The organism is Microbacterium sp. (genome assembly GCF_041641055.1).
Taxonomy (GTDB): domain Bacteria; phylum Actinomycetota; class Actinomycetes; order Actinomycetales; family Microbacteriaceae; genus Microbacterium.
The window spans coordinates 1-57,671 of record NZ_JBEPZB010000012.1; the positions used below are offsets into that span (position 1 = coordinate 1).

The 57,671-nt window shown below is 65.5% G+C and carries 45 protein-coding genes and 3 pseudogenes (1 of these 48 running past the window's edge); 14 read left to right on the forward strand and 34 right to left on the reverse strand.

Annotated features, from left to right (window positions below):
- Positions 1-216 precede the first annotated feature (216 nt).
- The 12 genes from ACESK8_RS09395 to ACESK8_RS09450 all read right to left on the reverse strand — a co-directional run bounded on the left by ACESK8_RS09395 (position 217) and on the right by ACESK8_RS09450 (position 12,868).
- A complete protein-coding gene (locus ACESK8_RS09395) occupies positions 217-933 on the reverse strand; it encodes a DNA-3-methyladenine glycosylase (protein ID WP_372968349.1) in 717 nt (238 codons plus the stop codon).
- Between the two features lie 4 nt (positions 934-937).
- Entirely contained in the window at positions 938-2,806 is a 1,869-nt protein-coding gene (locus tag ACESK8_RS09400; protein WP_372968350.1) for a hypothetical protein, read from the reverse strand.
- Positions 2,796-3,605: a TIGR03943 family protein gene (locus ACESK8_RS09405; RefSeq protein WP_372968351.1), complete on the reverse strand. Its 810-nt coding sequence runs from the start codon at positions 3,603-3,605 to the stop codon at positions 2,796-2,798. Before ACESK8_RS09405 ends, ACESK8_RS09400 begins: the two co-directional genes overlap by 11 nt.
- The gene (locus tag ACESK8_RS09410) at positions 3,598-4,629 is read right to left on the reverse strand and encodes a permease (RefSeq protein WP_372968352.1); all 1,032 of its coding nucleotides are present in this window, start codon (positions 4,627-4,629) and stop codon (positions 3,598-3,600) included. Before ACESK8_RS09410 ends, ACESK8_RS09405 begins: the two co-directional genes overlap by 8 nt.
- Positions 4,626-5,042 carry a Fur family transcriptional regulator gene (locus ACESK8_RS09415; protein ID WP_042540517.1) on the reverse strand — a complete coding sequence of 139 codons (417 nt, stop codon included), beginning with the start codon at positions 5,040-5,042 and terminating at the stop codon, positions 4,626-4,628. Before ACESK8_RS09415 ends, ACESK8_RS09410 begins: the two co-directional genes overlap by 4 nt.
- 44 nt (positions 5,043-5,086) lie before the next feature.
- The gene (locus ACESK8_RS09420; protein WP_372968421.1) at positions 5,087-5,956 is read right to left on the reverse strand and encodes a metal ABC transporter permease; all 870 of its coding nucleotides are present in this window, start codon (positions 5,954-5,956) and stop codon (positions 5,087-5,089) included.
- 5 nt (positions 5,957-5,961) lie between these two features.
- Entirely contained in the window at positions 5,962-6,816 is an 855-nt protein-coding gene (locus ACESK8_RS09425) for a metal ABC transporter ATP-binding protein (protein WP_372968353.1), read from the reverse strand.
- Positions 6,813-7,808: a metal ABC transporter solute-binding protein, Zn/Mn family gene (locus ACESK8_RS09430; protein WP_372968354.1), complete on the reverse strand. Its 996-nt coding sequence runs from the start codon at positions 7,806-7,808 to the stop codon at positions 6,813-6,815. Before ACESK8_RS09430 ends, ACESK8_RS09425 begins: the two co-directional genes overlap by 4 nt.
- 169 nt (positions 7,809-7,977) lie before the next feature.
- A complete protein-coding gene (locus tag ACESK8_RS09435) occupies positions 7,978-9,663 on the reverse strand; it encodes a glycoside hydrolase family 13 protein (RefSeq protein WP_372968355.1) in 1,686 nt (561 codons plus the stop codon).
- A 45-nt stretch (positions 9,664-9,708) separates the two neighbouring features.
- Positions 9,709-10,587 carry a carbohydrate ABC transporter permease gene (locus ACESK8_RS09440; RefSeq protein ID WP_060927112.1) on the reverse strand — a complete coding sequence of 293 codons (879 nt, stop codon included), beginning with the start codon at positions 10,585-10,587 and terminating at the stop codon, positions 9,709-9,711.
- A complete protein-coding gene (locus ACESK8_RS09445) occupies positions 10,587-11,528 on the reverse strand; it encodes a carbohydrate ABC transporter permease (protein WP_372968356.1) in 942 nt (313 codons plus the stop codon). Before ACESK8_RS09445 ends, ACESK8_RS09440 begins: the two co-directional genes overlap by 1 nt.
- Complete coding sequence (locus tag ACESK8_RS09450) at positions 11,525-12,868, reverse strand: ABC transporter substrate-binding protein (protein WP_372968357.1); 1,344 nt, start codon at positions 12,866-12,868, stop codon at positions 11,525-11,527. Before ACESK8_RS09450 ends, ACESK8_RS09445 begins: the two co-directional genes overlap by 4 nt.
- A 101-nt stretch (positions 12,869-12,969) precedes the next feature.
- On the opposite strand from ACESK8_RS09450, the gene ACESK8_RS09455 reads away from it, so the two are divergent.
- From ACESK8_RS09455 to ACESK8_RS09470, 4 genes are all read left to right on the forward strand, one after another.
- The gene (locus ACESK8_RS09455) at positions 12,970-14,190 is read left to right on the forward strand and encodes an ROK family protein (protein ID WP_372968358.1); all 1,221 of its coding nucleotides are present in this window, start codon (positions 12,970-12,972) and stop codon (positions 14,188-14,190) included.
- 98 nt (positions 14,191-14,288) lie between these two features.
- Positions 14,289-14,465, forward strand: a complete 177-nt coding sequence (locus ACESK8_RS09460; RefSeq protein ID WP_372968359.1) for a hypothetical protein — start codon at positions 14,289-14,291, stop codon at positions 14,463-14,465.
- Positions 14,466-15,005 (forward strand): 2'-5' RNA ligase family protein, encoded by a 540-nt coding sequence (locus ACESK8_RS09465; RefSeq protein WP_372968360.1) that lies wholly within the window; start codon positions 14,466-14,468, stop codon positions 15,003-15,005.
- 363 nt (positions 15,006-15,368) lie between these two features.
- Positions 15,369-16,622 (forward strand): hypothetical protein, encoded by a 1,254-nt coding sequence (locus ACESK8_RS09470; protein WP_372968361.1) that lies wholly within the window; start codon positions 15,369-15,371, stop codon positions 16,620-16,622.
- Between the two features lie 695 nt (positions 16,623-17,317).
- Here ACESK8_RS09470 and ACESK8_RS09475 read toward each other — a convergent pair.
- The 3 genes from ACESK8_RS09475 to ACESK8_RS09485 form a co-directional block, all read right to left on the reverse strand.
- Positions 17,318-18,220: a hypothetical protein gene (locus ACESK8_RS09475; RefSeq protein ID WP_372968362.1), complete on the reverse strand. Its 903-nt coding sequence runs from the start codon at positions 18,218-18,220 to the stop codon at positions 17,318-17,320.
- Positions 18,221-18,348: 128 nt separating this feature from the next.
- Positions 18,349-19,260, reverse strand: coding sequence for a DNA damage-inducible protein D (gene dinD / locus ACESK8_RS09480; RefSeq protein ID WP_372968363.1), 912 nt, complete (start codon positions 19,258-19,260; stop codon positions 18,349-18,351).
- Positions 19,261-19,307: 47 nt separating this feature from the next.
- Complete coding sequence (locus tag ACESK8_RS09485; RefSeq protein WP_372968364.1) at positions 19,308-19,505, reverse strand: hypothetical protein; 198 nt, start codon at positions 19,503-19,505, stop codon at positions 19,308-19,310.
- 131 nt (positions 19,506-19,636) lie between these two features.
- Between ACESK8_RS09485 and ACESK8_RS09490 the strand changes: the two genes are divergently transcribed.
- The gene (locus ACESK8_RS09490) at positions 19,637-20,002 is read left to right on the forward strand and encodes a helix-turn-helix domain-containing protein (protein ID WP_372968365.1); all 366 of its coding nucleotides are present in this window, start codon (positions 19,637-19,639) and stop codon (positions 20,000-20,002) included.
- Between the two features lie 2 nt (positions 20,003-20,004).
- Positions 20,005-20,925: an ImmA/IrrE family metallo-endopeptidase gene (locus ACESK8_RS09495; protein WP_372968366.1), complete on the forward strand. Its 921-nt coding sequence runs from the start codon at positions 20,005-20,007 to the stop codon at positions 20,923-20,925.
- 35 nt (positions 20,926-20,960) lie between these two features.
- Here the strand turns inward: ACESK8_RS09495 and ACESK8_RS09500 are convergent.
- The 3 genes and pseudogenes from ACESK8_RS09500 to ACESK8_RS09510 all read right to left on the reverse strand — a co-directional run.
- Positions 20,961-21,368 (reverse strand): annotated as a pseudogene (locus ACESK8_RS09500) (aldo/keto reductase).
- 176 nt (positions 21,369-21,544) lie between these two features.
- Positions 21,545-24,232, reverse strand: coding sequence for a hypothetical protein (locus tag ACESK8_RS09505; protein ID WP_372968427.1), 2,688 nt, complete (start codon positions 24,230-24,232; stop codon positions 21,545-21,547).
- Positions 24,233-24,601: 369 nt separating this feature from the next.
- Positions 24,602-25,552: pseudogene (locus ACESK8_RS09510) on the reverse strand (discoidin domain-containing protein); the annotation flags it as partial.
- 384 nt (positions 25,553-25,936) lie between these two features.
- On the opposite strand from ACESK8_RS09510, the gene ACESK8_RS09515 reads away from it, so the two are divergent.
- A complete protein-coding gene (locus ACESK8_RS09515) occupies positions 25,937-26,557 on the forward strand; it encodes a hypothetical protein (protein ID WP_372968367.1) in 621 nt (206 codons plus the stop codon).
- 175 nt (positions 26,558-26,732) lie between these two features.
- Here ACESK8_RS09515 and ACESK8_RS09520 read toward each other — a convergent pair whose 3' ends face one another.
- The 6 genes from ACESK8_RS09520 to ACESK8_RS09545 form a co-directional block, all read right to left on the reverse strand.
- Positions 26,733-29,627 carry a discoidin domain-containing protein gene (locus ACESK8_RS09520; protein WP_372968368.1) on the reverse strand — a complete coding sequence of 965 codons (2,895 nt, stop codon included), beginning with the start codon at positions 29,625-29,627 and terminating at the stop codon, positions 26,733-26,735.
- A 74-nt stretch (positions 29,628-29,701) separates the two neighbouring features.
- Positions 29,702-30,739, reverse strand: a complete 1,038-nt coding sequence (locus tag ACESK8_RS09525; RefSeq protein ID WP_372968369.1) for a family 43 glycosylhydrolase — start codon at positions 30,737-30,739, stop codon at positions 29,702-29,704.
- A gap of 24 nt (positions 30,740-30,763) precedes the next feature.
- Positions 30,764-33,364, reverse strand: a complete 2,601-nt coding sequence (locus ACESK8_RS09530) for a family 78 glycoside hydrolase catalytic domain (protein ID WP_372968370.1) — start codon at positions 33,362-33,364, stop codon at positions 30,764-30,766.
- 3 nt (positions 33,365-33,367) lie between these two features.
- Entirely contained in the window at positions 33,368-34,270 is a 903-nt protein-coding gene (locus ACESK8_RS09535; protein WP_372968371.1) for a carbohydrate ABC transporter permease, read from the reverse strand.
- 4 nt (positions 34,271-34,274) lie between these two features.
- Positions 34,275-35,159 carry a carbohydrate ABC transporter permease gene (locus ACESK8_RS09540; protein WP_372968372.1) on the reverse strand — a complete coding sequence of 295 codons (885 nt, stop codon included), beginning with the start codon at positions 35,157-35,159 and terminating at the stop codon, positions 34,275-34,277.
- Between the two features lie 65 nt (positions 35,160-35,224).
- Positions 35,225-36,541 (reverse strand): ABC transporter substrate-binding protein, encoded by a 1,317-nt coding sequence (locus tag ACESK8_RS09545; protein ID WP_372968373.1) that lies wholly within the window; start codon positions 36,539-36,541, stop codon positions 35,225-35,227.
- Positions 36,542-36,752: 211 nt separating this feature from the next.
- Between ACESK8_RS09545 and ACESK8_RS09550 the strand changes: the two genes are divergently transcribed.
- Complete coding sequence (locus ACESK8_RS09550; protein ID WP_372968374.1) at positions 36,753-37,760, forward strand: LacI family DNA-binding transcriptional regulator; 1,008 nt, start codon at positions 36,753-36,755, stop codon at positions 37,758-37,760.
- A 773-nt stretch (positions 37,761-38,533) separates the two neighbouring features.
- Here ACESK8_RS09550 and ACESK8_RS09555 read toward each other — a convergent pair.
- Genes ACESK8_RS09555 through ACESK8_RS09565 form a run of 3 tightly spaced genes read right to left on the reverse strand, consistent with a single transcriptional unit; the run spans position 38,534 to position 42,951 of the window.
- On the reverse strand, positions 38,534-39,166 hold the full coding sequence (locus ACESK8_RS09555) for a TetR/AcrR family transcriptional regulator (protein WP_372968375.1): 633 nt from the start codon (positions 39,164-39,166) through the stop codon (positions 38,534-38,536).
- A gap of 12 nt (positions 39,167-39,178) precedes the next feature.
- The gene (locus ACESK8_RS09560; protein ID WP_372968376.1) at positions 39,179-41,650 is read right to left on the reverse strand and encodes a glycoside hydrolase family 3 C-terminal domain-containing protein; all 2,472 of its coding nucleotides are present in this window, start codon (positions 41,648-41,650) and stop codon (positions 39,179-39,181) included.
- The gene (locus tag ACESK8_RS09565) at positions 41,647-42,951 is read right to left on the reverse strand and encodes an MFS transporter (RefSeq protein ID WP_372968377.1); all 1,305 of its coding nucleotides are present in this window, start codon (positions 42,949-42,951) and stop codon (positions 41,647-41,649) included. The genes ACESK8_RS09560 and ACESK8_RS09565 overlap by 4 nt, the downstream gene beginning before the upstream one ends.
- A 125-nt stretch (positions 42,952-43,076) precedes the next feature.
- Between ACESK8_RS09565 and ACESK8_RS09570 the strand changes: the two genes are divergently transcribed.
- The 3 genes and pseudogenes from ACESK8_RS09570 (at position 43,077) to ACESK8_RS09580 (ending at position 45,536) form a co-directional block, all read left to right on the forward strand.
- Positions 43,077-43,841 (forward strand): sulfite exporter TauE/SafE family protein, encoded by a 765-nt coding sequence (locus tag ACESK8_RS09570; protein ID WP_372968378.1) that lies wholly within the window; start codon positions 43,077-43,079, stop codon positions 43,839-43,841.
- A gap of 138 nt (positions 43,842-43,979) precedes the next feature.
- A pseudogene (locus ACESK8_RS09575) lies at positions 43,980-44,069 on the forward strand (CopY family transcriptional regulator); the annotation flags it as partial.
- Positions 44,070-44,132: 63 nt separating this feature from the next.
- Positions 44,133-45,536: an MFS transporter gene (locus ACESK8_RS09580; RefSeq protein WP_372968379.1), complete on the forward strand. Its 1,404-nt coding sequence runs from the start codon at positions 44,133-44,135 to the stop codon at positions 45,534-45,536.
- Positions 45,537-45,590: 54 nt separating this feature from the next.
- Here ACESK8_RS09580 and ACESK8_RS09585 read toward each other — a convergent pair whose 3' ends face one another.
- Complete coding sequence (locus ACESK8_RS09585) at positions 45,591-46,364, reverse strand: MBL fold metallo-hydrolase (RefSeq protein ID WP_372968380.1); 774 nt, start codon at positions 46,362-46,364, stop codon at positions 45,591-45,593.
- Positions 46,365-46,384: 20 nt separating this feature from the next.
- A complete protein-coding gene (locus tag ACESK8_RS09590) occupies positions 46,385-46,810 on the reverse strand; it encodes a PAS domain-containing protein (RefSeq protein WP_372968381.1) in 426 nt (141 codons plus the stop codon).
- A gap of 198 nt (positions 46,811-47,008) precedes the next feature.
- Here ACESK8_RS09590 and ACESK8_RS09595 point away from each other — a divergent pair, with 198 nt between their 5' ends.
- Complete coding sequence (locus ACESK8_RS09595) at positions 47,009-47,827, forward strand: pyruvate, water dikinase regulatory protein (RefSeq protein WP_372968382.1); 819 nt, start codon at positions 47,009-47,011, stop codon at positions 47,825-47,827.
- A gap of 22 nt (positions 47,828-47,849) precedes the next feature.
- Positions 47,850-50,234, forward strand: a complete 2,385-nt coding sequence (ppsA, locus tag ACESK8_RS09600; RefSeq protein WP_372968383.1) for a phosphoenolpyruvate synthase — start codon at positions 47,850-47,852, stop codon at positions 50,232-50,234.
- A 43-nt stretch (positions 50,235-50,277) separates the two neighbouring features.
- Here the strand turns inward: ppsA and ACESK8_RS09605 are convergent, their stop codons facing one another.
- Both ACESK8_RS09605 and ACESK8_RS09610 read right to left on the reverse strand, forming a co-directional pair.
- On the reverse strand, positions 50,278-50,979 hold the full coding sequence (locus tag ACESK8_RS09605; RefSeq protein WP_372968384.1) for a winged helix-turn-helix transcriptional regulator: 702 nt from the start codon (positions 50,977-50,979) through the stop codon (positions 50,278-50,280).
- 20 nt (positions 50,980-50,999) lie between these two features.
- Positions 51,000-52,382 carry an aminotransferase class III-fold pyridoxal phosphate-dependent enzyme gene (locus ACESK8_RS09610; protein WP_372968385.1) on the reverse strand — a complete coding sequence of 461 codons (1,383 nt, stop codon included), beginning with the start codon at positions 52,380-52,382 and terminating at the stop codon, positions 51,000-51,002.
- Between the two features lie 193 nt (positions 52,383-52,575).
- On the opposite strand from ACESK8_RS09610, the gene ACESK8_RS09615 reads away from it, so the two are divergent.
- Positions 52,576-54,306: a helix-turn-helix domain-containing protein gene (locus ACESK8_RS09615; RefSeq protein ID WP_372968386.1), complete on the forward strand. Its 1,731-nt coding sequence runs from the start codon at positions 52,576-52,578 to the stop codon at positions 54,304-54,306.
- Here ACESK8_RS09615 and ACESK8_RS09620 read toward each other — a convergent pair.
- The 3 genes from ACESK8_RS09620 to ACESK8_RS09630 form a co-directional block, all read right to left on the reverse strand.
- On the reverse strand, positions 54,300-55,949 hold the full coding sequence (locus ACESK8_RS09620; RefSeq protein WP_372968387.1) for a sulfite reductase flavoprotein subunit alpha: 1,650 nt from the start codon (positions 55,947-55,949) through the stop codon (positions 54,300-54,302). The two genes, ACESK8_RS09615 and ACESK8_RS09620, sit on opposite strands and share 7 nt — an antisense overlap.
- Positions 55,946-57,316 (reverse strand): aldehyde dehydrogenase, encoded by a 1,371-nt coding sequence (locus ACESK8_RS09625; RefSeq protein ID WP_372968388.1) that lies wholly within the window; start codon positions 57,314-57,316, stop codon positions 55,946-55,948. The genes ACESK8_RS09620 and ACESK8_RS09625 overlap by 4 nt, the downstream gene beginning before the upstream one ends.
- A 150-nt stretch (positions 57,317-57,466) precedes the next feature.
- Positions 57,467-57,671 carry the 3' portion of an NAD(P)/FAD-dependent oxidoreductase gene (locus tag ACESK8_RS09630; protein WP_372968389.1) on the reverse strand. The gene runs 944 nt beyond the window's last position, so the window shows 205 of its 1,149 coding nt (coding positions 945-1,149); its start codon lies beyond the right edge, outside the window; it ends in the stop codon at positions 57,467-57,469.

A 57,671-nucleotide genomic window follows, 5' to 3' on the forward strand; every position in this document is an offset into this window, starting at 1 on the left:
AGACGTTGTGACCGAAGCCGGGAACAGCTCCGGTCACCTGGCACACTGCTGCCATGATGGTGACTCCTTCTATACCGTGAGGCCGGACGGCCTCACCCAAGATCCCTTGTCTGCGCGCCACCCCGCATCGCCGATCTCTCGGCCGAAGAAGGGGAAGCACGCGAACTACGCACAGGAGTGTGCGCAGACAAAGAGTCAGTTTAGCACGGACCTCATTCAGCGCGGAACGCCGCCCACCTCGCCAGTGTGGAGAGATTCCGCCTGAGCGCCTCTCCCCCACCGGAACGGAGAGACCGTCGGGTCACCGGCGATCCAGAAGCGCCACGGGAACGCCGCCGTGCCCGCGATGCCGGCCACTCCGACGCGAGGACCCGTCGCGACATCCTCCACCGGGTCGTCACGCAGCCACAGCTCGGCGCGGGCACCCTCGTGCTCGGCACCGGTGATCGCGTCGATGCCGTCGTGGAGCGGATGCCGCAGCCCCGCGGCCTGTCCGAACCGGCCCGGGCCCCTGGCGAGGTCTCGCAGCGTCGTGGCGGTGAGGGGAAGCGCCGCACGGCGGCGCACCGCGGCGGCATCCGCTCCCGCCACCACCTCGCCGGCACGCAGCAGGATTCCGCCCGCCTGGCCCTCGGGCCCCGAAACGACGTTGACGCACGAGTGGATGCCGTGGCTCAGGTACACGTAGAGGTGCCCTGCCTCGCCCCACATCGTCGCGTTGCGGGCGGTGCGTCCCATGCGGGCGTGCGACCCGGGATCGGCCTCGGGCCCGGTGCCCTGACCGTGATACGCCTCGACCTCGGTCAGTCGCAGCCGGACCTCGGATCCTGCGACGACCGTCCGCAGCTCCGCCCCGAGCAGCAGCGGGGCGACATGCACCGGCAGCCCGCTCAGCTCGGCGCGGGTCGCTCGGTGCAGGGCATCCGTCGTCATGGGCTCAGAACTTGGGGGCCATCTGGCACCACGATGCGTCGAAACCGGTGAGCGCCACGATCTCGTCGCCGGTGCGCAGGTCGAGCAGGTGCGTCTCGAGGTTCTCGGGCAGGGGCAGCAGCATCTGGTCGTACGGATTCTCGGCGAGGTTCGGCGCGATCACGACCGCGGCGTACTGCCCGCTGGGCGATGCGCACGCCTGCAGGATCGAACCGGTCGAGTCGACCTCGGCCAGCGGCGTCGCCTTCCCGTCGTCGTCGACGCGCACGATCGCCTGGCCGCTCGGCACGCCGCTGTCGTCCCGCGCCACGACATGGCGCAGAGTGCCGCCGGGGAACGGCGTGATCGTGATCGCGGTGCCGTAGTCGGGGTCGGAGGCCTCCAGCGGCACCTCGGTGCCGTCGGCGAGGTTCAGCTCGACGACCGCACCGTCCAGTCGCTCGACGATGGCCGTGTACGTGCCGCGCGAGATCCCCTGGATGGTCGTGGCCAGCCCGAGGGACTGCACACCGGCATCCGTCGAGCGGTCGATCAGCGACAGCGCGCCGTCGAAGTCGATGAACAGCACAGCGGCGCTGTCCGGCACGAACTGCCACACGAAGACGTTGGCCTCCTTGTCGCCGACCTCGGTCACGACCGGTTCGTCGTCGCCGCTCAGCGACTGGGTGACGAGCACGCTCGCCCGCCCCTCGGTGTCGCTGAGCTCCTTGTCGGAGTAGCTGTATCCCACCAGCCCCCCGCGGTCGGAGACCTGGATGTCGCGGACATCGCCCACGCCCGGGAGCGGCAGCTCGCGCTGCTTCTTGCCCTCGCGGTCCATCACGAGCAGCTGGGAGCCGTCGTCCCCCTCGACGGACACGACGAGCTGCGACGACGTCGCGCGGAAGTCGTTGATCTTGTCGGCGGCGAACACCGTGACAGCCTTCTCGCCGGTCAGATCGGTGCGGAAGATCTTGTCGTCGCCGTCCGCGTCACGGCGCAGCAGGAACATGGTCGAGGGGGGCGTCGTGAAGGTGGTGGTCAGCGTCGCGCTCGGTCCGCCGCCCGCGCCCACCGCGTCGGCGACGCTCACGGTGTAGTCGGTGTCGTCGTCGAGCGGCACGGTGAAGCGGATGCCGACGCCGCGACCCGCGGCGTCGAGCGTGAACGGCACGGCCGGCTCGACCGTCACCTGGGACTCGTCGATGGCGGCCAGGGACTGGTTGGCGGTGAGGATGACCCGGCTGCCGGACGCCTCGATCGCCTCCGCAGGGTCCACCTGGACCTGCGTGATACGCGGTCCCTGGGTCAGGCTGACGACGCCGAGGCCCGCACCGACCAGGACCAGGATGCCGAGCACGGACCCGAGTGCCAGCAGGAACCGGCGGTCGCGTGGAGCAGCGGGCTCCTCGGCACTCGGCGCCTCGGCCTGCTTCTGCGGCTGGGGCGCTTTCGCGGACTTGGGCTGCTTCTCGGGCTTGGGCTGCTTCTCGGCCTTCGGTTTCTTCTCGGCCTTCGGCTTCCTGCCGGCGTTCGGCTCCACCGGCGCGACAGGTGCATAGTCGGTCCCGGAGTGAGCCGCGAACGTCGTCGTGGATTCCGCGTCAGGCGGGACGAAGGTCGAACGCGTCGGCCGCTCGCCGCCGGTCGGGCGAGTCGCGGGCGACACGACAGACGTGTCCGTCCCCGGAGGCGTTCCGTCTCGCTCGGTCCCACCGCCCTCGCCCGGCGAGTCGGAGGCGGGCTCGGCCCCATCGCCATCGCTCAGCGAAGGAGACAGATCATCCGCAGCAGCAGCAGCAGCAGCCGCCGCAGCCGCCGCCTCCGCCTCGCGGGCTGCCCGCAGCTCGGCGCGCGTCCGAGGCACCTCGGGGCGCTCGTCGTCAGTACTCATACGGATCCCGGGGTTCGTCGATCGCGGTCACCGTCGTCGGCTCGACGTGCAGCGAGCCGTCGGCATCCGCCTTGACCGTGCCCTCGACCTCGACCCACTGACCGGTGTCGAACTCTCCGGCGTCGATCGTGACGGGCAGCGTCGCGGGCTGCGCGTCGATCACGCAGTGCGTGATGACGAGGCGCGTGAGGTTCACGCCGTCGGCATCCGTCGGAGTGACGAAGCCCGTCAGCGTCACCGTCTTGCCGTCGTAGGCGGCGGTGTTCGTCGCAGTGGCGAACACGCTGGCCCAGTCACCGACTCCGAACGTCGCCGTGTCGGCCACTCCGAGGGTCACGTCGTCCGCGCCGGCGAACAGGGCGGTCTGCTCGCCCACCCGCGACATCGCGAGCTCGACGGACAGCGAGGCCGGCGGCAGCACCAGGGCGGCGATCACGACGCCGGATGCCACCACTCCACCGGTCACCGTGCCGGCCAGGGCGAGGCTCCGACGGGGTCTGGCGACGGCATCCGCGTCCGAGCCGGTGGATGCGCCGGCAGCGGGCGCTCCGCCGTGATCGTGACCGTGGTCGCCCTCTTCACCGAGCGGCAGCGTGCACGACCAGATCGCGCCGGCCAGCGTCACGACGGCGGCCGCGCACGCGAACCACACCGACTCGGGGCTGATGTAGAGATTGAGTCGGCCGGTCAGACCGAGACCCAGCGTGACGACCGAGATGACCGTGGCGAGGCCGATGCCGAGCCAGCGGGTGCCCAGCGCGCGGGCTTGGGACGGAGCGTGCTCGATCTGCTCAGACAAAGACGTTCACCCCGATCCCGATCACGAAGGCGGCGAGCACGACCACGCCGACGATGCCGGCGAGCGTGCGGGTGGTGAAGGTCGTGCGCATCAGCGCGAGCATCTTCACGTCGACGAGCGGGCCGACCAGCAGGAAGGCGACCAGAGCGCCGGACGAGAACGTCGAGGCGAACGAGAGCGCGAAGAAGGCGTCGACGTTCGAGCAGATGGCGACGGTCATCGCCAGCGCCATCATCGCGAGGATGGACAGCACCGGGTTCGAGCCGATCGCCAGCAGCACGTCCCGCGGGATCAGCACCTGCACGGCCCCGGCGAGCGCCGACCCGATCACGAGTGCGGGCATGACCGCCCGCAGCTCGACCAGGAACTGTGTGAGGCTGCGACGGACCGGGGTGCCGTGCTCGTGCGTGACGCGGTCGCATGTGTCGATGAAGCGCTGGGTGAGCAGCGAGTCCGGCGAGGGGTGGCGGCTGTAGATCCAGCCGATCAGGTTCGCGATCAGGTAGCCGCCGATGAGGCGGGCGACCAGGATGCCGTCGTCGAAGCCGAACGCCGCGTGGGTGGTGAGGATCACGATCGGGTTCACGATCGGGGCCGCGATCAGGAAGGTCAGTGCTTCTGCGGGGGCCAGTCCCCGCATCATGAGCCCGCGGGCGAAGGGCACGTTGCCGCATTCGCACACCGGGATCAGCATCCCGAGCAGCGACAGCACGGCACGACGCGCCCAGGCGCGCTTCGGCAGCCAGCGGTGGATGACGTCGGCCGGCAGCCACACCTGCACGACGATCGAGAGCAGCACGCCGAGGATGACGAACGGCAGGGCCTCGATCAGCACGCTCAGCGCGAGGGTCAATCCGTCCTGCGCCCGGTTCGGCAGGCTCGCGGTGAAGAGGTCCGGAAGGAAGCGGTCGACGAGGAACAGCGCCGCCACGATCGCGGTGCCGAGGGCGACGCCGATCCACGGCGAGCGCGGCTCTCGGTTCGGCCGATGCGTGTGCGGCCGGGTGGCGGTCTGAGCGCTCACGCGTTCGCTGCCTCTTCGGCGTCGCGCTTGTTGGTGCAGGAGGCGCACAGGCCGAAGATGTCGACGACGTGTGCGGCATCCGTGAAGCCGTGGAGGGCCGCGGTGCGGTGCGCCCACTGCTCGACGTCGGTGGCCTCGATCTCGACGGTGAGCCCGCAGTTGCGGCAGATCAGATGGTGGTGGTGGCCCTGGGTCGTGCACGCGCGGTACAGCGCTTCGCCCTCGGGACTCTGCAGCGAGTCGGCGTCACCGGCGGCGGCGAGTCCTGCAAGCGCCCGGTACACCGTGGCGAGGCCGATCCCGGTGTTGTCGTCACGCAGCGAGGCATGCAGGTTCTGCGCACTGACGAACCCACGCGCGTCGGCGAGGGCTTCGCGCACGCGATCGCGCTGCCAGGTGTTCCGCTGAGCCATACCCACGATTCTAGGCGCGCCGCCCTTGCCGGGCCCTGGGAGCGTCAGGCCCGCACGCGGCGCACGCCGCCTCGGGCTCGCTGGACGATCCAGCACACGACGTAGATCGTGAACGAGAGGGTCGTGATGTACGGGCTCACCGGCAGGGTGCCGGCGAGGGCGAGCAGGATGCCGCCGACGGCCGACACGAAACCGAAGAGCGCCGCCAGCAGCGGGACGGCGACCGGTCCCGCGGTGATGCGCATCGCCGCGGCGGCGGGGGTGACGAGCAGCGCCATCACGAGCAGGGCGCCGATGATGTGCACGCTGACCGCGACGATGAGTCCGAGCAGCACCATGAACAGCAGGCTCACCGCTCGGGTGGGCACGCCGCGGGCGGCGGCGGACTCCGGGTCGAGCGAATCGAAGCGCAGCGGGTTCCACATGAGCAGCAGACCGAGAAGCACGACGATGCTGATGCCGAGCAGCCACCCGAGGTCGGGGCTCGACACCGACACGATCTGCCCGGTCAGCAGGCTGAAGCGGTTGGCGCTGCGTCCGTCGTACAGCGAGAGGAAGAGGATGCCGAGGCCGAGACCGAACGGCATCAGCACGCCGACGATCGAGTTGCGGTCGCGCGCCTTGGCTCCGAGCACGCCGATCAGGACCGCCGCGACCAGGGCGCCACCGAGCGAGCCGAGCACCACGCTGCCGCCGAACAGCAGCGCCGCGGCGGCGCCGGCGAACGACAGCTCGCTCACGCCGTGCACCGCGAAGGCGAGGTCTCGCTGCATGACGAAGACGCCGATGAGTCCGCCGACGATCCCGAGCACCGCCCCGGCGATGATCGAGTTCGCGAGCAGGGCGACGAGCTCGCCGTAATCCTGGAACGAGAAGACGTCGCTCCAGTCGACGGCCTGGACGATGCCGGTCATGACGTTCATGCGGCACCTCCGTGGTCGTGATCGTGGTCGTGCAGGTGGTGGGGCTCGGCATCCGGGACCCCGACGACGACGAGCCGGTCGCCGGCCCGCAGCACGAACACCGGAGTGCCGTAGAGCTCGGTGAGGACCCGGGTCTGCAGCACCTCCTCCGGGGTGCCCAGCACGAAGCGTCCCCCTGCGATGTAGAGGATGCGGTCGACGCGGCCGAGGATCGGGTTCACGTCGTGCGTGACGAACAGCACTGCGGCGCCGCGCTCGCGCCGCTGCCGATCGATGATGTCGGTCACCGCCAGCTGGTTCGCGAGGTCGAGGTTCGACAGCGGCTCGTCGCAGAGCAGCAGGGTGGGTTCGCCGGCGAGTGCCTGTCCGACCCGCAACCGCTGCTGCTCACCGCCCGACAGGAGTCCCACACGACGGTCGGCATAGTGCGCGGCGCCGACGGATTCGAGCAGCCGGTCGACTTTCGCGCGATCGCCGCGGTGCGGGATCGGGAATCCGAAACGACTGCCCTGCACGCCGAGCGCCACGAGATCGCGGGCCCGCATGCTCGTGTCAGGAGCGAGCGAACGCTGCTGCGGGATGTACCCGATGCGCGGGTTGCCCTTGCGCACCGGCCCGCCCGCGACGGTGATCTCGCCGGTCGACAGAGGCTGCAGGCCGAGGATGCTGCGCAGCAGCGTGGTCTTGCCCGAGCCCGACGGCCCGAGCACCGCGATGAACTCGCCGGGCTCGACGGTCAGGTCAAGACCCGACCACAGCTCCCGGTCGCCACGCTGAAGCGCGGCCCCTCGCACCTCGAGTACGGGGGTCTGTCCGTCGGCTCCTGCCCGCGCGTCGGCGGCGCCGCTCACGACTGGAGCGCGTCGGCGAGGCTCTGGATCGCGTCACTCATCCACTCAGAGTACGACGATCCGTCGGGGAGCAGCTCCGTGAAGGCGACCACCGGGATGCCGGCATCGGTCGCGGCATCCTCGACGCGCTGCGTCTCGGCGCCACCGGTCTGCGCGTTGGTGAGCACCGCGGCCACGTCTCCGTCCTCGACGACCCCGAGGGTCGCGAGCAGTGTCGCGGGGGCGACGTCGCTGCCCTCCTCCACCGACTCGGCGAAGCCCTCCGGCGTGACGTCGGTGAGGCCGGCGGCCGTGGCGAGGTAGCCGGGCAGCGGCTCGGTGATGATGACGTTCGCGCCGGCGGCATCCGTCTTCAGGGTCTCGAGGTCAGCCTCGAACCCCTCGAGGTCGGCGACGATCTCCTCGGCGTTGGCCGTGAACTCCGCCTCGCCGTCGGGGTCGATCGCGGTGAGCTCGTCGGCGATGGCCTCGACGACGTGGATCATCGTGTGCGGGTCGAACCACACGTGCTCGTTGAAGCCCTCGATGTGATCGTGGCCCTCGTGGCCCTCTTCGCCCTCGGCATGATCGTGGTCGTGCTCCTCCTCGGCAGCGCCCTCCTCGCCCTCGTGGTCGTGGCCCTCGTTGCCGGGGAAGTCGTGCGAGAACTCGACGGCGCTCACGATGTGCGGGTCCTGGGCATCCTGCAGCAGGGTGTCGATGAAGCCGTCGTATCCGCCGCCGTTCTCGATGACGAGGTCGGCCTTCTGCACCGTCAGACGGTCGCGGGCGGATGCCTCGTAGGAGTGCGGGTCCTGTGTCGCGGACGTGATGATCGAGGTCACGTCGACGCGGTCGCCGCCGATCTGCGCCGCGAGCGAACCGTAGACGTTGGTGCTCGCAGCGACGGTCACCGCACCCGAGTCGCCCTCTCCCGATGCGGGGGCGGAGCATCCGGCCAGCGAGAGCGCGGCGACGGATGCGAGGGCGAGGGCGACGAACGGCTTCTTCATGTCCCCCACTCTAAACGTTAATGAGAACCATTATCAAACCGGCGCGTGTCTCGCATACCCGCCACCTGCGTGCTCAGAACACGGATACAGGACCAGAAAACCCTCTCTGGCCCTGCATCTGTGATTTCTGCCTGCATTCGGTGCCCGGTCAAGACCGGACCGCCCGGGGTCAGCCGAGGAGGCCCGGGGCGATCCAGACCGACGCATCTCCGGGCAGCGCGCCGTCGATCAGGGCGACCGTGCTGAGCACGACATCCGCCGCATCCGCTCCGAGATCGAACGGCTCCGTGCCGAAGTTGGTCACGACCTGCCACCCGTTCGGGCGGGCGAAGCGCAGCACGTCGGCACGGCCGGTCTCGATCCATTCCATCCGCTCGGCGGTCTGCAACTCATGGCGCAGCCGCAGGGCCTCGCGGTACAGCGAGAGCGTCGACGACGGATCCGCCGCCTCGACCTCGACCGCGTGCCGTCCGAACCACTCCGGCTGAGGCAGATGCGCCTCCGCCGCGCCGAAGCCGAAGGACGGACCGGATGCGGTCCACGGCAGCGGTACGCGGCATCCGTCCCGTCCGAGTCCGTCGAAGTCCGCGCCGCGGAAGAACGCCGGGTCCTGACGGTGCTCCGGACCGATCTCCGCGACCTCCTGCAGGCCCAGCTCCTCACCCTGGTAGAGGTACGTGCTGCCGGGCAGGCCGAGCAGCAGCAGCGTCGCGGCGTGGGCGCGGCGGAGGCCCCGTTCGCGGTCGAGCTGCTCCGTCGACCCGCCGGCCGCCACCCATTCGACACCCTGCTTCACTCCCGTGCGAGTTCCCAGCGGCGCCAGACCGTACCGAGTCGCATGCCGGGTCACATCGTGGTTCGACAGCACCCACGTGGTCGACGAGCCCGTGGCATCCGCCTGCGCGAGGTTGTCGGCGATGATCGTGCGGAACTGGGTCGCGTCGAAGTCGGCGACGAGCAGGTCGAAGTTGAACGCCTGCCCGAGCCCCTCCGCCGACGCGTACTTCGCCCGCCGCTCCGGCGTGCTCACCCATGCCTCCGCCACGGCCGTGCGGGGCGGGTCGTACTCGTTGAACACGCGACGCCACTCGGCGTAGATCTCGTGCACGTCGTCGCGGTCATGCAGCGGGTGGTTGCCGTCATGAGGGAGCAGCGCGAGCTCGTCCGTGCTCGGCAGGGGCTCGGTCAGATCCTTGGTGAGCATGTGCGCCACGTCGATCCGGAATCCGTCGACGCCGCGGTCCGACCAGAAGCGGAGCGTCTTCAGGAAGTCCTCGCGCACCTCGGGGTGGTCCCAGTTGAGGTCGGGCTGCTCGGGGGCGAAGCTGTGCAGGTACCACTGGCCGTCCTCCACCCGCTCCCAGGCCGAGCCGCCGAAGGCGGCGGTCCAGTCGGTCGGCGGCTCCGATCCGTCAGGACCCGACCCTTCGCGGAAGATGTATCGCTCGCGGGCCGCCGAGCCGCGGCCTGCGGCGAGCGCCTCCTGGAACCACTCGTGCAGGTCGGAGGAGTGGTTCGGCACGATGTCGACGATCACGCGGATGCCGCGCTCGTGCAGCGCCGCGACCATGTCGTCGAAGTCGTCGAGCGTGCCCAGGCGCGGATCGACGTCGCGGTAGTCGGCGACGTCGTAGCCGCCGTCGGCGAGCGCGGACGGATAGAACGGGCTCAGCCACACAGCGTCGATGCCGAGGTCGCGCAGGTAGTCGGCGCGCGAGACGATGCCGGGGATGTCACCCAGTCCGTCGCCGTTCGCGTCGGCGAAGCTGCGGGGGTAGATCTGGTAGACGGCGGCCTGCCGCCACCATGCTGCGGTGGTGTCGTCGCGGGTCTCGGTGAGAAGCGCATCGGTCATGAGGGGTGTTGCTCCTTCGGATTGCGGTTTGGGGTGTGCGACGTGTCAGCCCTTGACGGCGCCCTGCGTGACGCCCTCCATGACGAAGCGCTGCGTGAACAGGTAGGCCAGGATCGCCGGGGCCATCGCCATCAGATACGAGGCGAACGCGACGTTGTAGTTGTTGCTGAACTGGTTCTGGAACAGGTTCTGCCGCACTGGCAGTGTCTGCAGCGCCGGGTCGGAGATGATCAGCGACGGCATCATGAAGTCGTTCCACGCGTAGAGGAAGGCGAAGATGCCGACCGTCGCGCTCATCGGCGCGAGCAGCGGGAAGATCAGCTGCCAGAACGTCTGCCAGGTGGTCGCGCCGTCGATGCGGGCGCTCTCCTCGAGCTCGATCGGGATCGACCGCAGGAATGCCGTGAAGAGCAGCACGCTGAAGCTCAGCTGGAACATCGTCGCGAGGATGATCACCCCGAACGGGTTGTCGAGCCCGACGCGGCCGGTCAGTTGGATCTGCGGCAGCGCCACGACCGGGAACGGGATGAACATCGCCGCGAGCAGGTAGAAGAACGAGTACCGGAACAGGCGGTGGTCCCAGTTGCGCACGATCGCGTACGACGCGAAGGCAGCGAGCACGATCGTCGCGACCACGGTGCCAGCGGTCACCAGCAGCGAGATGCCGGCCCCGACCGGGAACTTGGTGAGATTCCATGCCTGGACGAAGCCGTCGATGCTGAAGGGCGCGGGGAAGGAGAACGCGTTGCCGTCGACCGCCTGGCCGGTGGTCTTGAGCGACATCGAGATCGTCACGTACAGCGGCAGCAGCACGGTGACGGCGCACAGGATCAGGATGATGGTGCCCGACCAGTTCACGCGCTCCATGCGCACGCGCGGCTTCTTGCCCGAAGCCGGGATGGTGGTGAGTGTCTGCGTCGACATCAGAGTGCGTTCCTTCCGCGGGTCAGCGAGAGCTGCAGCAGGGAGATGAGCACCGCGACGATGAAGAAGATCGTCGCGTTGGCCATCTGGTAGGCGTAGTCGCCGCCGTTGAAGCCCGCGATGATGGTCATCGCGACGCTGCGGGTGGCGGTGCCCGGACCGCCGTTGGTCAGGCCGACGATGATGTCGTAGGCGTTGAGGAAGCCCTTGAAGCCGAGGATCACGTTGATCACGACGTACCCCGCGACGAGCGGGATCGTGATGCGCGTGAGCTGCTGGACCTTGTTGGCACCGTCGATGCTGGCGGCTTCGTACACCTCACCCGGCACCGACAGGAGTCCCGCGATGTAGATGAGCAGTGTGCCCGGCACTGCCTGCCAGGCGGTCACGATGACGATCGCCACCCACGCGAGATCGGGATTCGCGAGAAGGCTGGTCGACAGCCACGGGATGCCGGTGGCGGCGCCTGCGGCCGGGATCGAGTTCGAGAACAGGAAGTTGAACACGTAGGCGATGATGATGCCCGAGATCACCATCGGGATCACGAAGATCGTGCGGAGCCCCGTCTTGAAGCGGATGCGGGAGGTCAGCCCGACCGCCAGCAGGAAGGCGATGACGTTGACCACGATCACGGTGGCGATCGAGAACCCGAAGGTGAACAGGTAGCTCTGCAGGATCGCCGGATCGCTGAACATCGCGATGTAGTTCGTCAGTCCGTTGAAGCTCCACTCCCCGATGCCGATCGAGTCGGTGAAGCTGAAGAAGATCCCCATCACGCCAGGGACGGTGATCGCGAGGGTGAAGAGCACGAGCGTCGGCAGCAGGAAGAGGTAGTAGATCGGCTCGACGCGGCCCTTGCGGCGGCCGAGTTTGCGCGCACCTCCCGTGACGATCGCCGTCGTGTCGGTCGTGGGGGTGTTGGGCTTCTTGATGTTGGTCATGGCGTGGACTCCTCTGTCTCGCCGGATGCGGAGTCCTCACCGGACGCGTTGTCCTGGGTCGACGGGATCGGAGCGCGGAACGCGATCCTCGCCCAGTCGGCATCCATCGTGCGCAGGGTGGAAGACGGGGACGCGCCGAGCACCATGGCCTGCACGTAGTTGTTCAGCGGGAGCGTCTTGGGCACGAGCACCGAGGGCCCCTGGTAGATCTGACCGTTCTCGTAGTACTCGATCATCCCCTCGATACGGGGGTCGTCCGGGGCCGGAGCATCCTTCGTGGGCGTGAAGCCGAGCTGTGAGGCGTTGTACTCCTCGATGTTCTCGGGCTGGAACAGGTACTCGAGGAAGTCTCTCGCCGCCTCCTGGTGCCGCGACTCCTCGGGGATCATGGCCGCGAGGTCCATGTTCACGCGCACGCCGAGGTCGGCGGGGTCATCGGTCATGGGCAGTGGGAAGGTGCCGAGCTCGAGGTCGGGCGCGGTCTTCGCGATCTCGCTGAACGCCCAGGGGCCCTGCAGGTACATCGCCGCCTCACCGTTCGCGAAGGCGAGGTTGCCGTCACCGTAGCCTCGCGTGGCAGCATCGTCGTTCGTGTAGTCCTCCGCGAGCTGCATCATGCGCTCCATCGGCTCGGCGAAGTCCTTCTGGAACGACCGCTCCGAATCGGGACCCACCTCGGTGCCCTCCTCTGCGAGTGCGTCGAAGAAGTCGATCACGTCGACGGATCCGCCGGCGGTGTAGTCGTACCAGCCCTGAGCGACGGTCCAGTCGTCCTTGAAGGTGGCGTAGAACGGATCGATGCCCGCATCCTTCAGCTGGTCCGCGACCGCGAGGAGCTCGTCCCAGGTCTGCGGGACCTCGAGGCCCTGCTCGTCGAAGATCTGCTTGTTGTAGATGACGGATGCCGCCATCACCGAATACGGCAGCGCGCTGGTGCGCCCCGCGCACGTCCCGTACTGCTCCATGAGCGGCTGGAGGTCGTCGCGGATGCTCGACGCGGCCTCGGTGTCGGAGAGATCGGTGAGCGCGCAGCGCTGCACGAAACGCGCGATCTCGTAGTTGTAGTTGGCGAGCATGATGTCGGGCGGGTTGCCCCGGACGAAGCTCGCCGAGACCACGTCGACGCCCGAGGTGTCGATCTCGACCCGCACATCGTCTTGCGAGGCGTTGTAGTCGGCGACCAGACCGGTCATGAACTCGATCGCCTCGCGTTTGCTGAACGTGAAGCGGATGGTCTCGGGTCCGCCTGCTGTCGAACAGCCGGTCAGAGCGGCGCCGACGAGCGCGAGCGCGGCCGCACCGGCCACGATCTTCGCCGGGCGTGGGGGTTTCACAGACACCGTCGTCCTTTCGTCCTGTATATCCGCAGACTAAATCTAGTGAGCGAATTTACTTCGATGAAGGGTACTCTCTCATCTGGACGAGAGTGAGGTCAAGGCCCGTGACAGAAGTCTCCGCAGGGCTCGGCACCGGGCGCGCGAGCGTCGGCGCCATCCTCGACTTCGCCTGGGCAGCGGGAGAATTCACCGCGACCGAGGCGATGGCGAGCACCTCGCTGACCCGCTCCACCGCCATCGACGGCATCGACACGCTCGTCGACGCCGGCGTGCTGCGCGAGCTCCCCAACGCCCGCGCGGCCGGGAGCTACCGGGCAGGGCGTCCCGCCCGGCGCTTCGTGCTGGCATCCGATCTCGGCGTCGTGATAGGGGTGGATGCCGGGGACACCCACCTCGCCGTCACCGTCGCCGAGCTGCAGGACCACACCCGCGTGCATCACCGCGTCGATCTCGATCCGACGCAGAGCGCCGACGAGCGACGGGCGACGATCCTCGGGCAGATGACGCAGGCGCTGGCCGAGGCCGATGTCACCCGAGAGGCGGTGCTCGCGATCTGCGTCGGCGTCGCCGCCCCCGTCAACAGGGCGGGAGTCTCACCGCCGCATCCCGAGGGCTTCTGGGAACGCACCAACCCCGGCCTCGCCGAAGCCCTGGCCGACTGGGCTCCGGTCGTCGAGATCAAGAACGACGCGCAGCTCGCGGCGATCGCCGAAGGCTCGGCGGGCGCAGCCATCGGATGCCGAGACTACGTCGCCCTGCTCGCCAGCGAGCGCTTCGGTGGCGGTGTCGTCGTCGACGGCCACGTGCTGCACGGCGCTCACGGCGGGGTGGGTGAGGGTGTCGTGTTCGACCACATCATCGGCGTCGGCTCGGCCTTCGGCCTTCGGTATGCCCTCCAGGATCAGGTGCGAGCAGCGGTGGAGAGCGGCGAGATCTCGTCAGACTCCGCGATCGGTCGGCTCGCGGGTGAGGATCGCATCGATCCGCGAGCCGTGCTGACGGCCGCGTCGGCAGGCGATGCCGACGCACTGCTCGCCACCTCCCGCGTCGGCGCGACACTCGCACGAGTGGTCGGCGTCCTCGGCAGCATGTACGACCCCGCCCGCGTGATCGTGTGCGGGGCGGTTGCGGAGAGCATCGCCCCGGTGCTGGATGCGGCCCGTGAGGTGCTGCCTGCGCAGCTGCACCTGCCGGCACCCGAGATCCTCGCCTCGACGCTCGGCGCCGAGGTCGTCTCGGTCGGCGCCGTCGCCACGGCCCGCCGCGCCGCCCGCGAGGTGGCCGTACCGCTGCTGGCCGAGCGGCGGCTCAGCGCGGTCGGCTGAGGGGCATCCCCATCACGGCCGGCCGCCCTGCACCCGTGACGCCTCAGCGTTCGCATATATGTTGGCCTGATGGAACCGGGCGCGAACCTCGAGGCGGCATGGCTTCCGTGCCCCTGCTGCTCGGTCTCCCCGTCGGCGCGGTCATCGGTCTCGGAATCGGTGCCTCTGCGGGTGATCCGGGTATCGGAGCTGCGGTCGGCGCCCCTGCCGGTCTCATGCTCGGGCTCATCTGGACCGTCATCTGGGAGCAGTTGCGACGCCGCGAGAACGACTAGATGCGCGAACCCGAGCCGCGGCGCTCCCCCTCATCGATCGAACTGCTCCTCGACCCGGCGGCCGACGTGGCGATCCGAGCCGAATGGGAGGCTCTCGCCGCACGCGGGCTCTCGAGCCTCGCCGCGCACACGTCTGCGAGCAACCGCCCGCACATCACACTGGTGGCCAGGATCGGGCTGCCGGCGGTGGAGGCGGAGGTCTTCGAGGATCTCCCTGCGTTCCCCGTGACGCTGGGCGCTCCCCTGCTGTTCGGCATCGGCGCCCGACGGGTACTCGCCCGCAGCGTCGTGCCGACCGCCGAACTGCTCGCGCTCCGCACCGCGGTCCACGACGCCCTCGGTCCTGGCACGGATGCGCCGCACACCGCGACCGGAGAGTGGATGCCGCACGTCGCCCTTGCCCGCAGGCTGCGGGTCGCCGACCTGGCGGAGGCGCTGGAACTCGTCGGCGGGGACATCCAGGGTCACGCCCGCGGCGTGCGTCGCTGGGATCCCGAGCCGGCGTCGATCACGACGCTCGCAACGCTGAGGGCGCCCTAGCGACGATTGGAACCTCGAGAGGGCGCCGTGCCCCTCATATGGGTCGTTGCTTATCCTGATCCGGATCCGTCATTGTTGATCCAGTCAAACACTGGAATCGCCAAAACAACTCCGCCGATGGAATCGTCAAACTATGTGATCCGGTGTGGCACGCTCTGAAGTAGTGGATGTGGAGCCCAGCTACCGACAGACACGGAGGCCGGGACACCGGGGGGAACAGAAATGCACCGACTGCGTCGCATCTGGCATGCGCTCACGGGTGGGACGGCCGAACCGTGCCGGGAAGCCCCAGACGAAAGCGCCCCGCGCCCCCTTAACGAGGACGAGGCTTTACTGATCGCGGGGGCCGCTCTGGTCCATGTCGTGACCAGGTGGAACGCTTGGGTCTATCGAAGGGTTGACAGCGTTCACCCGCTCGTGGGCGAGCGTGGACGGCGGCGCCAGTCGCTCGACTGTTTACCGACTCCAGACCCAGCGCTCGCCTTCCACCCCGAGGAACGCGGCTTTACGAGCCCGCATGATCTACGCGGTCAGATCATGGTCCCGCTCGCCTACATCAAGAAGGAACCGCTGCGCGAGTTCGATGCGAGGGGACCGGATGGAAGCATCTTGCCAGTGCTCGGAGCAGCAGACACAACTCGCTACGGAGTCGCTATGGTTCGAAGCGAGTTGATGCGAACCAACTCCCACGTTCCCGATGGTCTTCTCCCGCTCATCGAAGAGATTGTCGGGCCCGCTAGGGATGAGAAGTCGCTCTCAGACGTCGACAAGCTTGTCGCCAGCGGGTGCTGGCTCGGCCGTGTCCGAGCTGACCCTCGTGTATTCGAGGGAAACGACGCGGGCGAGCTTCTTCGCATGCTCGTCGGACGATTTCTGCTTATCGGCCTCATCGACTCTCAGCGCGCCGGCTCGAGGCAGGTGCTGAAGTATTCCTACGACTGGCATGTGGAGGGCTTGCCTCCACAGCACTTCTTTCTTTCCCTCAAGGTCGCGTTGGGCTGGTCTCGGAGGACCATCGAAGTGCCCTTGGAGGCGGCGTCCGCCGCGGCGAGCTACCACCTCGAATTCCAGACACCGCCCGAAGCCCGATGCACGTTGTTGAGGCTCCCCGGCGAGTCAGGTCCCGACAGCCTCTTCGATGACTCACGAAAGCCTGTGACGCATGTCCACGGGCACTATGATCAACAGCCAGAAGAGAACGGAGAGCTCGTCGTCGATCTCCCCTTCAGGGGTATCCGCATGACCGCCACGGTCGCTGCAGCGTTTTCGTTCCTTACGACGCTCCTCGCTCTGGTGCTCCCTGGCGCCGAGGCTGTCTGGCGCAGCGAGCCTGAAGGGCCGGCAACTGTACTCTTGGTGGCACCCGCTGTGCTACTCGCTCTTGTGGCGTCGCGAGGCGAAAGCGCGCTGGTACGAGAACCAATGAATATTCTGCGCTTCGCGGTTCTCTCGTCGGCCGTGAGCCTGTTCCTTGTGGCCGCAAGTTTGGTTGGCGAGTTGCAGGACGGGTGGCTTCAAACCCTGTGGTGGGGCGTGACGGTGTGGAACGGAATCTTGTTCACCGCCCTGCTCATCGGCAGGCAGATCAGTGAGAAAACCACTCTAGATCTCGCCTGATTGTCAGTGCCAGCAGCTATGCTGAAGCCAAGAGGAGGAGTACCAACATGAACGAGTCATCGAACCGTCGCATTCAGATTGCCCGCGGTAACGCTGTTCCTGGTGGGAAGATCAGCTCTCTCGGAGCTCGCGGTGCCTCCCGCATGGTCCACTCCGCGGCGAGCTCAGTTCAGAGCAACGGTCGCGAGTCGTGGGTCGGCAAGAGCCGCTTCGCCGGTTGACGACGAAGCGGAACGAATGATCAGTGGCCTCGTCGGCCTGACAGTTTCAGCTCGTCAAGCTCGCCGTAGCGACCGGAGCAACCTACAGAGCAAATGGTGTAGTACTGAGCTCATGCCTAAGCACTCAGACTCCAACCTTGTAGCCGAGCCCACCGCGGAGGACCTCGCGCGCCTGAAGGCTGTCCTCGCACGAGTGGGAGGACGTGACGTTTCGTGGGGAGCTGTCGACGTCCTCAACCTCTGGCTCGTCGAGCATCGCGCTCGACTGGATCAACAGATGAGCTCGCAAATTCGCTCCTCCTCTTGGGCGCTCGTCCTCGCGACCGTCGGCCTGGTCCTTTGCACTGCAGGTCTCATCTGGGCGACGCTCGCCTGATCCCGTCCCATCGCGCACTTCGCCTGCGACTCGAGGGCCATTGGCGATTCAGGCGAATCGCAATGTGGTCGATGCGGCCGAGGGGCGCGTTAGGCCACTCACCACCCGAAGAACTGCGTCGCGACCTCCAGTAGTCCAGCGGCCGCAAGGTCCGTCGTGACGCCTGCGGCGAGTGTGACGGATCCGGACTTGACGGCGTCAACGAATTTTCCAACGCGGCTGCGCTTTTCCTGATTGTCACCGTCGTGAACAAGTACGGCCCTCAGCTGTTCGAGGCCCTGGTCGTCGAGGAAGCGGCGCGCACTATCGAGTGCGCCGCCAAGATCGCCGGCATTGACTCGCACCTTCTGGGTGACATTGTGCCCCTGAGCGAGCCCGGTGACGGGACCATAGATGTTGTTAACGATGGTGGTGACGGTCGCGCGCACATCAGGGTTGTCGACGGTGGGCCCGTCCTTCTCTCCGGCGTCCGGGTATTCTGCCTGCAGGTCCAGCGCAAGCTCCAGCGCCTTGGTTCTGACGACGTCAATGATGCCTCTGAGCGCTCCTTGCGGAAACACCTTCTGAGCACTGTAGACACCCCAGTACTCGATGAACGGCACCCGCCCTTCATCGATCCACCCGTTATAGAGCCCGATGACGGCGGGATCCCAAGGCACCGCGATCCCGTCCTCGGACCCGGCGAACCCTTCCAGGGTCGCGAGAGGGTCCTTGAATCGCAACTCGAAAAGCCCGTCGAAACCTTCAGGCATCCCATGCTTCGTCAGAGTGCTCGTGCCCCTGCTCGGCCCCGGACCGGTAATGACTGCCTGCACGTTGACGGTAAAGGGGCCTCGGTAGTCGGGGATGTCGTTCAGATCGTCGTACCCATTCAGCTCTGCCTTGACCCAAGCGAGCAGCGGATCTGCTCCGAGCCGGTGCGCGACAATCATGAGCTTTCTCAGCATCGCCGCAGCATCGCCGTCTGACGCTTGTTCAATCACTTCATCGAGCAGCGTCACGCTTGCATCCTGTCGTTCGTCGCGGTCAACTGCACCGATTCACTCTTCTTCATCAGTCCTCGAGAGTGCCAGCGCAGCATTCAACTCCTCAGGCATTGTCGCCGAGGTCGAGGTCAATGACGTCGCCGTCAGAAGCCGTCGACCTCGCCGAGACCCGCTGCCGCGATCTGCTTCTCTTCTTTCGCGAGGCGCCGCTCCACCTTGGAGATGTCTTCGGCAGCCGGGAGGTTCTCAGGCTGGATGCCACGGTTGCCGAGCATGGCACGCACGCTCTTGCTGTTCTGAACGTGCTCGTCAGTGATCAGTACCTCACCCTGGACATCCTTGGTCTCCACGTTGAGCTTCGTCATCTCGTTGACGAGGGTTTTCGCGGCGATGGACAGCGTCGGGAGGTAGTCGGCCAATGGGCGCGAGTTGGTGATGCCGTACTTGTTCTTCATCTCCTGCGTGGTGTGCCCGCCGAAGAGCGCCTTGTCGCCCTTCGCACGTACCGCAGCCATCTTCGGCCCGTCGAGGCCGCGCTCGTGGAAGAGGCCGGAGAGTGCCTTCTCCGTTGCCTTCAACTGGCGGCGGCTCTCAAGACGTTCCGCATCAAGCACGCGCTGCTCGACGAGCTCCTGCTTCCGGGCCTGCACCACGAAGTAGTGCTTCATGTATGCGACGTTGGGCTTCGTGCCGTCGGCGTTGACCGCGAGGAGGTACGCGCCGTAGCGGCTGAGCATGTAGTCGACGATGGACCGCTCCGCCCCGCTGCCGATGGGAACCATTTTCGTTACTTGACGAAAATGGTCGTCCTCTGCTACCCCAACAAGACGCGCGTTCTCAGCGGCCTTGTGAATGACCTTCTCGAACGATTCCCAGTTCTTGTAGCCGAACTGCGCCTGCAGATCGCGAGCAAACCAGAACTCGACGTCTTGCTCTTCGTTACGGCAATCATCAAGACTGACCTGCAACTCGTCTGAAGTCCCCATACGTGTCCCCTCCGTTTGCTTCGACAGTACCGGTTGGCTCCGACGCATCGCGCTCACCACTTCCTTCATGACGATGCGGGGAGGGTGGAGGAACACCCTCCCCGCGCTGCCGGCAATTACTTTCCGGTCTCGGACTGGCTGGTGTTGGGCCAGCGGCCTGCGGCCTGCGGCGTGATGTAACGCCCCGTGATGCCACTGCGGTGGTGCGTGCCCGAACCGGTGTTCGCGCCGGTCTCCCGCACACTCGTCCGCGGGTGGCGTGCTGCTGCGGCGTTGGAGATGTACCGGCCGCTGATGGTGCTTCGGTTTGCCATGATGATCAGTTCCTTACTTGTTGGTGCAGGGCATTCCCTGCGGTGCTTACAAGAGTAAGCACTCTCACGACGGAACGCAAGCCAAACACGGCACTGCATAGTCAAGTAAGCAAATGTGTCATAATCGGGGTATGACAGAGGACCAGAAGAACGAGCTGCTTGGGGAGTACCTGAAGCGCTCGCGCCTATCTATCCCGATGTCGCTTCGTGCGGTTGAGCGAGCAACAGACGGCGTCACCAACGGCTACCTGAGCCAGATCGAGTCCGGGCAGATCAAGCAGCCTTCCCCCAACGTCCTGTACCAACTGGCCAGCACTTACGGCCTCGACTACCGCGACCTTCTCGTTCGTGCGCGACACCATGTACCGGTCGCAGAGTCGAACGAAGAGAAGACGAGTGAGCTCGCTGGAATCCCCCTTAGGGCCTTGTCGGATCTGACCCCAGACGAGCGCAAGCAGGTCACCGAGTACATCGCCTGGTTGAAGACGAGGCGATAGCCATGACGTCGACGCCTGAGCTTCCGCACGTGCAGATCCGCAAGGCGGCTCGCGCGGCTATGCGGGCGGCGGGCATCGACCCCGAGACCCCTCTCCCGATACCGCTCGCGGACATTGCTACTGCTGCGGGACTCGAGCGTGCGATGCTCGTCGACATCGCCGACGAGCCTGACCTTCCGCCTTCGTTGCGCGGAGTCCTGGCCAAGATCAGCGGACGCGTTCTCGGAGCCCTCGCTCCGCCTGAGCGGCGCATTTACGTCGACACCACCCAACCCGCCGCGCGCGTCCGCTTCACGGAGGCACACGAGATCGGCCACGATGCCCTGCCTTGGCATCGCGACGCGTATCGCGGGGACAACGAGCACACGCTGCACCGCGACACGGAATCTGCACTCGAGGCGGAAGCGAACGCCTTCGCCGCCGAGGTGCTGTTCGGACTGGAGCGCTTCAGCGAACAGGCCGACGGCTACAGGCCCTCGCTCGACGTGCCTCTTGCCCTGACAGCAGACTGGGGAACGTCCGCTCACGCGACTGTGCGACGGTATGCGGAGACGTCCCGCCACGAGTTGGCTCTCGTCATGACAGGAGTCCGCCCGATCACCCTCGGTGGCGCACAGCACGTCCCGATCTGGAACACGTTCGAATCCTTGTCGTTCGTGAAACGGTTCGGACATATCGGCCCCGTTCTCGGACGGCGCCTCACGGACCTCGTCTATCCCTCACTGAGCGGCCTTCTCTCGTCTCGAGCGGCTCAGACGGAGCACTGTGATGTCACCCTGGAGACGAACGTGCGGGGCAAGGTCAAATTCTCCGCTCAAGGCTTCACCAATGGGCGAGTCGGCATGGTCCTGTTGCGTCGCCGGAAGCTCGACCTCGGACGCCGCCTCCAGCTCGTTGGTCCCGACGGGCTCCCGCTGAGCTGACCCACCGGAGCGAGCTCGGATCACCCCGAGCAGTATCACCGCCAGCCTTCGATGCTTCCGGCTACAGGCCAGTTACTGGTGGATTTTACCCGCGACACGGCGCCTACGATGGCCCGGTTCGACTCCTCCTCGCGCTGGTAAAGCGTCGACCCGAACGCGTCCGTCTTGGTGCGGCCCGTGGTCTCATCCCAGTCGCGCGTGAGCTTGCGCCGCGCGAGCGGCGACCACGGCAGCACTCCGACACCGGAGTCGAGGCAGAACAGATGCATCTCCCGCTCCTCCTCGCGCTGCAGCAGGTTGTACTGGTCCTGCATCGACACGAACGGGGTCCATCCGTTCTACACGGCGACGTGCTGCGCCTTCGCGAACTGCCACGCCCACATCGACGAGGCGCCGATGTACCGCGCCTTGCCGGAGCGCACGACGTCATGCAGCGCCTCCATCGTCTCCTCGATGAGTGTCTCCGGATCCCATCGGTAGATTTGGCAGAGGTCGACGGGTCGGCGCCGAGGTACCTCAGGCTCGCGTCGATGCCTGACAGGATGTGCGCGCGGCTGACACCCTCCTGATGTTGCACGGGGCGCCACGTGCCCCGTGCAACATAGTCGCGACGCCGATCTCAGGCAGTCGCGCGGTAGTTGCGGCGCGCCCGACTGGCCGTGAGGGTCAGGCCGCCGAGGATGAGCAACAACGACATCGCAGCCCAACCGCCTGAGCTGGAACCGCCGGTAGACGCCAACGCCCCCGGAGCGCGAACGTCGACGATGTACCAGCCGATGACAGCCCCTGTGGCGTCCGTGACCGCCAGACGGTGTCGTCCGGGAACGGTATCGAGCGGGATGACGAACCCGGCGGTTCCGTCCGGGGCGACGGTCGCGCGACCGAGCGACACCGGAGCGGAGAACAACCACCCTCGCACCTCATTTCTGGAATGGTCTGCGCCCACCTGCACCTTGATCGTCTCACCCGCCGTGACGACTGTGGGGCCGGAGATACCACCGCGCGTTTCGGCTGTCAGATCCGTCTCCGCTAGCGAAGCCGGCGGCGACGGAGTCGACGGCGTGCCCGCGGTGGGCGGATTCGAAGGCTGCCCGGTTTCCGGACCGGGCGGTTCGGTCGCATCTTTGATGAGGAAATCGACGGCCCCTGTTGCCGGGCTGTATTCCTCCCCTTGATGCAGGACGCGGTACTGCACGCGGTGAGTTCCTTCAACGCTCACCGTAAGGGGCTGCGTATACTCGCTCCACTCGTCTCCGAGGCGGTACTGCAAGACCCCTGCCCCCTGCGCGAGGGACAGCTCCACGCTCACATTCCCGCGGTACACACCGTCAGCACCAGAGCCTGAGAGACTCACCTCCACTCGAGGTTCGTCTTCGACGTATGAATTGAGGCCCGACTTCACCGCGGCACCGCCGGACACACCCGTGCCAACGTCGTTCACGATGTGATTTTGGCCTCCGCCCGCACCAAAGGAGACGATTGCGGCATTGCGCAGATGGGTGCCCGGTGACACCTCGATCCCGTTCTCCGCGACGACCCACTCATTGGTGTGGATGAAGACGTCGTAGACGCCGAGGCCGACAGCCCGATGACCGGACGCTTCGTTGGTGACCTTATAGGAGGCGTAGCCCTTCACCGTGCCACTGCGGCTCATGTAATCAGCCTGGGTCGGCGGGTCATACGGGAGTTCACTCTGATAGAAGAACGTCCTGCCGTCGTCGCCCCGCCAAAGGGTCTGGTGGCCCTGGAAGTGTTCAACGAAGAGGCCGTAGACCGTCACTCGGTCGCCATCGACGATGAGCCCGTTCGCCGAGGTGTTCTTGTCCCATCCGGTGGAGTCGGCCTTCAGGCCGTGATCGGCCCGCCACAACCAGAAGTGGTCGCCGATGACATCGGAACTGTTGATGTGCACTGTCACGTCGGCCTTGCCTTCGACCGCTCCGCCGACCCGCGTGAAGACGTCGGCGAGCAACGTGGGGTCATGTGCGTGATCTGCGTCAGCGCCTGGCTCCCCGACCTGCAGGAGCGTGTCGGATCCATCCTCGGTCGCGTCGAAGAGCAAGCCGGCGACGGTGACGCCGTCAACATCCGCGACATGCATGCCGTCGACGCCGCCGGTCGGACGGATGGTGGCCATTCCGAGGCCCAGCACGACGGTGTCGGCGCGACCGACCTCGATGGTCTCGTTGACTTCATAGATGCCGGGGGTGAAGAGCAGGTGCTTCCCGGAAGCGAGAGCGCTGTTGATCGACGCTGCGGAGTCGCCCGGCTTCGCGACGAAGAAGTCGTCGATAGAGACTGAAGCGCCCTCACCAGGTCCGTCGGCACTCCACGAAACACCCCGCGCGTCCTCACGCAGCGCAGGGACGAACACGCGATAGTCACCGGCGTCGTCGAGGTAGAGGAACGGCTTCTCTCGGATGACAGGAGTCTCAGCCTCGACCGTTGTCGCATTCCAGGCCGCAGCGGCCCAGTCAGGCGATTCGGTCGGCGCGTTCGCGTTTCCGACGAAGACATGGTTCCACCCGCCGTTGTACCAGCCGCGCTCGAGATCGTTGTTGCGGAGGATGTACTGCTGCTGAGACCACGAGCCGGTTTCTCCGGTGATGACGCTGTCCGCGAGATATCCGCCACTGGCAGCCTTTCCCCAATCGTCCAGATGTAGATGACCGTTCACCCACAACCGTCGCGCTGGGGCCGCCTGCGAGGTCGCCCACGTGATCCACGTGTCAGGAGATCCCGTATCAATACCGATGTTCTCGACCGAACGCCAGAAATTCGTGAGTGAGTCGGCGGGCTGACTAGGGATCTCGATCCGCGGCACGGTCGTGTCGCGCGGCGTCTCCCCCAGCCCGTAGATGCTGGTGTAGTAGCCAACGTTCATGGTCTTCGTCTCGTACTCGCCGGGTTTGAACGCGAAGGCGAAACGTTCGTCGCTGAGCTCAGCCGCGAACGGGAACATCTTCGCCGCCGCGGCGGCGACCGTGCTGTCGACCTGCGACACGTTGTCGGTCGGGCTGAAGAAGGTCATGTTGTCGCCGAACAGAGCCGACTCCAGCGAAACCGATTCTGAGGCGTCGGCCCTCTCGCCTGTACCCGATACCGCGACGACCGAGTAGTAGTAGCGGTAGCGGTCCTTCTCGCCGACCGCGTCGTCGAAGAACGGGACGTCCACGGTCGCCACCTTGGTCGCGTCGGTGAATGCGCCGGTTGACCGGTAGACGTCATACGACGTGGCCGCAGGAACCGCATCCCAGGCGAGAGTGATCACACCGGCGTCCTCCGTGATCGTCAACGAATCGGTCACCGCCGGAGTCGTGCCTTCTCCTGCACCTCCGCCGCCGTTCGGGTCTGGATCCGTACCCTCAACATCCGAGGTCACGAGAATGACAACCGAGGTGCTCCATCCTGTCCATGCTCCGGAGACGGTCATCTCGAAGTCGCCCTCCGCTGAGGGAGCTGCGATGGTGGCGACGGTCTCGCCTGCGGCGTCAGCGGTTCGGTTCGACGAGCCAGTCGATGAGGAGACCGTGACCGGCTCGGAGGGAGCGAGTCCCCAGACGTCCAGCTGCACGGTCCCCGAAGGGGCGACCATCGTGTCGCGGGGTGTTGCCTGCGGGCGCAGGAACGCGAGATCGCCGAAGACGAGGTTGAACTCCGCAACTGTCCATGAGTTCACGAAATGGCTGCTCGTCTGGGTGACACGCACGTAGCGGGCCGTCACCGGGGCGCACGTCGCGATGTCGTCACAGAGAGAGACACGGGAGGCGCCCGCGCGCAATTCCCCGTCGCGTTCGGCGACCGTGGTCCAGTTCGTGGCGTCATCCGAGACATCGACTTTCACTTTGCGGGCGAACTCGCTGGTCGCAGCCCCCGCGGCGAGATCGACCGCGTCGAAGGTGACGGGTGTTCCCGCGTCGAGTTGTATCCACTGGCCGGGCGTTTGCCCGTCGCCGGTGGTCCAGCCGGTGCCGGTGCTGCCGTCGATGAGGTTGGATGCGGGGAGCCAGCCTTGCGAGGCGGTCATCGACCATCCGTCGCGCTCGAGGAAGGTTGCGGGGCCGCGCTGGGTTGTCGGATGCGCGACGAGGTCGAACTCGGCGATGGTCCACCAGTTCAGGAAGTGCCCGCTGGTTTGAGTCACCCGGACGTAACGGGCTGACGTCTGCGTGCAGGGCGGTGTTCCCTCGCACAGTGAGATCTCCATTACGCCGTCGGTCAGCGCTCCTGAGCCACTGACGAGATGCTCCCAGTCTGTTCCGTTCTGCGAGACGGCGACCTCATAGCTGCGCGCATAGTCGTCAACCGCCGCCCCCGCCGCAAGCTCGATGGTGTCGAACTGGGTGACCTTTCCGGTGTCGACCACGACGAACTCCGGGTCTTCAGGTAGGCCCTGCTGGCTCTTGCCGGACGTCCACCCGGTCGAAAGGGAGCCGTCGATCATGTTGGCTGCCGGCGTATTGGGGTGGGAGTGCGACGCCGTGACGCTCCACCCCGTGCGGTCGAGCGTGACTTCCGAGGCTGCAGCCGCGGCTGGCGACGTGGCCACGGTCGACGCGACGAGCGCGGAGAGGGCGAGCGCGAGTGTCGCTATAGACGCCGTCACAGATTTCATTGGACTCCTCATTGAGTTCGCGTTCTCTATTGAAGCGCTTCAAGATCATCAATATAGTGAACCCAACCGGCAACGTCAATGTCGGTCGGACAACGACGTCTCACTAGGAGGAACCACATGCCCCGACCCCCATCGGCCGCCCCCATAAGCGGCCTGACCCGTCGCACGCTTCTCGGAGTCGGAGCCGCCGGACTCGCCGTAGGAGCATCCTCCCTGATCGGCGCGCCCGCAGCTCTCGCGCAAGCTCCGACGGCGGCCGCAGCCCCACCCGGTAAGGCTTGGCGCACGGTCTGGGAGGACCGTTTCCTGGGCGACCGGATCGACCCCACGAACTGGGCCGTCTACGACGGTCCGGGACAGACTGACCTCCGCGATCAACAGTGGAACGATCCCTCGATGGTCAACGTCGCAGGGGGCAGGCTGGCGCTGACTGCGCAGCCTGCGTCGAAGAACGGCTTCTCCTACATCGCTGGGACGATTTCATCGAAAGGTCGGCGTCAGGTCGGTCCGCACGGTCGCCTGACGACGCGTCAATTCCTGCATCCCGGCTACGGAGTGAGCGTCGGCGTGTGCCTTTTCGGGATGAACATCGACTCCGTGGGCTGGCCGGCTGCCGGCGAGATCGATGCCACCGAGATCGCTCTCTCACGTCCAGGCTCGCCGTTCGGATCGGCGCACGGTCCGGGTTACTCCGGAGACTCCCCGATCTCGGGAACATACTCCGGGCCTCTGTCGTCACTCGTCGGAAGGTGGGTCACCCACACGCTCGAATGGGAACCAGGGGTGCTCAGATGGGCGATTGACGGCGCGGTCTATCATGAGGCACGCGCCACAGATCCACGAGCGGTAGGCGGCTGGCCATTCGACGCACCGTTCTTCGTCGTTCTGACGATGACCGTCGGATCGTATCTCGGCGGGGCCATCGATACGCGGACGTGGCCGAAGGGGGCGAGCGGCGTGAAAACCGCTCGCGCCGAGTTCGACTTCATTCGCTTTGAGCAACTGGTCGACGCATGACCAAAGTGCACCCCGGAGTTGAAGCGCTTCATATGGGTGCCGTGTGACTGACCCCGACCAGGCCCTCGGACCTGGGCGTGAAGCGACACTGCGTTCGTCAATGTGAACGCTTCCGGACCACCGGTAGTCGCCCTCGAGGTTCTTGAGATCGAGGGCGACTACTCGGCCGGCTGGCTCAGTCGGTCAGCACATTCACCATGCCGAGCGACCACCAGTGACCGGCATCCGCCCCGGTGCTGTGGATGTTGATGTAGCGAGCGGTGCGCGTCGCGAACAGCGCGTTCACCACGCCGTACCCGTCGCCGGCAGCGACCTTGGTCCACGTGTTCTTGTCCGCGGAGACGTACACCTCGTATCCGCGGGGGAAGTCCCCGCCGCCGTTGTCCGGCCCGCCCGACTGGATCAGTTGCACGCCCTTGAACGTGCGGCTCGCCCCGAGATCGATCTCGAACCATTCGTTGCCTGTCTGAGCCTGTCCGGATTGCCAGCGCGACTCCAACCACTGGTCAACTGCGAGTGGGGCGGACGCCCCGTTCGCGAAGGCCGATGCGCTCCAGCCGGTGTGCGAGAGGCTGGACCACCCGACGCCGGAGGTCGTGGTGCGCGCACCGTTGGAGACTCTCGCCTCCGCCACGCTCCACCAGTAGGTGCTCAACGCTGTGGTCAGCTGGATGCGCACGTACCGTGCGGTTCGTGTGCCTAGGGCGATCTGTGTGACGTGGGATGTGCCGCTGCCCGTGGCGACCGGGGTGCCCCAGGTGACGCCGTCGGCGGAGACGTAGGCGGCGTACCCGCGCGGGTAGTCTCCGGACCATTGCCCTGCGTCCAGCTCGATGGCCGTGATGGTCTTCGTGGTTCCGAGATCGAAGGTGAGGCTCTGACCTGACGCCTGAGCGGCGCCCGTCGTCCAGCGCGTCTGGGCGGATCCGTCCCATGCGGATGACGCCGTCGTACCGTCTCCCGATGCCGAGGCCGTCACCGATCCGGCCTCGCGAGGCAGGAGACCGGACCGACTGTTGTAGACGCTGACCTCTCCGATGGTCCACCATCTGCTGGCCGCCCCGGTGAGGCTGATCCGCAGATATCTCGCAGTCGTCGATGTGAACGCGATGTTCGTGAATGACGACGTCCCCGACCCTGTCGCGACGGGGCCGCTCCACGTGGTTCCGTTGGTCGATGTCTGCACGGAGTATGTCCCCGGGGAGTCCGTCGGGAAGGCGATCTGGTTCAGGGACACCTGATCGAAGGTGCGGCTCGCGCCGAGGTCGACGGTGAAGGACTGGCCGGATGCTTGATCCGTTCCGCTCATCCAGCGAGTGCGGGGGTTGGCGTCGATGGCCTGCGTCGCGGTGAAGGCATCCTGCGTGTTCGACGCGGAGGCGGTCCATCCCTGCTTGCTGAGGGCGTTGCCCGTGGTCGGGGTGTACACGTAGGTCGCGATGGTGTCGCCGGGGATGGTGTCGGTGAATTCCCCGTCCGGCGTGGCGATGCGGATGGACGCCGCCGCGGTGGCGAGCTGGGTCGTGTTGTAACGCGCCGGGTTCGAGTCGGGCAGCCCCGTCGCATCCGGCCGGTTCGCGACGATCACGACGATGGTGCCGTCGGGATTCTGGAAGGCGACGTTAGAGACGGTTCCCATCCGGTCGGTGCTGTCGATCCGCTTCGCGCCGAGCTGGATGTTCCGGGAGAACTGGCCCCATGCGTAGTACCAGCCGTTGAGGTCGTACTGCGTGGGATCGCCCATCTTCGGCGAGATCACCGAGGGTGTGTCGGCATCCGGGTCGTTGGGGTTGACCTTGCGGTCCATCCACCAGCTGGGACCGGCGTTGCAGAGGACGAGAGCGCTCGTGTCGTCGTCGATGGCGTCGCACTGGGTGTATTCGAACATGGTGGCCCAGCCGGAGTAGCTGCTGACGCCTCCTCGGAAGAATTCGATGAGCTTGTTCGCGCCCTGCGTGATCTCGGTCATGTGCTGCGTCTTGCTCGGGTACTGCGCGGTGACGGCGTTCGGTTGCCACATGGTCGTGCTGTCGTAGTTGTGGAAGGCGATGCCGTCCACGGCGGCGTTGGCCGCGGGGTCACCCAGGAGAGCGTCCACGTAGCTGAACGTGTCGCCGGTCAGGTTGGCGTCCATGCCCCAGATCTTCGAGGTGATGCCCGCCGCGGTGAACTTCTGCTTGAGCACCTTGGCGAAGTCCTGCATCTGCCCCGGCGTGAAGCAGGTGGTCGGGTACGGCATCTGGATGTCGGGCTCGTTCTGCAGCGTGACGGCGTAGATCGGAAGCCCCTGGGCGGCGTACGCCTGGATGTACTTGACGTAGTAGTCGGCGAGCACCGGGTAGTAGTCGTTCGCGGAGCCGGTGTTGTTGGGACCTGTGTTGCCGTGCTGGACGCGCGGCTCGGTGCCGTCCGTCGCGCAGTGGCCGAAGACGCCGGCCGGGCCGGTGATGCTGTTGTTCGTCTTCATCCAGGCCGGTGGCGACCACAGAGACGCATAGAACCTGACCTCGGGGTTGATCTGCTGCATGCGCTGCATGATGGCGATCTTGCCGTCGGAGATGTCTCTGGCGATGCTGAAGGAGCTGAGCGTCGGGTCGGCAACCCCGCCGTTGTCGGCGTAGGTCCAAAAGCCCGTGGTCTTCGCGGTGCGGCAGAAGTCGGCGCACCCGATGGTGGTGCGCCAGAGGTTCATGTTGTTGCCGTTCGCCCGGCTGACCAGAGCCTGCAGGGCGGACTCGCGGTTCGCCGTGCTCAGCCGGCCCAGGTGATAGACGGTGGTGTCCTCGAGGGACGAGCCCCACCCGTCATACGACTGGTACGACACCGACGGGTCCACGTTGATGGTCATGGCCGAGCTGTTCGTCATCGGCGCGAGCTGCTTCGATGTCTGCGGCGTCAGCCTGTAGTTCCCCTCGTCGACGTTGTACGAGGTGTACGTGACAGCCACGGACCCGCCGGCGCCCGTCGCTGCGGACGCGGATTGCTCATGGATCGGATGCAGGGTGAGGGCCAGCAGCGCGGCGGTGGCGACAGTGGCCAGTCCTCCGCGAACGAGAGTGGCGTGGGGCATGGCAAGCTCCTTTGCTTGTCAGTGGGGTGGATGAGTTCGGCCCGGCACCCATGAGGGTTCCGGGCCGGAGTGGTTCAGTCGAAGTCTTCGACTCGCCATTCGTCGAGCCACTCGATGACCGGGCGGTCGCCGTCGAAGCGGATCGGCAGCCAGACGTAATCGGCGATGGATGAGTCGACGTCGGCGAACTCCTCCATCGGCTCGTCGCTGTCGCGCCCGGGTGCGAAGTGCTCGATGAAGGCCTGCTGTGCGCGGTCGCCGTGGTCGAGGTATCGCGGCAGCCAGCGGTCGGCGATGGCGATGTAGAGGTCCTTCTTTTCGGGGTGGCGGAACACGGAGGAGATCTGCGAGTGGAAGGACGTGCGCGAGTCATCGGACGGGTGTAGGTCGCCCAGCACGTCGAAGGGCCCGTGATAGGACGCCGACACGGCGGACTCCGAAGGGTTCGGGTAGTAGCCGGTGGTGCCGGAGGTGAGCAGGTAGTGCTTCCGGTTCCGGGCGAAGTGCGCGGGGGCCTCGCGCACGAACGGGGGCTGCGGCTGCGGGAAGTGGGTCGAGTAGTACCCGGTGACGTCGGTGTAGTCGCTCGTCAGGTCTGCGCAGATCATCTCGGAGTGCACGCGTTCGAAGTAGTAGTACGCCTTGCCGTCATGCGGGTCGACGACGAGGTCGAAGTCCCCTGCCGACATGTCGAGGGGTCGCAGCCAGGTGCGCACGATCTCGTACGGACCCAGGATGCTGTCGGATGTGAGGACGGTCGACCGCTGGATGGAGCCCTTGGTCATGACTTTGAGCCAGGCGACGTACTTCTTCGTCTCGGCGTTGTAGATGATGTGGGGGCGGTCGAGGAGCTGGTGAGGGTGCAGCGGTGATTCCTCGTCGTGCTCGTCCGGCGGGATGATGAGGCCGCGGTCCTCCCAGTTGTAGAGGTCCGTGGAGGAATAGCAGCGGACACCCCAGTGCCAGATGCCGCTGCCAGGGGCGGAGTGCTCCTTGTTCTCCCCGTACCAGTAGTGGACGCCGTCCACGGTGATGATCGAGCCGCCGTGGGCGTGGATCCGCTCACCTTTGGTGTCGAGCCAGACCTGGCCGGGCTTGATGGAGTTCTGCATGGATGTCATTTCTGTGAGGGGTTGTCAGGCGTCGACGGTCTCGGGACGACGCCAGCCGAAGAAGGGAGCGTCCGGGTCGTCCTCGACGGCGCGGAAGGTCGTGCGGAAGGTGTGCTCGCCCGGCCCGACCGGGATCTGCTCGCCGGATTCCGGGAGGACGACGACTCCGGTGGCGGCGGGCGGGACGGTGGCGGTGATGATCAGCTCGGACCCGACGCGCTCCCATCGCACCTCCGCCGTACCGGTGACGGCGTCGAATCGGGCGCTCGCGTGTGTGAGACCGCCGCCGGGGAGGGGCGCGAATCGGATGCGCCGCCAGCCCGGCCCGTCACTGGCGAGACCGGCGACGCCGCGATGCAGGAAGTCCGCGACGGCTCCGAGCGCGTAGTGGTTGAACGAGGTCATGTCGCCCGGGTTGATCGACCCGTCGGGCAGCATGCTGTCCCAGCGTTCCCAGATCGTCGTGGCCCCCATGCTGACCGGATACAGCCACGACGGCAGCTCCTCCTGGAGGAGCAGATGGTAGGCGTAGTCCGAGCTCCCGGCGAGGACGAGGGCGTCGCAGATGATGGGTGTTCCCACGAACCCGGTGGAGATGTGGAAGCCTCCCTGACCCACGAGCTCGAGGAGCCTCTCCCCCGCGCGCGCCGCCTGGCCCGCCTCTGCGAACAGATCGAAGACGAGGGCTACGGCGACGGACGTGACGGTGTCGCTGACGACGCGTCCATTGGCGCTCAGGTACTCGTCCTGGAAGGCCTTGGTCGCACGCGCGGCGATATCGCGGTACCGTCGCTCGTCATCGACGTGTCCGAGAAGTTCCGCGGTGTCCGCGACGATCCGTGCTGTGCGCACGTGATAGGCCGTCGCCACGAGGTACTTGTCGGTGTGCGACTTCCCCGGATCCTCCGGGGGCGCTGTCGGGTCGAGCCAGTCACCCAGCTGGAAGCCGGTGTTCCAGAGGCCGGTGTGCTCCGTGAGCTCGTCGATGAGATCGACCCAGGCCCGCATGCTCGCGAACTGCTCGGCGAGGATGTGGGGGTCGCCGTCGTTGAGGTACATCTCCCAAGGGACGATCACCGCCGCATCCCCCCACGCTGCGGTGGGGAAGTTCGGGAACCCGCATTCCACCCAGGGGACGAACTGTGGCACGTGTCCCTGGTCGGCCTGTTCGTGCGCGAGGTCGCGCAACCACCCGGTGAGGGTGCCGTGGGCGGCGAACAGACGCAACGCCGTCGGGGCGAACACCTGGATGTCACCGGTCCATCCGACGCGTTCGTCGCGCTGGGGGCAGTCGGTCGGGAGGTCGACGAAGTTGTCGCGCATGCTCCAGGTGACGTTCGAGTGGAGCTTGTTCAGCCCGTCGTGCGATGAGTGGAACCATGCGGTGCGGCGCATGCCGGTGTGAACGACCACCGCCTCGACGTCGCCGTCCTCGAGGTCGCCCGGCCAGTTCTCGAGTTCCGCGTATTGGAACCCGTGGACCGTGAACCGCGGCGTGTACGTCTCGACTCCGGTGCCTGCGGCCGTGAACGCGTCCACCGAGGTCGCGGCACGCAGGGGCCTGGTTCCGAGCTCGCCGTCCTCGATCACCTCGGCGTGGTGCAGTCGCACGGTGTGTCCGGCTTCGGCGCGAAGGCTGATGCGGAGGACGCCGGAGATGTTCTGCCCGAAGTTCAAGCGGATCCGCCCACTCGGCATCCGCTCGACGCTGACCGGCCGGAGCATCTCGGTGGCTCGGACCGGCTGTGCGGTGGGCGCTTCGATTCGCGCGGGGAACGATGCTCGCGGCAACACGTGCGCGGGCTCCCACGACCCGGCGTCGAATCCCGGCCCCGACCATCCCTCCGGGTGCAGTCGCGCGTCGAAGTCCTCCCCCTCGTAGAGCCCGACGGCCGTGATTGCGGACGGCGCCCAGTTCCATTCCAGAGGCACGATGTGATGGTCGCCGGAGGTATCGGTGATCTCGAGCTGGGCGAGCAGGGCGACATCCGTCCCGTAGATGTCCCAGACCCCGCCGTCGAAGCCAATGTGCCCGCGGTACCAGCCGTCTGCGAGCCAGGCACCCAGTACGTTCTCGCCGGCCTGCAGGGCGTCGGTGACGTCATGGGTCTGGTACCGGAGGCGGTGGGAGTAGCTCGTCCATCCGGGTGCGAGGATGTCATCGCCAACCCGGTCGCCGTTCATCTCGAGTTCGTAGACACCGTGTCCGGTGACGTAGAGGCGAGCGTGGCGGATGCGTTCCGGAGCGATCTCGCTGTGGAACGCCGCGCGAAGAAGGAACGCGGGGCGGGGAGCATCTCGTGGCGCCTCGAGCGACGGGGAGACGAAGTCGACCTTCCAGTCGTCGCCGATCCCCCCTTCGACCCGCAGTTCTGTCAAGAGGCTGCCGTCGTCGGCGACGATGGCCAAGCGGCCACCCTGGCGAGGGGAGAGTGCGGTGAACGGCCACGGCACGGTGGTTGTCGTCTCGATGACCTCCTGTTCACATCGCCCGTCGTCCTGGGTGAACCGGAGCGTGAACGGCCCGGGGGTGTCGGCGATGAACGAGATGCGCGGTGCTGCTTCGGCGATCCCGATGGTGCTGGCGCCTCGGCGGTTCTCGAGCCAGAGTTCGGTGTTGGTCATGGTTCAGCCCTTCACCGATCCGGCGGTCAGGCCTTTCATGACCTGCTGATTGAGGAAGACGTAGATGAGCAGGGTGCCCAGCACGTTGACGGAGATGGCGGCGAAGGTCGGCCCGTACTGGACGGCGCCGTACTCGCCGGTGAAGTTGAGCAGGCCGACCTGGATGGTGCGCAGGTCACTGCTGTTGGTGAAGGTGAGTGCGATGAGCAGGTCGTTCCAGAGGAAGAAGAACTGCACGAGGCCGATGGTGAACAGTGCGTTCTTCACCAGCGGCAGGCCGATGGAGAAGAAGGATCGGAAGATCGAGGCGCCGTCGAGTGTGGATGCTTCGAAGATCTCGCGAGGGACCGAGCGGAAGAACGTGGCCATCATGAAGACGGTGAGCGGCATTCCCAGTGCGACGTAGGTGATGATGAGCGGCCAGAGCGTCCCGGTCATGTTGGTGCGGAAGTAGATCGTGAACAGCGGCAGCAGGATCATCTGCGCCGGCACCATGATCCCCGCGAGGAAGAGCAGCAGCACCGTGCCCCGGCCCTTCCATACCATGACCTCGAGCGCGAACCCAGCGGCGGTGCCGAAGACCAGGATGATGGCGAGCGACGGGAAGACGGCGATGAGGCTGTTGACGATGTACTTGCCGAACTCGCCCGTCGTGAAGACCTCGATGTAGTTGACGATGTCCCACGACTGGGGCAGCGCCCAGAACGGCTCGTTGAGGAACTCGCTCTGCGTCTTGAAGGAGCCGAGGAGCATCCAGAGGATCGGGTAGATCTCGACGATGAGGAGCACGGCGATGATGAGCCGGACAGGGAGTCGGCGGAAGAAGTCGCCGACTCCCCGACGGTTCGGCTCGACCACCCGACGAGCGGGCGGGGTGCTGGTGACGATGGCGGTGGTGGCGCTCACTGGTTCAGTCCTTCGTGAGGTCGCGGCGGGTGGAGCGGAAGATGAACACCGTGAACAGCAGGCACAGGATCGTCAGCATCAGCGCGATGGTGCTGCCGTACCCGTAGTCGCCGTAGGCGAAGGATGTCCGGAACATGTACAGGGTCAGCGGTGTCGTGGCGTTGCCCGGCCCACCGTTCGTCAGAGCGACGACGGTGTCGAACACCTTGAGCGTGCCGTTGATGCTGAAGATGATCGAGGAGAGCAGCACCGGCAGCGACAGGGGCAGAACGATGGTGCGGATGAGCTTCCAGCCTGCGGCGCCGTCGATGCGGGCCGACTCGATGAGCTCGTCCGGGATGTCGACGAGACCGGCGTAGAGCAGAACGGCGTAGAAGCCCATGGACCGCCACAGGTCCATAGCGATGATGACCCAGAACGAGGCGTCGGGGGTTCCGAACCAGTCGAGGTTGCCTCCGCCGAGGATGCCGAGGAAGGAGTTCACCGGCCCGACTGTCGGTGCCGCCTCGAACAGCCGCTGGAACAGCAGCGCGACCGCAACGGTGGGGAGGACCACGGGGAAGAACACGATGGTGCGGATGAGTCCGGATCCCTTGCGGAGCCAGAACACGTACATCAGGGAGAGCAGGTATCCGGCGATGACCTGCAACGCCGTGAGGATGAGGGCATACCTCAACGTGAAGAAGATCGCGTCCCATGCTGCGGGGTCCTGGAAGAATTTGGTGAAGTTGTCGATCCCGTTGAAGGTGAATCCGGTGATCGGGTTGCCGTCCTGGACCGTGTAGAACAGCGACCACACGATGGGGACGAGCATGACGAGCGAGTAGACGAGCAGCGCGGGTCCGAGGAGGACGAAGATGGCGCGCTTGTCACCGAGGACTTTGTGCATGGTGGTTCTCCTGATGCGACGAGCAGATGTTCCGGGGCGGGCGCGTCGCGCCCGCCCCGGAGGTGTCAGCCTTCGTCGTTGGCTGCCTGGACGAGCTGCATGAATTCCTCGCCCGAGAGGGTGCCGTTGGCGAGACCGGCTCCGTTGTTCTGGCTGATGCCCGTCGCCTTCGGCGAGAACAGAGCCTCGAACCAGAGCACGCTCGACGGTGCGTTCGCAATCTCCTCCTGGACGAGCTGCGTCGTGGCCGGCAGGTCGGCCGGCGCGTTGTCGACGACGAATCCGGAGACGACGCCGCTGTCGTTCAGCGCGACGTCCCCGTACCCCTGAGCGATGCACTCGAGCCATGCGGCCGCGTTATCGTCGTAGTTCTTCTCCGAGAACATGACGGGGATCCCGACGTTCGCCGGGATCTGGTCGATGCTGCCCGCTCCGCCTTCGACGGCCGGGAACCGTGCGAAGCCGATGTTGTCAGCGCCGATCTGGTTCTGCTCCTCGTCGTTGAAGTTCGCCAGCGCCCAGCTGCCCATGTAGAAGAAGGCGGCCTTGCCGGTGAGGAAGAGATTCATCGACGCGTTGTAGTCGACAGAACCGACGGCGTCGCCGAAGTACCCTGCCTTGCCGAGCTCGGCGACCGCGTCGGCCGCCTCGACGTACTCGGGGTCGGTGAGCTTCGCCTCGCCGTCGGCGACCTTCTGCAGCGCGTCCGGTCCGAGCAGTCGCACGATGTAGTCGCCGACGAGTCGGGTGACGGGCCAGCCGTCCTTGCCCGCGGTGGCGAAGGGCTGGACGCCGGCGGACTGCAGCGTGGACGCGGCGTCGACGAGGTCGTCCCAGGTCTCGGGTGCTTCGATGCCGTTGGCCTCGAGGAGCTCCTTGTTGTACCAGAAGCCTTCGATGTTGAACTCGGTCGGGAGCGCGTAGAGGTCGCCGTCGCCGTAGAGCGCCTTGATGGTGGATTCCGCAGCCGGAAGGAGGCGATCCGAGACGCCGAGATCGTCGAGGGCGGTGGAGAGGTTCAGCACCTTGCCACCGTCGATGAACTCTTTCATGAGGGCGGGCGTGCCCGCCGCCATCTGCATGTCCGAAAGGCCATCCTGGCTGGCGAGCAGCTGGAGCTGCTGGTCCCACTGTGTGCCGGAGATGTCGTCGTCCTTCAGCGGGGCGGCGTCGTTGGCTGCCTTGCACTGGTCGCCGGCGAGCGTCTCCAGGGTTGAGATGATGGTCGTGTTCTCGGTTTGGCCGAGGTAGGTGAAGTCTCCGTCCGAGCCTCCGGACGCGTTACCCTCCGCGGGCCCGCACGCTGAGAGCGCGAGTGCGCCGACGCCCAGCAGGGCGACGGCGGGGATGAGGCGCCGAGCGCGCCATGATGCTGTGGTCACTATTCCTCCTTGAATGCGACGCTCCTTTTGAAGCGCTTCACAAGCAAGATGCCAGAACAGCGGGCAAATTGCAACACACGTTCTCGACCGTTATTGAATCGCTTCATTGCCCGCTTGCATGCACTAGAGTTCTCGAAGATCATGACCGGCTCGACGATGGAGAGGGGTACGGATGACGGATTCGACCCTACAGGGACGGTCTCTGCCGAGCATGGCCGATGTCGCCTCGCATGCAGGGGTCGCCATCGGCACGGTATCGAACGTCCTCAATAACCCGAGCAAGGTTCGCGAGACCACCCGAAGACGAGTGTTCGCCTCCATTGCGGAACTCGGCTACGTGCGCAACGATGCTGCGCGGTCCCTTGCAGCCGGGAGCAGCACATCGGTCGGCCTGGTGGTCGCCGATCTCGGAAACTCATTCTTCGTCGACATCGCTCGCGGCGTCGAGCAAGTGATGCGGCGACGGGGCATGGATGTTCTCATCGTCAACAGCGACGTCGAACCCACTCGCGAGGTGCACAACCTCGAGCTTCTCGACCGCTCACGCGTTGCCGGCATCATCCTCGCCCCGCTGGACACGTCCTTGGCCAAGTCCTCCGTTCTGCCTACGCGGTCCACTCCAACCGTTCTGGTCAACTACGAGTCCCCCACGCTCACTTACTCGGGCGTGCAAGTGGATGAGGCGCATGGCGGAATGCTGGCTGCGGAGCACCTCCTGACGCTCGGACGCAGACGCCTGCTCTTCGTCGGCGGCCCTCTGTTCCTCACGGCGATTCAGCGCCGGTGGGAGGGAGTAGCACGAGCCGTATCCGCGGTCTCCGATGCGTCGGTGGCGCTCGAGGAAACCCGAGGCCTCAACATCCGCCACGGTAGAGAACTGGCCAAGCGCATCGTCGCTATGGGACCGGGCACGTACGACGGGATCATCGCCGCATCCGATCTCTTGGCCATCGGCCTCGTGCAGGTCCTCAACGAAGTCCCGGGCTTCGCGGTCCCCTCCGACGTCGCCGTCACCGGCTATGACAACAACCACTTCGCGTCGGAGAGCTCCATTCCGGTTTCAACCATCGCTCAGCCGGGCGAGGAGATGGGCAGCACCGCCGCGGATCTGCTCCTCGAGCTCATCGAAAAGCCGCAGACGCAAACACGCACCGTTACCCTCGCTCCGCGCCTCATCCCCCGCACATCGACTCTTGGCCCCGCCTGGCACCGTGACTAGGAAGTGGCTCCAGGCCGCAGGCGATTGAGAGCGCCGCGAGGGTCTGGGACGCTGCCCGCCCCGGGCGCCTCCAGCACGGCCACATCGCAGCTGACGGCGCGACGTGACGGTCGACGCGTGGCTAGTCTTGAATCAGACGCGCGTGGGGGTGACTCCGGACGCCAGGACATGCAGACGCTGACTGGATGAACCGGCCGCGACGAGCAATCGGTGTCCGCCAGATCGTGGCGCGGCACGCGCTGGCCCAGGCCGCAGGCCCCCGGGTGGCCGTTTTCTTCTAGAGTTCCCAGAGGCCGCGCTCAACGGCGGGCGGCTCCCGAGGGCCGCAGTCGAGGATCGCCGACCGCCGACATGTCTGCGCGCAGGTGTTGCGACGGGAACCTGGTTGCCCCACGAAGGGGCGGGGGCAACCAGCCCGGCTCTCGAGTGCCGTCGCCAAAGAGCGCTGCGACGAGGTGCGCGCCCCTCATGGAGCCGCCGGCGACGACGGCATCTGCCGCTGCCCCGCGAAGCACGAGCGGGCCGCCGTGCACGTGCGCGGGCGGGGTGGCCCCGGGGTCAGCGTGCCGAGCACGAAGAGAATGTGGGAGAGGAGCTGACTGACGCCGACTGACAGAGCACGTCGTGTAAGCGACAGCCGGCGACCGGAGAGGACCACGCACACCGCCAGCGATAGGCTCCAGAGCACGGCGATGTCCAGTGCGCCGGGCATCTGACCGCCGTCGGAGACGTGCCCGGCGACGGGCCTACATCCAGGACGCCCTGACGGGACGCTACCGAGCCCAGCTCGTTTTCAACGTGTCGACGTGCGCCCGAACATTTTCGACCATCGAAACACTGTCCGGGTCGAGAACCCACTGCTGTTGAATGCCGTCAAGCACGGCGGCCGTCGATTGGACAACAAGCTGCGTAGGCGCTTCTTGCCGAATCGTCCTGGAGGCCTTGCCGTGCTCTACGGCGTCCGACAACCAGGAGCGCATGCTCGCGTAGTGTCGCCTGATCCACTCATGTCCCGGGTGAGCTGACGCGGTCGCCTCCGCAGAGATGCGAACGAACAACTGCACCCACTGCGGCCTCGTCGAGTTGTGCGCGGCGAGAGCGACAAGAGCATCGAAAGCGTCCCATCCCAGCGGCGGTTCACCGTCGCCGAACAGAAACTCGCTATCCGAGCGCTCCTGCTCATCAAGAACTGCGCTCAGAAGAGCGGCCTTCGATGGGAAATGATGCAGGAGCCCGCTCTGCGAGACACCAGCTTCGACGGCGACTGCAGCGATGGACATCTTGTGGAACCCATTCGCGGAGATATGTGCTGCAGCGACCTGGATCGCACGTTGTCTGGTGCGCTCCCCGTCGCGTTGCGGCGCGGGCTTCTCGTGTGGCGCTGCATACTGCGAGGGGAAGGACACGCGAGTTCAACCTCAGATCGTTCGGACGGCGCTGCGAGGCGCCGACTGTTCAGGGGCTCCCGGGGAAACCAGGTCCAGGGTACCCCGCACATCTCCTAGGTTTCGGCCAACTAGGATTTTCCCCTCATCAAGTGCGACCCATGCGTCAGCATGGCTGTCCCAACGGCGCTGCAGGCGAACATCGCACTCGACATCAACGTGCGCTTCTGCGCCCGGCCCGAGCTCGACCTGGGACCAGCCGATAAGCCGGGTAGGCTGCGCCGCGTCTGCGGGTTGCAAGTACACCTGCACGGTCTCACGCCCGTCGAAGTCGCCGGCATTGCGAACCGTGACTGCCACTCGGGTGACCTCGCCACCTTCAGAGAGTTCGGTCACGCCCGGCTCCGTGTACTCCCACCTGGTGTACCCGAGCCCGTGGCCGAACCAGTACGCCGGAGTGTGGCCCTGCGCAAACCAACCGCGATGACCGACGAAGGTGCCCTCTGTGTAAGGGAGGTCCCCGCCTGCCGGAGTGGTGGTCCACGCCGGCCCTTCTCCGTCTGCTTGCGGAAAGGTGGTGACAAGTCGCCCCTCGGGGAGGATGTCGCCGAGCAACGCCGCAGCGACGGCGTGCCCGGCCTCCTGCCCAGGAAGGCCGACGAACAGGATGGCGTCGACGAGATTCGCCCACGGCATCAGGACCGGTGTAGCGGCGTTGACGATGACGACCGTGCGTTTTGCTTGTCCGGCCACAGCGGCGACGAGGGCATCCTGGTGACCCGGCAGGGCGAGGGTGGTCTTGTCCTGACCTTCCGTCTCCTGATCGGGCGTGTTACCGACCACGACGATGGCGGTGTCGGCTGCGGCCGCTGCGGTGACGGCACGGCTGATTGTGACCGCCGGGCTGCGACGTGCTTCCGCGACCACGAGCCCGAGTATCCGCTGCAGGTCGGTTCTCTCCGCGGTGGCGACAATGAGGTCTCCTGGGTTGACCTTCATTGTGAAGGCTTGGCTTCGCGGCCGGAAAAACCCACCGCCGGGGCCCTTATGAAAGGGGATCTCGAACGTCTCCTCGCGGTTGGCAATGTCAACGTGCCACCGTCCCGGGCCACGTACCCCGACCTGCAGTTCAGTGGGCCCGGCCAGCTGCAGCCGCGCGCTGAGTTCGATCCGTGCAGCATCCGCGAGCCATCCGGTTCTGCTGTCTTCAAGCTCGGCGACGTCCAAGTGGCGGTCGTGCACGACGACTCCCGCATCGTTGAAAACGCGCACTCGAACACCGGGAGCTCCGGTCGTCGGGTGGCTGACACGGCTGGGCGGCGCGGCGGGTAGGACGATGCGCGTCTCCACTCCGTCGGTGACGCTCACGTTGTCCGCACCGAAGCCGGCACGGATGCCGTCAGCGATACTGACGACGTGCGGGGGACGCACCTGCGCGGACCCTCCGCCCTGCGCGATGGTGTCGATACCGTGCCGTCCGATCACGGCGATGCTTCCACTATCGGCACCGAGCGGAAGGGTCTGGTTCTCGTTCTTCAGTACCACCATGCCGCGTGCGGCGACGTCTATGAGCTTCGCGGCACGAGCCCCGCTCGACGGGGCCGGGAGACCCTTCTCCCAGGTTCGCTTCTCACCGAAAGCGCCGACACGCGAAGCGAGGCGCAGGATTCTCCGCAGGTGTTCATCGATGACGGACTCCGCCACGGCACCGGAGCGGACTTCGTCCGCAAGCGACTTCGACCATGGCGTCACCGGCCCCGGCATGACCAGGTCCAGTCCTGCGGTGACGCTGTCCACACAGGATCCTGTCGCGAACCAGTCGGAGACGACAACCCCGTCGTAGCCCCACTCTTCTTTCACCACGCCGTTCAGCAGGGCGCTGTGCTCGGTGGACGGCGTGCCGTTGACCTTGTTGTACGCGGCCATGAGCGTCCACGGGTTCGAGTCCTCAAGGACGATCTGGAAAGGCGCGAGGTATACCTCCCTCAGCGCCTGGTCGCTCATCACCGCGTTGACGGTCGTGCGCTCGGTTTCCGATTCGTTGCCCAGGAAGTGCTTCAGGCTGGCCCCGATTCCCCTGCGCTGCAGGCCGCGCACGTAAGCTGCGGCCAGGCGCCCGGTGAGGAGAGGGTCTTCGCTAAAGGCTTCGAACAGGCGCCCGCCCAGCGGGGTCCGGTGAAGGTTGATGGTGGGCCCTAGAACGACGTGCGTTTCCTGGTCGATGGCCTCCTCGGCGAGGAGGTTTCCGACGTCGTCCAGAGTCTGCGTGTTCCATGTCTGAGCGAGAAGGCTGGCATTCGGGAGCAAGCAGCTTTCCCGTCCGCCTACGACCACCTCTCCGCGTACACCCGTCGGGCCGTCAGAAAGGACCACCGGGTCCAAGCCGATGGTGTCGTCCCCCGCGAGAGCGAAGAAGGCACCTCCGGACAGCAACCGGATCTTCCCGTCGAGGCTGAGGGCTGCGATAGCCTCATCGATCTGAGAGTCGAGGTTCGGGTCTGTCACTTGGAGCCTTTCACGGGCAGGATCAGTGCGGCACCGACGACCGCGACAATGGCGGCGATGATGAGCATAAGGTCGTAATTCTGGCCCGCACCGATTCCGATGAGGAATGCGGAGACGGCAGGTGCGAGCACCTGCGGACCGGCCATGGCGATGTTGAACACGCCGAGGTCTTTGGCGGCGTTGTCCGGATTCGGCAGGACGTCGATGACCAGCGCCAAATCCACGGCGACGTAGATGCCGAATCCGATGCCGAGGACGACCTCAGCCCAGAAGAAAGCAGTGGGTTCGCTGGCATGAACGAGCAGATATGTTCCTGCCGCGAAGATGAGCGCGGACGCGACGATGAAGGGCTTGCGACGCTTCGTCTTGTCCGACAGCCACCCGGCCAACTGCCCCGCCACCACGAGAGAAATCGTGTAGCAGAGCACACCGGTGGCCATGATTCCGGCCGCGGTGGGAGCATCCAGGCCGAACTCGTGCTGGATCCACAACAGGCGAAAGGTGACAAACATGAAGTTGGCGAGCACCAATAGGAATCGCGACGCCCAGGTGAGCGCGAAGTCCGGGTGGCGCAGCGGGTTCACCCAGAAAGTCATAAGAATCGTGCGCAGCCCGCCTTCACTATAAGGACGATGCGGGAGCTCCTTGTCAGGAAGGACCACGGCATAGAGCACGGTGAGCGCGGCCCCGATGATTCCCGGGATGAGCAAGAGCAGAAGGATGTTCGAGCTGAGGAATTGCGCGGCATAGGCAGCGCCGAGCGTCGCCGCCTGCTGGGCAACACCGATGGCGCCGCTGACCTTACCTCGCTGCATGGGCGGAAGCTGGTCTGCGATGGTTGCCGTGTGTGCGCTGACCGCGGCGTTGGCGAGCGTCTGCGCAAGAACCCATCCGACACCGACAACGAACGCGTTCGGGGCGACCCCGATGATGACGAGAGCGAGGACGACACCGACCGAGCCGATGACGAGCCAGGGGCGGCGCCTGCCCCAACGTCCCGTGGTGCGGTCGCTGAGTCGGCCGAAGATCGGATCGAACAAGAGGGCAGCCAATGCCCCGATGGAGGTGATGATGCCGAGCGTCCCGACAACCTGGTCCGGAGGCATCAGCTCTTGAAGCTTGAGCGCAAGTCCGGCGGTAAGCGGGGTAAGCAGGGTGAGCATGATCCCAAGGCGCGCCGCGATCATCGCGGAGATCACCTTCCACGTTGCGCGTTGCGTGGGTGCGGGAATCAAGGGTGCATCCGCCATCTCAGCGGCGCGCGCGACTGTGCCCGCAATAGGGCGTTCGGCGTTGGACACGTGGTCTCCTCTTTGAGTTCTGTACCGACCGAGCACTCGGTCGGTACACTGATGGTAGGCCAGCACTCGCTCGAGGTCAACCACGACCGGTCCGACTTACGCGCGAGCAACAGAGGAGTACCCGCATGATCTACGCCGTTGCAGCCCTCGGCGCCCTCGTCGGCGCGGTTACCGGCCTCGTCGGAGCTGGCGGCGGCATCATCGCCGTCCCCTCCTTGGTCTATATCGCCGGCGTTCCGCTACCGACCGCCGTATCGACTTCGCTCATCATGGGCGCCCTCGCCCCGCTCGGGGCGATCATCCCCCGGCTTCGGGGAGGAGTGGACTGGCGAACAGCTGGCGCAGTCGTTCTCAGCGGCATACCTGCAGCGTTCGCGGGCACATTCGCTGGGTCCCTTCTGCCGGATGAGATCGTGCTCGTCAGCTTCGCCGCTCTGATGCTGGTCGCGGGCGCACAGATGCTCCGGGGCCGCCACGCTGGTGGCAAGGAACACCCTGTGCGCCCGCGACTGTGGACATTGCGCGCCCTGGGCGTCGGCGTCGCTGTCGGGTTTCTCACCGGCCTGCTGGGCGTGGGTGGGGGGTTCATCACCGTCCCCGCACTCGTCGCCCTCCTGGGGCTCCCTCTGAGATTGGCTATCGGAACATCGCTGGTCGTGACCGTGGTGAACGCCTTGGCTGGTATCGCGGCGCATGCGTCGGTCACTCAACCCGACTGGGCTATCGCCCTTGCGTTCGGAATTCCATCTGTCATCGTCGCTTTCGCCAGTGGCCTCGTCGCACGCCGCCTCCCTGAGCGGGTTCTTCGCGTCTGCTTCGCCACCCTGGTCCTATTGGCAGGTGTCGGCACCGCGATGCAGGCAGTCCTCGGAATCATGACTGCGGCCTAGTAGCGGGACCAACCTCCGACTTCTTCACTCGTTTCGCATCGGCGTTGCAGAGTACCCCCTAGGGGTATCGTGTTACCCTCGGTGCGTATACCCACCCGGGGTATAAGGATAGAACATGCCAACCGTCAAGTTCGAAGCGTTGTCGATGCGGCACGTGCAGGCGGACCGAAAGCAGACAGAAAGCTCAAAGAAGCATCCGACGCCATCGCCCGGCTCGTGCGTTCCTAAACGCACCTTCGTCGATCACCACAACACCCACATGGCTACTCACCTAACCCCTCTGACACCGAAATGACACACGCCTCCACAACCCGCCCCCACCCCGCAGCCCTGCCGGTCATCGCCACCGCCCAGCTGATGCTGGTCCTGGACGACACCATCGCGAACATCGCCCTCCCTGCTATTGCGGAAGAGTTCACCCTCGCACCGGCCGCTCTCCCATGGGTCATCAACGCCTACATCCTCGTGTTCGGTGGACTGCTGCTGCTTGGCGGAAAGCTTGGCGACGTTCTCGGACGCCGCCGAGTCCTCGTCATCGGCCTAGCCGTGTTCACCGCCGCGTCAGCCGTTGCCGGGCTGGGCTGGAGCGGCGAAGCGCTCATCACCGCTCGTGCCATTCAAGGGTTGGGGGCGGCATTCGCCGCCCCCAACCTGCTCGCCCTCATCGCCGCCGCCTTCGACGACGGTCCCGCGCGCAACAAGGCGCTCGCGGTCTACGGCGCCATGTCGGGCCTGGGAATTGTCGGCGGTGTACTCCTCGGAGGACTCCTGGCCTCCGCACTGGGATGGCGCTCGGTGTTCCTTATCAACATCCCCGTCGGCGTCGCTCTTCTTATCGGCACCCGGGTGCTCGCCCCCTCACCCCCTCACCGCCAGAGAGTCGACTTCCCCAGCGCCATCATCGGAACTCTCGGCCTCGTCGCAATGGTCTTCGCCATCACTCAGGCGAGCGAACGGGGCTGGGCCGCGCCGCTTGTCCTCATCTCGGCCTTCACCGGCATCGGCCTCCTCACCGGGTTCGTCATCATGCAACGCACGCGCACGCAACCGATGCTTCCGCTCGGCATCTTCCACGACGTCAGCCGAAGCGTTTCCTACGTCGTGGTTCTCTTCATCGGTGCGGGCCTTATGGGCACGTTCTATCTGTTGACCCTGTATTTCCAGAACGTCGCGGGGATGGGCCAGATGTTGACGGGTCTGGCGTTCTTGCCGTTCAGCTTCGGAGTCATCATCGCCAGCATCATCGGCGGCAAGCTCGCTGAGCGACTGCCCGCCCGCCTCATCGCCGCCACGGGTCTCGTCATTGCTTCGGGAGGCCTGTTCTGGCTGGCCGCCATCACCCCGGACACGGCGTACTTCCCCCACATTGCCATCGCTCTGTTCCTCGCCGCGCTCGGCCTGGGCGCCGCCTTCGTCGTCCTGACACTGACGGCCGTCCGCGACCTCCCCGCCGGCACGACTGGCGTCGGATCATCCCTGGTGAATAGCGCACAGCAGATCGGCGCCGCCCTCGGCCTCGCTGTTTTCACCGCTGCGTCAGCGGCAGGAGCTGCCGCCAGCTCGCAAGGTGGAGCGCTCACGCCGACGGAGACGGGCACCGGAACGGCGTTCATTGTCGCCGCCGCACTGATGCTCGCCGGATCCGTCATCGTCGGCGTCGGCGTGCGCACCCCGCGAACACCGGCGCTCCCGTAGAAAAGAAGGTGCCCGGTCGGGCGGGGAAACCGACCGGGCACCGCGGGGGCAGAATCAGACGAGTTCCGCGGTTTCCCCGGGATTCAGGGCCACGATGACCTCGCCCAATCCGGCCTGCTCGAACAACTCCTTGATCTCCGAAGCACTCTGACTGAAGTGCGCCCAGGAGTCCTCATGGATGGCCACCACCTTCTTCGCCTGAAGCCGCTGAGCCGCCTCCAGCGCCCGTTCGTTGCTGAGAGTGATGTAACTTCCGTCAGCGATCACGTCGAATTTCGCGCCGCCGACGAACAGCACAGCGATGTCCACCGGCCCATAGCGTTCGACGATGTCGTCCACTACATCCATCTGCGAGTTGTCACCGCTGACGTACACGGTCGGGAGCCCCGGTCCAGCCAAATGGAACCCGATCACCGGGCCCAGCGCTTCCCATACTCCTTCCGGCCCGTGCTTGGCCGGCAGCGCGGTGATAGTCAACTCCCCACCGTCCGGGAGCGGCACAGTGCGCGCATCGTGCTCCGCCAAGCCGATGACGTTAGGCCCGAAGTTCGCAGCAACCTCCTCCGTCGTGTATGCGAGGGGCACCATTGTCAGGAACCCGCGACCGCCGACGTCCAGGTTGTCGATGTGTTCATGCGAGGCGAGCGCGATGTCGATCTCCCCGAGCTCCTCGGGAGTGAAAGCGGGAGCGGCGTTCTTCACGACCGGGCCGGCGATGGGGTGGTGATACGTCTGAGGGGCGTCGAACGTCGGATCGGTGATGATCCGAACGCCCCCGATGGTGAGCACAGCGGTGGGGCCGCCGACAAGAGTGACGGAAGTGGACATGTGACGCTCCTCGAAGGGGTTCAGCTGTTGCGTTCGGACAGGGTCTGGGCGGTGACGTCTTCCGCGCCGTGGAGGACGTAGATGACGTTTCCGTCTTCGTCGAAGACGGGTTCGTTGTGGGGCTGCCAATAGCGCTCCTCGTACGAGCCGTCCGAGCGCTTCATGTCGTACCTCTGAGGTGCGAGCACCAGCGGCTGACCGGTGTGCAGGACCTCCTCAAGGGAACCGCGGAGTACCTCCGTACCGTTCGCGGTAGGGTCGTCCGGGTTGTCGGGGAAGACCTCGAGAATGTGCTTCCCCACGGAACTCGCGCGCTCCTTCAGGGTTGCGGCAAGGAATGAGTCAGTCGCCGCAACGACTCGTAGGTTCGGGTCGACGGCAATGTACTGGGCGTTGATGGCGTTGAACAGGCGCTCGAAGTCAGGCGGCTGGACGGACATTGTCATACTGAGCCTTTCTGTCATGGCAAAGGCCACATCGGTGTGGCAGTGCGGAAAGTCAATACGGAACGCGCCGCCGCCTCCAGTGCAGATTTCGTACCACTCGACTTAGATGGCCGCGATGCACAAGGCGCGTCGCAAACGCGTGCCCCGCGCACATACTCGCAGGTGGGGGTTCGGCGACGGTTGTGGCGAGGTGATCCCATGGCTGAGTCCCCCGCTGCCCGAGCGGTGTTCTTCGTGTCCGACAGCACGGGCATCACCGCGGAGACGTTGGGGAACGCCTTGCTCTCCAACTTCCCCGGCTTCGCCTTCACTAGAAAAACAGTGTCGTTCGTCGAGACGCTGCGGGAGGCGGCAGCCGTGGTCGCGCTCGTGCAAGCGGCTGCGGAGATGGGCCCCCCGCCCATCGTGTTCGTGACTGCGAAGGATCCGGAGATCGGTCTGGCGCTCGCGAACATCCCGGCAGTTCTGATCGATCTGCTCCGGGGGCATCTAACCAGCATTGAAGCGACTCTTGGGGCGTCCGCATCACCAGAATCAGGCCGGTACCACTCTCTTGCCGACACCGACCGCTACTTCACTCGTATCAAAGCCATCGAATACACCATCGAGCACGACGACGGTCAAAGCTTCCGCCGGCTAGACCGCGCGGACGTCATCATCATCGCGCCGAGCCGGTGTGGGAAAACCCCAACCTCTATGTACCTCGCGCTACAGCACGGAGTGCATGTCGCGAATTACCCGCTGACCGATGACGACTTACCGAGCGACGACCTGCCACCCCAGATCCGCCCATACGCATCGAAGTGTTTCGGCCTCACCACCACGCCTCAACGCCTCAGCCAGGTTCGACACGAGCGTCGGCCGGAATCTCGTTACGCCAGCCTCAACCAGTGCACCACTGAGATTCGTAGAGCGGAGCACCTCTACCGCAGCGCGGGCATCCCGTTCCTCAACTCCTCTGCGAAGAGCGTCGAGGAGATGTCCGCCGTCGTGATTCAAACACTCAGCCTGCGTTAGCAGCCCGTCAAAGGAGACAAGCATGACCAATGTTCTGTGGTTCCATCAGGTCGGGATGTCCGACCTTGGCCGAGTGGGAGGGAAGAACGCCTCCCTGGGGGAAATGGTGTCGCACCTCACCGATCTGGGGGTCCGTGTGCCCCGCGGCTTCGCCACTACCGCGCACGCGTACCGCGAGTTCATCGCTCACGGAGCCCTCGGCGCCACTATCGCGGATGTCATCGCGCGAACCGACGTTGACGACGTCGTCGAGCTCGCTCGAGTCGGCGCGGATATTCGTCGGCTCGTCCTCGCGCACCCGCTTCCGCAGAGGCTCGAGAACGACATCCGGGGAGCATTCGAAGAACTCGTTGCGTCCGACCCCGAACCGGCATCGGTGACCTGGGCGGTCCGATCCAGCGCGACCGCGGAGGACCTCCCTGACGCGTCATTCGCTGGCCAGCAGGAGACGTACCTGAACGTCGGCGGGATCGACAACATCCTCGACGCGATCCGGGCAGTATTCGCATCCCTGTACAACGACCGGGCCATCGCCTACCGGGCACACCACGGATTCGACAGCACGGACGTTGCCATCTCCGCAGGAGTGCAGCGCATGGTCCGCTCTGACCTCGGGGCGTCTGGCGTGATGTTCACCGTCGATACCGAATCAGGCTTCGACCAGGCCGTCTTCATCACCAGTTCGTACGGCCTCGGTGAGGCAGTGGTCCAGGGGGCGGTGAACCCGGACGAGTTCTTCGTGTCCAAGCCGGGGTTGCGCGAAGGACGCCCAGCAATCTTGCGACGCTCGGTCGGCGAGAAGAGCACGGCCATGCGATACACCGACCGGGTCGATGCAGGTAAGAGCACCGCCTTCGTCCCCGTTCCGGACTGGGCGCGACGCGAGTTCTCGATCACCGACGCCGAGGTCGAAGAACTCGCTCGCCATGCCTTGACCATCGAGGAGCACTATGGGCGTCCGATGGACATCGAATGGGCGAAAGATGGCATCGACGGGCGTCTTTACATCCTGCAGGCGCGACCAGAGACCGTTGTCTCCCGTGCCGCAACCAACGTCCTCACACGCTTCACCCTTCGCCGATCCGGAGACATCCTTGCTGAAGGCCGCGCTATCGGTCAGCGAATCGGGGCCGGGACAACACGTGTGCTCAACAGTGTGGACGACATGCGCCACTTTCAAACGGGGGATGTGCTCGTCGCTGACATGACCGATCCAGACTGGGAACCGATCATGAAGCGAGCTGCAGCTATCGTGACAAATCGCGGGGGACGCACATGTCACGCCGCGATCATCGCGCGCGAGCTCGGAATTCCCGCGGTCGTGGGAACCGGCAACGCCACTTCGGTGCTCAGCGAGGGCACGGACGTCACGGTCAGCTGCGCCGAGGGTGACGCTGGCTTCGTTTACGCCGGCCTCCTCGGCTTCGACGAGGAAGTGACGGAACTCGACCACATGCCGCCGCCTCCAACTCGCATCATGATGAACGTCGGCACGCCCGAGCAAGCCTTCTCGTTCTCGCGCCTCCCGCACCACGGTGTCGGGCTTGCCCGGCTGGAATTCATCATCAATCGTCAGATCGGCATCCACCCGAAGGCTCTGCTCGATCACTCGACCCTCCCTTCTGCTCTGCGGCAGGAAGTTGACGAACGCATCGCGGCCTACCCCTCGCCAAGGGACTTCTTCATCCGACGCGTCGCCGAAGGTATCGCGACAATCGCCGCGGCGTTCGCACCGGAGACTGTCATCGTTCGCCTGTCGGACTTCAAATCCAATGAGTACGCCAACCTCCTGGGTGGCGGGCTTTACGAACCGAAGGAGGAGAACCCGATGCTGGGGTATCGGGGCGCGTCGCGGTACATCTCGGACGACTTCCGCGAATGCTTCGCGATGGAGTGCGAAGCGCTGCGGTTCGTTCGTGAGGACATGGGTCTGCGTAACGTGCAGGTGATGGTGCCGTTCGTACGCACACTAGAGGAGGCTGCTGCTGTCACGGACCTCTTGGCAAGCAACGGTCTGCGGCGTGGCGAGAACGATCTGAAGGTCATGATGATGTGCGAGCTGCCTTCAAACGCTGTTCTCGCCGATGACTTCCTCGAGTTCTTCGACGGATTCTCCATTGGTTCCAACGACATGACGCAGCTGACGCTGGGCCTAGACCGGGACAGCGGTATCGTCGCTGCATCTTTCGACGAGCGTGACCCCGCCGTGCTGAAGATGCTCTCGTTGGCGATCACAGCGTGCAAGTCTCAGGGCAAGTACGTCGGCGTGTGTGGCCAGGGGCCCAGCGACCACCCCGAGCTTGCCCAGTGGCTCGTGGAGCAGGGCGTTGACTCGATGTCCCTCAACCCTGACACTGTCGTTCAAACTTGGTTGAGGCTGTCCGACTCGCAGCGAGTCCCTGCCTGAAATGGCGGAGGATGGGCGCCGGTGACCCGGCGCCCATCCGAGGTCAGGCTGTCAGGCTCCTCGGCCCGAACCACGTCGGGTACGCCCGAGCTAGGGTCTCCGCCCCATGAAATCCGACGTCACCTTGAGCGATAGCGACAGCACACTGTCTCTTCCCCCACCAAAGCTCGTTGAGCACGCGCAGATCTACGGTGACGGTCAGGTCCGGTTCCCGCTCGGGTGTTCCGATGCACGCACCGGACCCGTGTTCGTCGACGAACATCCACGCCTCGCCCGGGTTGTGATCGGGGAACCGAAACGCGAGGACGACACCTCCGTCGGGAAGGCGGTCGCGCTGCAGTCCTAGATGCATCTGCCACAGGAGAGCACCCGCGCTCAGATCCCCATCCGTCGAAGGCGCCACCCTCCAGTCGAGAGTCCACGCGCCCAAGGCTTCGAGGACCGGTCGCAGCGCCAGGCCGGCCGCTGTGAGACGGTAATCGCCGGTGTCCGGCGAATGTTCTACAACGCCGATCCGCACCAGGTAGCGCAATCGAGTCGCGAAGAGAGTGCGGGACATAGTGGGCAGTGCTCGGTGGATCGCGTTGAACCGCGTGGTTCCTACGAGCATCTCGCGGACGATGAGAAGCGTCCACCGGTCGGCGATAAGACGAGCACCGATTGAGACGGGGCAATAGTCCGTTGGAGGCACCCAGCCGTCACGCGCACCAGTCAATCGCGGTAGCGCACTGTTCGTTTCAGGCATGGTCCTCCTTTGGTGGCCACCTACCGCGGCCGCGAACTCACGTGATCCAGCCGCCGCAAGGCCTCTGCGCTCACGTCGCTGAGGACCGAACGCAAAGCATCGACGATGATGTCGAATTCAGTCTGCTCTGCCACGAGTGGCGGGGCAACGTTGATGATGGCAATGTCGTCGTCAAACGCCACTCGAGTCAGCACACCCAGCTGATGTAACCGCTTCTCGAGCTCGAGCGGGCCCCAGATGCGTCTTCCGCCGGGGGCGTCCGATGCCGCTGAAGCAAGTTCAACGGCCCACAGGTACCCGGCGCCCCTCACATTGTGAACAACCTCAAGGTCCGAGAGGGAACGCAATCTATCCTCGAGAGCGGTCTGCCTCGCGGTGACCTGGCCAGGGAGGTCGATGCGCTCCATGATCTCGAGGTTCTTGAGGGCGACAGCGGCCATCACCGGGTGACCGCCGAATGTATTTCCGTGAAGGAACGAGGCCCCGGGATCGAGGAATGGCCTGAACACCCGATCTGAGGCGATTACCGCTCCCATCACTGCATGCGCGGAGGAGAGGCCTTTGGCCGTCACGATGATGTCCGGGTCGAGTCCGTATCGTTCACTGGCGAACCATTCACCGCAGCGACCGAAGGCCGTGATCGTCTCATCCGCGACCAGGAGTAAACCGTAGGCGTCACAGAGCCTCCGCAACCCGGCGAAGTAGCTCGGTGGGGCGGTGAGCATGCCACCGTGGTTCTGCACCGGCTCGACGATCAACGCCGCAATTGTGGACGGATCATTCTCGACGATCTGTTCTTCGAGCTCGTCAAGCAGCTCTCGAACACCATCCTCGACGGAGTCGGCACCGGCATCAATCAACCGCCTGGTGTTGGAGGTTCGAATGCTCGGAATCAGCATCGGTGCGAACTGTTCCCGCAAGTGGTCGAGCCCATTCAGCGCGAGTGCGCCCAGTGTGGTGCCGTGGTAGGCCGAGTGTCGGGAGATGATCTTCCATCGATCCTCGCCGTTCGCCACGGCGAACGCGCGGGCGAGTTTCCACGCGGCTTCGACTGATTCCCCACCGCTCGGTGTGAAGAACACATGGTTCAACCCAGCGGGTGCCAAGGCGGCTAACCGGTCCGCGAGTTCCAACGCACGTGGGTGGGTCGACCCCCATGACGAGTGATACCCCAGCTGACAGTACTGCGCGAAGGCTGCTCGCCCCATTTCCGGACCGTAGGAATATCCCAGGTTGACGCAGTACAGGTTCGATAGCGCATCCAGGTATCGATCCCCGGAATCATCGATGAGGTAGCTTCCCTCTCCTTCGACGAACACCTGAGGAACGGCGCCACCCATGTCGGAGAAATGGCGCCACAGATGTGGGGATGAAGCTTCGCTATCGTGCGGGTCGGTCGCCATCAGATCACCCTCCTGTTCGCGCCCACGTCGGCACCAACAACAAGACACTGGCACGCCGCCGCACGTCTAATATGTGCATCAGGCACACTCGACACGCGGCCTGAGTGTGCGGAGCACAAGTGACGTTCGGCCAAGCGTCCTACAGTCGCGGAGCAGGACGACGAAGTCTGTCCTTGGAGGGAAGGTGTCGCACTTGTCATCAGATCGTGAGGATCTACTCGCAGAGCGCCGCGCGTCGGTTCTGTCACAGTTGGTGCTGCTCTTCGCTCAGGGACGCGATCCCGTAGAGCTTGCTGACGACGCCGTGCAACTGGTCGCGCGTGCTACTGACACCAAAGCCGTGTTCGTTTATCTGTGGGATGAAGAGGACGAACGCCTTGTACTTCGGGTGGCCACTCAAGTCCCGCAACAGACCGGGATCGATGAGATTCGGTTGCGCCTCGGCGAAGGCATCGCGGGATGGGCGGCTATGCGCCAGGAGTCGGTCATCATCAATCGGGCGCCCGCTGAGGACCCTCGATTCGTTCCATTCGCACGAATCGAGGAGGAGGAGTTCCACTCAGTGCTCGCCGCGCCTATCGCAGACGAGTCAAGCAACCTCCGGGGCGTGTTCGCCCTGTATTCCACGCAGGAGAACGCGTTCGGACAGGATGAGCTGGCTATTGCGGTCGAGGTGGGCCGCTTGCTCGCCACAGGACTCGCGCGCGCTGAGACTGTGGACGACCTCAATCATCAGTCCGCAATCGCGCACTTCCTGTTAGATTTTCCCACCGCGTCGCGGACGTCGTTGGTGCCGGCGTTGGAGTTCGCCGCGCAGCGCGTACTAGAACTCATCGACGGGCAGGTATGCGTACTCGAGTACATGAGTAGACGCGAGAACGCCGCGACTCCGATCATGTTCGCGTCGCGGACGAGCGCCGGGCAACGTGTCTGGTCGACTCACTCTCGCTCCGCGGCGCAGAGCAGCATCGAACAGCATTGCGAGGGCTTGGAGCACATGTCCGTTGCGCTCGGCATCGGCGCGTCCCGCGGCATTCTTACCTGCTACCGACCCGCGCGGTTCCGTTCGAGAGATGTCGAGCGCTTGAGCGCGCTAGCGATGCAGCTCGGAGTGCTTCTTGAAGCCGTAGACCTCAACTCAGTGGGGTCCTCTTTAGCGACCAGGTTGCGGTTCACTCAGGACGATAGGGAAGCAGCCAGCATCCTCGGTGAGTTGGGATTGGATGGCCCGGTCTGTCCCATCCTTGTTCGTGTGCATAGTGTGCAGACGGACTGGGAGACAGCGAGCCGGGCGCTGAAGGATGCTCTCAGTGTGGCCGCCGGAAGCCGGGCGGTCGTACTCCTGCACTCCACGTGGGGTTTGGTGCTCGCCGACGCGCCCGGGGGCCGGTTGGCGCCTGAATTGAGTTCTCACCTGTTTCAGGCCACCCAGCGGCTTGCCGAAGGGACGGGGCTGCGAGCGTCGATTGGCGTGGGTTCAGTGACCTCGACCCCAGACGGCATCCGACAGGCCATTGACGACGCTCGGAGCGCGCTGGAATGGGCTGGCGTGTACGGCCAGACGTCGCCGGTGTCTCTGGCGACGTACTCGAATGTCCGCGGCATGCTGCCGTTGAGCGATGTGGTCCGACGGCTAGCTCCCACGGTCGTGTCGCTCGTCGACATGCTGGAACCGTTGGTTCAATACGACCTCAAACAGGGAACGCAGCTCGTGAACACTCTCGCTGTTCTCGCGAGCTGGGGTGGCTCGGTGCAAGAGACCGCCAAGGAGTTGCTCATTCACCGCAATACGCTGCGTCAGCGAATGCAACGTATCGAGCTTGTGCTCGGCATCGTGTTGGGTTCCGGTACCGAATGGTCTCCCCTGGCGCTCGCGGCTCAGGTCGCGAGCGCCGGGGTGGACCGTTCGGCCGTGAATCAGTAGACGTCCTTGACGTAGCGACCCGCCGCCTTCAGCGCGGCCACGCGCTGCTCCCCCGCGGACGAGTCGCCTTCGCCGAGGATGTCGGCAAGCGCTCGATCCACGTCTGCCGCCATGCGCGTCTTATCGCCGCAGACGAAGATGTAGGCGCCGTCCGCAACCCATCCGCGCAGCTCATCCGCATGGTCGAGCATGACGTGCTGCACGTAGAGTTTCTCAGCCTGGTCGCGGGAGAATGCCACATTGAGCTGATGGAGCACGCCTCGCGTGCTCAGATCTTCGAATTCGTCCTCGTACAGCCAGTCGTATGCGCGATGCTGATCACCGAAGAACAACCAGTTGCTGCCGGAGGCACCCGAAGCGTCACGATGCCGCAGGAACGCTCGGAATGGTGCGACCCCCACACCGGGACCGATCATGATGACCGGCAGGTCGTCATCGGGCAGTGTGAACTCGTGCGCGGGCACACGACGCACCTCGAACGGCGCCCCATCTTCTGCTCGCTCGCGAAGGAACTCGGTAGCGGTTCCCTGATGCTCGCCGCGTCCTCGCTCGTATCGGACGCCCGCAACGGTGATGTGCAGTCTGCCATCGTCGCGAAGTGGACTAGAAGAGATCGAGTAGTCCCGGTGCTGGAGAGGACGAAGCTCGGCCAGAATGTCCTCGACAGGAACGTTCTGGCACCGCAGGTCGGTGATGACGTCCAGGACGTCGCGACCCCACAGCCATGCGTCCAGGCGCTCCCGGAAGCCTGACTGGATGAGATCGATGATCTCGCTCACAGATTGGTTGTCAGGTTGCAGACGCGACAGACCGACGATGAGACCGGGATGCGGCAAACGCAGCTCGACGTCGTGCGCGAGGATGTCTCGGAGTGGTCGCCCGTCGACTACCTGGTTCCCGTAGACCTCGATCCACTGGGACACCAGACGGTCGGAGTTCCTCGGGAACACCGAGAGGGAGTCACCGGGCGCGTAGGTGAAAGGCTCATCGAACCCGAGTTCGTAGTGAGCGACATACTTTGCGGAACCGGGCTTGGACAGTTGCCGGGTTGCTACCACCCGCGCCGTCCGAGTTCGGTCTGCGCTGGCGGGTTTGTCCGCAACGGGTTGATCCGCGTCGTCGGAGATCGCGCCGTCCCAGGGTTCAGCGTCGAGAAGCTGTTGAACTGCCGGCTTCGCCCATCGCTCAGCGCTGAACTCGAAATCGATGTCGCAGTCGATACTCTCGACTATCCGCGCAGCTCCGAGTGCTTCGAGCCGCTGGTCGATATCGTGGCCGGCCTTGCAGAAGTCTTCGTACATAGAATCCCCGATGGCGAGGACCGCGTACGGCAGCCCTTCGAGCGCCCCTGAGGGCAGGTGCTGCAGCCAGTCCCAGAAATCCGCCGCATTGTCCGGCATGTGGCCGTTGTCGTGCGTGGAAGTCACGACCAAGAGGCGCTGGAGCTTCAGGTCTCCGGACTGCAGCCAGTCTTCGAGCGAGGCGAACTGGACGTTGTTGCCAGCCTTCTCTGCCTTTCCGTGGATCTGAAACGCTAGATACTCCGCGTTTCCGGTCTGGCTCCCGAAAAGAATGGTGAGTTCGGCAGCGTCTGACGCAACCATCTTCGTCTCTCCCTCAGCGACGCTCAACTGCATGGTCATGAGTCGGTGTTGATGAAGACCGACTTCGGCTCGGTGAAGCCGCGTACGCCCTCCATCCCCAGCTCGCGTCCGATACCGGACTGCTTGAAACCACCGAACGGAACTTGCACACGGATCGAGGAGTTCGAGTTCACGGACAGGGTTCCGCTTTCCACCCGCCTAGCGACCCGGAGCGCGCGACCGACGTTGCTGGTCCAGATGGAGCCACTCAGACCGTAGATCGTCTCGTTGGCGAGCTGAACCGCTTCCTCCTCGGTGTCGAACGGGATGACGACGGCGACGGGGCCGAAGATCTCGTCGCGAGCCGCTCGTGTGGATCCGTCCTGGTCGACAGCGATGTGAGGCGCCATCCAGAAGCCAGGGCCGCCCGGTGTGGATCCCTTGAACACCACGTCGAGCTTGTCGTCGAGGAAGGATTCGACGGTGGCGCGGTGTTCCTGAGACACCAGGGGGCCCAGGTCCGTGTCGAGCTGCGACGGATCTCCGATTCGCAGGGCGCTGGTCGCGGCGACGAACTTCTCAAGGAACTCGTCAAGGGCGGGACGCTGCACCAGGATGCGGCTTCGTGCGCAGCAGTCCTGTCCGGTGTTGTCGAACACCGCCCACGGCGCGGCGGCCGCCGCCTTCGCAATGTCGGCATCAGCGAAGACGACGTTCGCGGACTTGCCTCCGAGTTCTAGCGTGACCCGCTTCATAGTGTCTGCACTCGAGCGCAGGATGGAACGTCCGACCTCCGTGGATCCGGTGAAGCTGATCTTTCCCACGCGCGCGTCTTCGATGAGGGTGGAGCCCACTTCGGCGCCACTTCCGGTGACGACCTGCAGGAGGTGAGGGATGGGCGACACTTCCGCGGCGAGCTCGCCGAGGCGGACGGTCGACAGCGGAGTCATGCTTGCCGGTTTGACGATGACGGCGTTGCCCGCCGCGAGGGCGGGGGCGATGCTCCAGCTGGCGATGGGCAGGGGAAAGTTCCAGGGCGTGATCACTCCGACGACGCCGATTGCCTCACGGAAGGTCAGCGCCACGCCTCCGTCGACAGGGATGGTCTCACCCGTGAGCTTGTCGATAGTGCCGGCGTAGTAGCGGAACACACCAGCGACGCTGTCGGCCTCGGCGAGAGCCGCCTTCATCGGCTTTCCCACATCGCGTGATTCGAGACCGGCCAGCTCCTCGCGATGGCGAGATACCGCGTCAGCGAGGTCGAACAGGAACTGCTGACGCTGTGCGATAGGAAGCGTTGCCCAGCTCTTCTGAGCCGCTACTGCTCGCTCGACTGCGACGTCGACGTCGGCACGAGTGAACGCCCGCACCTCGTCGATCTGCTCTTCGGTTGCCGGGTTCCATACGGGAATTGTCAGGTTCGTCATCGGTCCTCTTCCGCCGTATGCGGGTCGCTCGCCCGCTTCAGTTGTCCTACCTTGGCTCAGACAGCAGTCGACCTAACGTGCAGGAAGTACGAAAACGAAAGAGGGCATGTGCGCGAAGCACATGCCCTCTCCGCTTCGTGCGGCGCCCTCTCACGCCGCTATCAACAGCCTCGCGATGCGAGGTTGCGCATTGACGCCGATCCACGCGCTTGTTCCGTCCGGTGCGTCGTAGCGGTGCAGTGTCGCGCCCCGCTCGGGATTCTCAAATTCCAGTACAGGCACGGCGTCCGGGTGTAGCGCTCCGACGACCTGGACCTTGCGTCCCGCAACTTCCGTCCAGAAGTATGACGGGGGC

Excerpts from the sequence above, each read along its gene's own strand:
- ACESK8_RS09395 (WP_372968349.1), bottom strand. The coding sequence starts at position 933 with ATGACGACGGATGCCCTGCACCGAGCGACCCGCGCCGAGCTGAGCGGG.
- ACESK8_RS09400 (WP_372968350.1), bottom strand. The coding sequence starts at position 2,806 with ATGAGTACTGACGACGAGCGCCCCGAGGTGCCTCGGACGCGCGCCGAG.
- ACESK8_RS09415 (WP_042540517.1), bottom strand. The coding sequence starts at position 5,042 with ATGGCTCAGCGGAACACCTGGCAGCGCGATCGCGTGCGCGAAGCCCTC.
- ACESK8_RS09420 (WP_372968421.1), bottom strand. The coding sequence starts at position 5,956 with ATGACCGGCATCGTCCAGGCCGTCGACTGGAGCGACGTCTTCTCGTTC.
- ACESK8_RS09430 (WP_372968354.1), bottom strand. The coding sequence starts at position 7,808 with ATGAAGAAGCCGTTCGTCGCCCTCGCCCTCGCATCCGTCGCCGCGCTC.
- ACESK8_RS09435 (WP_372968355.1), bottom strand. The coding sequence starts at position 9,663 with ATGACCGATGCGCTTCTCACCGAGACCCGCGACGACACCACCGCAGCA.
- ACESK8_RS09440 (WP_060927112.1), bottom strand. The coding sequence starts at position 10,587 with ATGTCGACGCAGACACTCACCACCATCCCGGCTTCGGGCAAGAAGCCG.
- ACESK8_RS09445 (WP_372968356.1), bottom strand. The coding sequence starts at position 11,528 with ATGACCAACATCAAGAAGCCCAACACCCCCACGACCGACACGACGGCG.
- ACESK8_RS09460 (WP_372968359.1), top strand. The coding sequence starts at position 14,289 with ATGGCTTCCGTGCCCCTGCTGCTCGGTCTCCCCGTCGGCGCGGTCATC.
- ACESK8_RS09465 (WP_372968360.1), top strand. The coding sequence starts at position 14,466 with ATGCGCGAACCCGAGCCGCGGCGCTCCCCCTCATCGATCGAACTGCTC.
- dinD (WP_372968363.1), bottom strand. The coding sequence starts at position 19,260 with ATGAAGGAAGTGGTGAGCGCGATGCGTCGGAGCCAACCGGTACTGTCG.
- ACESK8_RS09485 (WP_372968364.1), bottom strand. The coding sequence starts at position 19,505 with ATGGCAAACCGAAGCACCATCAGCGGCCGGTACATCTCCAACGCCGCA.
- ACESK8_RS09490 (WP_372968365.1), top strand. The coding sequence starts at position 19,637 with ATGACAGAGGACCAGAAGAACGAGCTGCTTGGGGAGTACCTGAAGCGC.
- ACESK8_RS09495 (WP_372968366.1), top strand. The coding sequence starts at position 20,005 with ATGACGTCGACGCCTGAGCTTCCGCACGTGCAGATCCGCAAGGCGGCT.
- ACESK8_RS09515 (WP_372968367.1), top strand. The coding sequence starts at position 25,937 with ATGGTCAACGTCGCAGGGGGCAGGCTGGCGCTGACTGCGCAGCCTGCG.
- ACESK8_RS09520 (WP_372968368.1), bottom strand. The coding sequence starts at position 29,627 with ATGCCCCACGCCACTCTCGTTCGCGGAGGACTGGCCACTGTCGCCACC.
- ACESK8_RS09525 (WP_372968369.1), bottom strand. The coding sequence starts at position 30,739 with ATGCAGAACTCCATCAAGCCCGGCCAGGTCTGGCTCGACACCAAAGGT.
- ACESK8_RS09530 (WP_372968370.1), bottom strand. The coding sequence starts at position 33,364 with ATGACCAACACCGAACTCTGGCTCGAGAACCGCCGAGGCGCCAGCACC.
- ACESK8_RS09540 (WP_372968372.1), bottom strand. The coding sequence starts at position 35,159 with ATGCACAAAGTCCTCGGTGACAAGCGCGCCATCTTCGTCCTCCTCGGA.
- ACESK8_RS09550 (WP_372968374.1), top strand. The coding sequence starts at position 36,753 with ATGGCCGATGTCGCCTCGCATGCAGGGGTCGCCATCGGCACGGTATCG.
- ACESK8_RS09570 (WP_372968378.1), top strand. The coding sequence starts at position 43,077 with ATGATCTACGCCGTTGCAGCCCTCGGCGCCCTCGTCGGCGCGGTTACC.
- ACESK8_RS09580 (WP_372968379.1), top strand. The coding sequence starts at position 44,133 with ATGACACACGCCTCCACAACCCGCCCCCACCCCGCAGCCCTGCCGGTC.
- ACESK8_RS09585 (WP_372968380.1), bottom strand. The coding sequence starts at position 46,364 with ATGTCCACTTCCGTCACTCTTGTCGGCGGCCCCACCGCTGTGCTCACC.
- ACESK8_RS09590 (WP_372968381.1), bottom strand. The coding sequence starts at position 46,810 with ATGACAATGTCCGTCCAGCCGCCTGACTTCGAGCGCCTGTTCAACGCC.
- ACESK8_RS09595 (WP_372968382.1), top strand. The coding sequence starts at position 47,009 with ATGGCTGAGTCCCCCGCTGCCCGAGCGGTGTTCTTCGTGTCCGACAGC.
- ppsA (WP_372968383.1), top strand. The coding sequence starts at position 47,850 with ATGACCAATGTTCTGTGGTTCCATCAGGTCGGGATGTCCGACCTTGGC.
- ACESK8_RS09605 (WP_372968384.1), bottom strand. The coding sequence starts at position 50,979 with ATGCCTGAAACGAACAGTGCGCTACCGCGATTGACTGGTGCGCGTGAC.
- ACESK8_RS09610 (WP_372968385.1), bottom strand. The coding sequence starts at position 52,382 with ATGGCGACCGACCCGCACGATAGCGAAGCTTCATCCCCACATCTGTGG.
- ACESK8_RS09620 (WP_372968387.1), bottom strand. The coding sequence starts at position 55,949 with ATGACCATGCAGTTGAGCGTCGCTGAGGGAGAGACGAAGATGGTTGCG.
- ACESK8_RS09625 (WP_372968388.1), bottom strand. The coding sequence starts at position 57,316 with ATGACGAACCTGACAATTCCCGTATGGAACCCGGCAACCGAAGAGCAG.